Source organism: Pseudomonas paraeruginosa PA7, assembly GCF_000017205.1.
Classification (GTDB): domain Bacteria; phylum Pseudomonadota; class Gammaproteobacteria; order Pseudomonadales; family Pseudomonadaceae; genus Pseudomonas; species Pseudomonas paraeruginosa.
In genome coordinates, this window is sequence record NC_009656.1 from 4,613,499 (window position 1) to 4,667,522 (window position 54,024).

Annotated in this window: 67 protein-coding genes, 1 tRNA gene and 2 pseudogenes (2 of these 70 running past the window's edge); 50 read left to right on the forward strand and 20 right to left on the reverse strand. The window is 60.4% G+C overall.

Annotated elements, in window-relative coordinates; translation table 11 throughout:
* The 16 genes from pilM to PSPA7_RS21335 form a co-directional block, all read left to right on the forward strand.
* Positions 1-213, forward strand: partial view of a type IV pilus biogenesis protein PilM gene (gene pilM / locus PSPA7_RS21275; protein ID WP_003120998.1) — the 3' portion only. It extends 225 nt beyond the left edge of the window; only the last 213 of its 438 coding nucleotides appear in the window; its start codon lies off the left edge, out of view; it ends in the stop codon at positions 211-213.
* Positions 214-1,134: 921 nt separating this feature from the next.
* Positions 1,135-1,701 carry a hypothetical protein gene (locus tag PSPA7_RS21280; protein WP_003120999.1) on the forward strand — a complete coding sequence of 189 codons (567 nt, stop codon included), beginning with the start codon at positions 1,135-1,137 and terminating at the stop codon, positions 1,699-1,701.
* Positions 1,702-1,777: 76 nt separating this feature from the next.
* Positions 1,778-1,957, forward strand: a complete 180-nt coding sequence (locus PSPA7_RS31415; RefSeq protein ID WP_004347955.1) for a hypothetical protein — start codon at positions 1,778-1,780, stop codon at positions 1,955-1,957.
* Between the two features lies 1 nt (position 1,958).
* Positions 1,959-2,093: a hypothetical protein gene (locus PSPA7_RS32855; RefSeq protein WP_003121000.1), complete on the forward strand. Its 135-nt coding sequence runs from the start codon at positions 1,959-1,961 to the stop codon at positions 2,091-2,093.
* 322 nt (positions 2,094-2,415) lie between these two features.
* Positions 2,416-2,904 carry an STY4534 family ICE replication protein gene (locus PSPA7_RS21285; RefSeq protein ID WP_003448595.1) on the forward strand — a complete coding sequence of 163 codons (489 nt, stop codon included), beginning with the start codon at positions 2,416-2,418 and terminating at the stop codon, positions 2,902-2,904.
* Positions 2,905-3,041: 137 nt separating this feature from the next.
* Positions 3,042-3,200, forward strand: a complete 159-nt coding sequence (locus tag PSPA7_RS32520; RefSeq protein WP_003121002.1) for a hypothetical protein — start codon at positions 3,042-3,044, stop codon at positions 3,198-3,200.
* Positions 3,201-3,273: 73 nt separating this feature from the next.
* Positions 3,274-3,471, forward strand: coding sequence for a hypothetical protein (locus PSPA7_RS21290; protein ID WP_003448593.1), 198 nt, complete (start codon positions 3,274-3,276; stop codon positions 3,469-3,471).
* A gap of 191 nt (positions 3,472-3,662) precedes the next feature.
* Positions 3,663-4,376 carry a DUF5983 family protein gene (locus PSPA7_RS21295; protein ID WP_003121003.1) on the forward strand — a complete coding sequence of 238 codons (714 nt, stop codon included), beginning with the start codon at positions 3,663-3,665 and terminating at the stop codon, positions 4,374-4,376.
* Between the two features lie 235 nt (positions 4,377-4,611).
* A complete protein-coding gene (locus PSPA7_RS21300; RefSeq protein WP_003099791.1) occupies positions 4,612-4,962 on the forward strand; it encodes a hypothetical protein in 351 nt (116 codons plus the stop codon).
* Between the two features lie 56 nt (positions 4,963-5,018).
* Positions 5,019-5,651 carry a DUF3275 family protein gene (locus PSPA7_RS21305; RefSeq protein ID WP_003099792.1) on the forward strand — a complete coding sequence of 211 codons (633 nt, stop codon included), beginning with the start codon at positions 5,019-5,021 and terminating at the stop codon, positions 5,649-5,651.
* Positions 5,648-5,923, forward strand: a complete 276-nt coding sequence (locus PSPA7_RS21310) for a hypothetical protein (RefSeq protein WP_003099794.1) — start codon at positions 5,648-5,650, stop codon at positions 5,921-5,923. The genes PSPA7_RS21305 and PSPA7_RS21310 overlap by 4 nt, the downstream gene beginning before the upstream one ends.
* 69 nt (positions 5,924-5,992) lie before the next feature.
* Entirely contained in the window at positions 5,993-6,355 is a 363-nt protein-coding gene (locus PSPA7_RS21315; protein ID WP_003099795.1) for a hypothetical protein, read from the forward strand.
* A gap of 67 nt (positions 6,356-6,422) precedes the next feature.
* On the forward strand, positions 6,423-6,683 hold the full coding sequence (locus tag PSPA7_RS21320) for a hypothetical protein (protein ID WP_003099797.1): 261 nt from the start codon (positions 6,423-6,425) through the stop codon (positions 6,681-6,683).
* Positions 6,684-6,775: 92 nt separating this feature from the next.
* Positions 6,776-7,381 carry a hypothetical protein gene (locus tag PSPA7_RS21325; RefSeq protein WP_003099799.1) on the forward strand — a complete coding sequence of 202 codons (606 nt, stop codon included), beginning with the start codon at positions 6,776-6,778 and terminating at the stop codon, positions 7,379-7,381.
* A gap of 29 nt (positions 7,382-7,410) precedes the next feature.
* Complete coding sequence (locus PSPA7_RS21330) at positions 7,411-8,856, forward strand: DUF6094 domain-containing protein (protein ID WP_003099801.1); 1,446 nt, start codon at positions 7,411-7,413, stop codon at positions 8,854-8,856.
* A gap of 104 nt (positions 8,857-8,960) precedes the next feature.
* A complete protein-coding gene (locus PSPA7_RS21335; protein ID WP_003099803.1) occupies positions 8,961-11,210 on the forward strand; it encodes an SNF2-related protein in 2,250 nt (749 codons plus the stop codon).
* 320 nt (positions 11,211-11,530) lie between these two features.
* Here the strand turns inward: PSPA7_RS21335 and PSPA7_RS21345 are convergent, their stop codons facing one another.
* Positions 11,531-11,785 (reverse strand): hypothetical protein, encoded by a 255-nt coding sequence (locus PSPA7_RS21345; RefSeq protein ID WP_003099808.1) that lies wholly within the window; start codon positions 11,783-11,785, stop codon positions 11,531-11,533.
* Positions 11,786-11,826: 41 nt separating this feature from the next.
* Here PSPA7_RS21345 and PSPA7_RS32730 point away from each other — a divergent pair.
* Positions 11,827-12,000 (forward strand): annotated as a pseudogene (locus PSPA7_RS32730) (DUF159 family protein); the annotation flags it as partial.
* Positions 12,001-12,425: 425 nt separating this feature from the next.
* Here the strand turns inward: PSPA7_RS32730 and PSPA7_RS21350 are convergent.
* Positions 12,426-12,623: a hypothetical protein gene (locus PSPA7_RS21350; RefSeq protein WP_003099811.1), complete on the reverse strand. Its 198-nt coding sequence runs from the start codon at positions 12,621-12,623 to the stop codon at positions 12,426-12,428.
* A 217-nt stretch (positions 12,624-12,840) separates the two neighbouring features.
* On the opposite strand from PSPA7_RS21350, the gene PSPA7_RS21355 reads away from it, so the two are divergent.
* The 10 genes from PSPA7_RS21355 (at position 12,841) to PSPA7_RS32525 (ending at position 22,089) form a co-directional block, all read left to right on the forward strand.
* Positions 12,841-13,533, forward strand: coding sequence for a hypothetical protein (locus PSPA7_RS21355; RefSeq protein ID WP_003123350.1), 693 nt, complete (start codon positions 12,841-12,843; stop codon positions 13,531-13,533).
* Between the two features lie 10 nt (positions 13,534-13,543).
* Positions 13,544-14,296: a TIGR03759 family integrating conjugative element protein gene (locus tag PSPA7_RS21360; protein WP_003121010.1), complete on the forward strand. Its 753-nt coding sequence runs from the start codon at positions 13,544-13,546 to the stop codon at positions 14,294-14,296.
* Positions 14,281-14,862: a hypothetical protein gene (locus PSPA7_RS21365; RefSeq protein WP_003121011.1), complete on the forward strand. Its 582-nt coding sequence runs from the start codon at positions 14,281-14,283 to the stop codon at positions 14,860-14,862. The genes PSPA7_RS21360 and PSPA7_RS21365 overlap by 16 nt, the downstream gene beginning before the upstream one ends.
* A complete protein-coding gene (locus tag PSPA7_RS21370; protein WP_012076862.1) occupies positions 14,859-15,359 on the forward strand; it encodes an integrating conjugative element protein in 501 nt (166 codons plus the stop codon). Before PSPA7_RS21365 ends, PSPA7_RS21370 begins: the two co-directional genes overlap by 4 nt.
* 8 nt (positions 15,360-15,367) lie before the next feature.
* Complete coding sequence (locus PSPA7_RS21375) at positions 15,368-15,637, forward strand: hypothetical protein (protein WP_012076863.1); 270 nt, start codon at positions 15,368-15,370, stop codon at positions 15,635-15,637.
* 3 nt (positions 15,638-15,640) lie between these two features.
* Complete coding sequence (gene traD / locus PSPA7_RS21380) at positions 15,641-17,872, forward strand: type IV conjugative transfer system coupling protein TraD (RefSeq protein WP_012076864.1); 2,232 nt, start codon at positions 15,641-15,643, stop codon at positions 17,870-17,872.
* On the forward strand, positions 17,872-18,618 hold the full coding sequence (locus PSPA7_RS21385; RefSeq protein ID WP_009316301.1) for a TIGR03747 family integrating conjugative element membrane protein: 747 nt from the start codon (positions 17,872-17,874) through the stop codon (positions 18,616-18,618). The genes traD and PSPA7_RS21385 overlap by 1 nt, the downstream gene beginning before the upstream one ends.
* Before the next feature lie 17 nt (positions 18,619-18,635).
* On the forward strand, positions 18,636-19,127 hold the full coding sequence (locus PSPA7_RS21390; protein WP_023980742.1) for a hypothetical protein: 492 nt from the start codon (positions 18,636-18,638) through the stop codon (positions 19,125-19,127).
* A gap of 240 nt (positions 19,128-19,367) precedes the next feature.
* Entirely contained in the window at positions 19,368-20,849 is a 1,482-nt protein-coding gene (locus tag PSPA7_RS21395) for a UvrD-helicase domain-containing protein (protein WP_012076865.1), read from the forward strand.
* 130 nt (positions 20,850-20,979) lie between these two features.
* The gene (locus PSPA7_RS32525; RefSeq protein ID WP_012076866.1) at positions 20,980-22,089 is read left to right on the forward strand and encodes a hypothetical protein; all 1,110 of its coding nucleotides are present in this window, start codon (positions 20,980-20,982) and stop codon (positions 22,087-22,089) included.
* 44 nt (positions 22,090-22,133) lie between these two features.
* Here the strand turns inward: PSPA7_RS32525 and PSPA7_RS31430 are convergent, their stop codons facing one another.
* The gene (locus tag PSPA7_RS31430) at positions 22,134-22,445 is read right to left on the reverse strand and encodes a DUF2845 domain-containing protein (protein WP_003117074.1); all 312 of its coding nucleotides are present in this window, start codon (positions 22,443-22,445) and stop codon (positions 22,134-22,136) included.
* Between the two features lie 172 nt (positions 22,446-22,617).
* Between PSPA7_RS31430 and PSPA7_RS21410 the strand changes: the two genes are divergently transcribed.
* The 12 genes from PSPA7_RS21410 to PSPA7_RS21465 all read left to right on the forward strand — a co-directional run bounded on the left by PSPA7_RS21410 (position 22,618) and on the right by PSPA7_RS21465 (position 31,694).
* Positions 22,618-22,917: a hypothetical protein gene (locus PSPA7_RS21410; protein ID WP_012076867.1), complete on the forward strand. Its 300-nt coding sequence runs from the start codon at positions 22,618-22,620 to the stop codon at positions 22,915-22,917.
* A 93-nt stretch (positions 22,918-23,010) separates the two neighbouring features.
* Positions 23,011-23,349: an integrative conjugative element protein, RAQPRD family gene (locus tag PSPA7_RS21415; protein ID WP_012076868.1), complete on the forward strand. Its 339-nt coding sequence runs from the start codon at positions 23,011-23,013 to the stop codon at positions 23,347-23,349.
* Entirely contained in the window at positions 23,346-23,585 is a 240-nt protein-coding gene (locus PSPA7_RS21420; protein WP_012076869.1) for a TIGR03758 family integrating conjugative element protein, read from the forward strand. Before PSPA7_RS21415 ends, PSPA7_RS21420 begins: the two co-directional genes overlap by 4 nt.
* Positions 23,586-23,602: 17 nt before the next feature.
* Entirely contained in the window at positions 23,603-23,959 is a 357-nt protein-coding gene (locus PSPA7_RS21425; protein ID WP_012076870.1) for a TIGR03745 family integrating conjugative element membrane protein, read from the forward strand.
* 10 nt (positions 23,960-23,969) lie between these two features.
* A complete protein-coding gene (locus PSPA7_RS21430; protein ID WP_012076871.1) occupies positions 23,970-24,356 on the forward strand; it encodes a TIGR03750 family conjugal transfer protein in 387 nt (128 codons plus the stop codon).
* Positions 24,353-25,012 (forward strand): PFL_4703 family integrating conjugative element protein, encoded by a 660-nt coding sequence (locus PSPA7_RS21435; RefSeq protein WP_003156959.1) that lies wholly within the window; start codon positions 24,353-24,355, stop codon positions 25,010-25,012. The genes PSPA7_RS21430 and PSPA7_RS21435 overlap by 4 nt, the downstream gene beginning before the upstream one ends.
* Positions 25,009-25,893, forward strand: coding sequence for a TIGR03749 family integrating conjugative element protein (locus PSPA7_RS21440; protein WP_012076872.1), 885 nt, complete (start codon positions 25,009-25,011; stop codon positions 25,891-25,893). Before PSPA7_RS21435 ends, PSPA7_RS21440 begins: the two co-directional genes overlap by 4 nt.
* Positions 25,877-27,382 carry a TIGR03752 family integrating conjugative element protein gene (locus PSPA7_RS21445; protein WP_012076873.1) on the forward strand — a complete coding sequence of 502 codons (1,506 nt, stop codon included), beginning with the start codon at positions 25,877-25,879 and terminating at the stop codon, positions 27,380-27,382. The genes PSPA7_RS21440 and PSPA7_RS21445 overlap by 17 nt, the downstream gene beginning before the upstream one ends.
* Positions 27,360-27,803, forward strand: coding sequence for a TIGR03751 family conjugal transfer lipoprotein (locus tag PSPA7_RS21450; RefSeq protein ID WP_012076874.1), 444 nt, complete (start codon positions 27,360-27,362; stop codon positions 27,801-27,803). The genes PSPA7_RS21445 and PSPA7_RS21450 overlap by 23 nt, the downstream gene beginning before the upstream one ends.
* A 146-nt stretch (positions 27,804-27,949) precedes the next feature.
* Complete coding sequence (locus PSPA7_RS21455; RefSeq protein ID WP_025297860.1) at positions 27,950-30,754, forward strand: conjugative transfer ATPase; 2,805 nt, start codon at positions 27,950-27,952, stop codon at positions 30,752-30,754.
* Positions 30,751-31,035, forward strand: a complete 285-nt coding sequence (locus PSPA7_RS21460) for a hypothetical protein (RefSeq protein ID WP_003086159.1) — start codon at positions 30,751-30,753, stop codon at positions 31,033-31,035. The genes PSPA7_RS21455 and PSPA7_RS21460 overlap by 4 nt, the downstream gene beginning before the upstream one ends.
* A complete protein-coding gene (locus PSPA7_RS21465; protein ID WP_023082678.1) occupies positions 31,032-31,694 on the forward strand; it encodes a DsbA family protein in 663 nt (220 codons plus the stop codon). Before PSPA7_RS21460 ends, PSPA7_RS21465 begins: the two co-directional genes overlap by 4 nt.
* 45 nt (positions 31,695-31,739) lie before the next feature.
* Here PSPA7_RS21465 and PSPA7_RS32180 read toward each other — a convergent pair whose 3' ends face one another.
* The gene (locus PSPA7_RS32180) at positions 31,740-32,582 is read right to left on the reverse strand and encodes a hypothetical protein (protein WP_023082679.1); all 843 of its coding nucleotides are present in this window, start codon (positions 32,580-32,582) and stop codon (positions 31,740-31,742) included.
* An 84-nt stretch (positions 32,583-32,666) separates the two neighbouring features.
* On the opposite strand from PSPA7_RS32180, the pseudogene PSPA7_RS21470 reads away from it, so the two are divergent.
* Positions 32,667-33,036 (forward strand): annotated as a pseudogene (locus PSPA7_RS21470) (DsbA family protein); the annotation flags it as partial.
* Here PSPA7_RS21470 and PSPA7_RS21475 read toward each other — a convergent pair.
* Complete coding sequence (locus PSPA7_RS21475) at positions 33,033-33,251, reverse strand: hypothetical protein (protein WP_003108468.1); 219 nt, start codon at positions 33,249-33,251, stop codon at positions 33,033-33,035. The pseudogene PSPA7_RS21470 and the gene PSPA7_RS21475 sit on opposite strands and share 4 nt — an antisense overlap.
* Positions 33,252-33,459: 208 nt before the next feature.
* On the opposite strand from PSPA7_RS21475, the gene PSPA7_RS21480 reads away from it, so the two are divergent.
* The 5 genes from PSPA7_RS21480 to PSPA7_RS21500 are packed head-to-tail and all read left to right on the forward strand — an operon-like array spanning position 33,460 to position 38,084.
* Complete coding sequence (locus PSPA7_RS21480) at positions 33,460-33,891, forward strand: TIGR03757 family integrating conjugative element protein (RefSeq protein ID WP_079262199.1); 432 nt, start codon at positions 33,460-33,462, stop codon at positions 33,889-33,891.
* Positions 33,891-34,829: a TIGR03756 family integrating conjugative element protein gene (locus PSPA7_RS21485; RefSeq protein ID WP_012076879.1), complete on the forward strand. Its 939-nt coding sequence runs from the start codon at positions 33,891-33,893 to the stop codon at positions 34,827-34,829. Before PSPA7_RS21480 ends, PSPA7_RS21485 begins: the two co-directional genes overlap by 1 nt.
* Before the next feature lie 17 nt (positions 34,830-34,846).
* The gene (locus tag PSPA7_RS21490; RefSeq protein ID WP_012076880.1) at positions 34,847-36,229 is read left to right on the forward strand and encodes an integrating conjugative element protein; all 1,383 of its coding nucleotides are present in this window, start codon (positions 34,847-34,849) and stop codon (positions 36,227-36,229) included.
* Entirely contained in the window at positions 36,229-36,576 is a 348-nt protein-coding gene (locus tag PSPA7_RS21495) for a hypothetical protein (RefSeq protein WP_012076881.1), read from the forward strand. The genes PSPA7_RS21490 and PSPA7_RS21495 overlap by 1 nt, the downstream gene beginning before the upstream one ends.
* Complete coding sequence (locus tag PSPA7_RS21500) at positions 36,573-38,084, forward strand: conjugal transfer protein TraG N-terminal domain-containing protein (RefSeq protein ID WP_012076882.1); 1,512 nt, start codon at positions 36,573-36,575, stop codon at positions 38,082-38,084. The genes PSPA7_RS21495 and PSPA7_RS21500 overlap by 4 nt, the downstream gene beginning before the upstream one ends.
* A 25-nt stretch (positions 38,085-38,109) precedes the next feature.
* On the opposite strand, the gene PSPA7_RS31435 is transcribed toward PSPA7_RS21500, so the two are convergent.
* Positions 38,110-38,454, reverse strand: coding sequence for a hypothetical protein (locus PSPA7_RS31435; RefSeq protein ID WP_071537188.1), 345 nt, complete (start codon positions 38,452-38,454; stop codon positions 38,110-38,112).
* A 118-nt stretch (positions 38,455-38,572) separates the two neighbouring features.
* Between PSPA7_RS31435 and PSPA7_RS21505 the strand changes: the two genes are divergently transcribed.
* A complete protein-coding gene (locus PSPA7_RS21505) occupies positions 38,573-38,845 on the forward strand; it encodes a type II toxin-antitoxin system ParD family antitoxin (protein ID WP_012076883.1) in 273 nt (90 codons plus the stop codon).
* Between the two features lie 3 nt (positions 38,846-38,848).
* Positions 38,849-39,208 (forward strand): type II toxin-antitoxin system RelE/ParE family toxin, encoded by a 360-nt coding sequence (locus tag PSPA7_RS21510; protein WP_012076884.1) that lies wholly within the window; start codon positions 38,849-38,851, stop codon positions 39,206-39,208.
* A gap of 9 nt (positions 39,209-39,217) precedes the next feature.
* Here the strand turns inward: PSPA7_RS21510 and PSPA7_RS32530 are convergent, their stop codons facing one another.
* A complete protein-coding gene (locus PSPA7_RS32530; RefSeq protein ID WP_012076885.1) occupies positions 39,218-40,135 on the reverse strand; it encodes a hypothetical protein in 918 nt (305 codons plus the stop codon).
* A 25-nt stretch (positions 40,136-40,160) separates the two neighbouring features.
* A complete protein-coding gene (locus PSPA7_RS31440; RefSeq protein ID WP_010792230.1) occupies positions 40,161-40,400 on the reverse strand; it encodes a hypothetical protein in 240 nt (79 codons plus the stop codon).
* A 383-nt stretch (positions 40,401-40,783) separates the two neighbouring features.
* Here PSPA7_RS31440 and PSPA7_RS21520 point away from each other — a divergent pair, with 383 nt between their 5' ends.
* From PSPA7_RS21520 to PSPA7_RS21530, 3 genes are all read left to right on the forward strand, one after another.
* Positions 40,784-42,034: an IS256 family transposase gene (locus PSPA7_RS21520; RefSeq protein ID WP_003119430.1), complete on the forward strand. Its 1,251-nt coding sequence runs from the start codon at positions 40,784-40,786 to the stop codon at positions 42,032-42,034.
* Positions 42,035-42,193: 159 nt separating this feature from the next.
* Positions 42,194-44,113: a MobH family relaxase gene (gene mobH / locus PSPA7_RS21525; protein ID WP_041025395.1), complete on the forward strand. Its 1,920-nt coding sequence runs from the start codon at positions 42,194-42,196 to the stop codon at positions 44,111-44,113.
* Positions 44,110-45,459, forward strand: a complete 1,350-nt coding sequence (locus PSPA7_RS21530; protein WP_012076887.1) for a site-specific integrase — start codon at positions 44,110-44,112, stop codon at positions 45,457-45,459. The genes mobH and PSPA7_RS21530 overlap by 4 nt, the downstream gene beginning before the upstream one ends.
* 354 nt (positions 45,460-45,813) lie before the next feature.
* Here the strand turns inward: PSPA7_RS21530 and PSPA7_RS21535 are convergent.
* The 12 genes from PSPA7_RS21535 to ruvA form a co-directional block, all read right to left on the reverse strand.
* Positions 45,814-45,889: transfer RNA gene (locus PSPA7_RS21535), tRNA-Lys, on the reverse strand.
* Positions 45,890-45,948: 59 nt separating this feature from the next.
* Complete coding sequence (queC, locus tag PSPA7_RS21540) at positions 45,949-46,623, reverse strand: 7-cyano-7-deazaguanine synthase QueC (RefSeq protein ID WP_012076888.1); 675 nt, start codon at positions 46,621-46,623, stop codon at positions 45,949-45,951.
* Between the two features lie 16 nt (positions 46,624-46,639).
* Positions 46,640-47,287: a 7-carboxy-7-deazaguanine synthase QueE gene (gene queE, locus PSPA7_RS21545; protein WP_003155997.1), complete on the reverse strand. Its 648-nt coding sequence runs from the start codon at positions 47,285-47,287 to the stop codon at positions 46,640-46,642.
* Between the two features lie 202 nt (positions 47,288-47,489).
* Entirely contained in the window at positions 47,490-48,314 is an 825-nt protein-coding gene (ybgF, locus tag PSPA7_RS21550; protein WP_003155995.1) for a tol-pal system protein YbgF, read from the reverse strand.
* A gap of 9 nt (positions 48,315-48,323) precedes the next feature.
* A complete protein-coding gene (pal, locus tag PSPA7_RS21555; RefSeq protein ID WP_003155994.1) occupies positions 48,324-48,830 on the reverse strand; it encodes a peptidoglycan-associated lipoprotein Pal in 507 nt (168 codons plus the stop codon).
* Between the two features lie 52 nt (positions 48,831-48,882).
* Positions 48,883-50,181, reverse strand: a complete 1,299-nt coding sequence (gene tolB / locus PSPA7_RS21560) for a Tol-Pal system beta propeller repeat protein TolB (RefSeq protein ID WP_012076890.1) — start codon at positions 50,179-50,181, stop codon at positions 48,883-48,885.
* Positions 50,178-51,215 carry a cell envelope integrity protein TolA gene (gene tolA / locus PSPA7_RS21565; protein WP_012076891.1) on the reverse strand — a complete coding sequence of 346 codons (1,038 nt, stop codon included), beginning with the start codon at positions 51,213-51,215 and terminating at the stop codon, positions 50,178-50,180. Before tolA ends, tolB begins: the two co-directional genes overlap by 4 nt.
* Before the next feature lie 2 nt (positions 51,216-51,217).
* On the reverse strand, positions 51,218-51,658 hold the full coding sequence (gene tolR, locus PSPA7_RS21570) for a protein TolR (protein WP_003086126.1): 441 nt from the start codon (positions 51,656-51,658) through the stop codon (positions 51,218-51,220).
* 22 nt (positions 51,659-51,680) lie between these two features.
* Entirely contained in the window at positions 51,681-52,376 is a 696-nt protein-coding gene (gene tolQ, locus PSPA7_RS21575) for a protein TolQ (protein WP_003086125.1), read from the reverse strand.
* A gap of 1 nt (position 52,377) precedes the next feature.
* The gene (gene ybgC, locus PSPA7_RS21580; protein WP_012076892.1) at positions 52,378-52,824 is read right to left on the reverse strand and encodes a tol-pal system-associated acyl-CoA thioesterase; all 447 of its coding nucleotides are present in this window, start codon (positions 52,822-52,824) and stop codon (positions 52,378-52,380) included.
* A 52-nt stretch (positions 52,825-52,876) separates the two neighbouring features.
* Entirely contained in the window at positions 52,877-53,935 is a 1,059-nt protein-coding gene (gene ruvB / locus PSPA7_RS21585) for a Holliday junction branch migration DNA helicase RuvB (RefSeq protein ID WP_012076893.1), read from the reverse strand.
* Between the two features lie 10 nt (positions 53,936-53,945).
* Positions 53,946-54,024: the final stretch of a Holliday junction branch migration protein RuvA gene (ruvA, locus tag PSPA7_RS21590; RefSeq protein ID WP_003086122.1), read on the reverse strand. It continues 527 nt past the right edge of the window; only the last 79 of its 606 coding nucleotides appear in the window; its start codon lies beyond the right edge, outside the window — the gene reads right to left on this strand; it ends in the stop codon at positions 53,946-53,948.

Below are 54,024 nucleotides of genomic sequence, written 5' to 3' on the forward strand. Positions count from 1 at the left end.
CCAGCGCGGCTTCAGGGCTACATCGCCGCCGACACCAGCTACGCCTTCATCGCCTCGCCGCCGGCAGGGCTGGCGGCAGCCGTGGATGCCGGTACGGAATCCGACCTAGTTGGTGTCAGGCGCAACGGCCAGTTAGTCACGCGCCGCCTCGGAGCCACTGCCATTGCGCTCCCTGCGCCCATCCCCGAGGGCGCGGTGGTCGCGGTCAAATAACCTCCAGAGGCCAGTAAACCCCGGCGCTGCTTGATAAACCAGCCTTCTGAACACATAATGCCATCAACTTTGATTTCACCCCGCTGGCTACTGACGGTCATCAGTAGCGCCCTGGTGATGCAGGTTCGCCTCATCTCCAAACCGTAAGCACGCTACAACACCGGGTGGGGCGTGCGGATCTGGTTGAGAATTCTCCCTGTGTCTCCCTGTTCTTTTGCTTGTCATGCAGCCGTCAACTCGTGTCGAGCGAGTTTAAAGGCACATAGGGTTCTCAAGAGGTTCGGTGTTTCCTCGATTTAAGGGTCGTACTGGTGTTACGGCCCCTCCTTTTCCCCTCTCCATGGGTAGCCTGATGCTCCTGCTCCAGGGGCATCAGGCTACCCATCGGGATCCTTCTCCCTGCCGGTGGCCCGCCGGTGATACGCAGGGCTCCCTTTGTACGCGGATGCGTGCCTACTGTTTGCTGGCCAAGCCACGATAATGGCCGGGTGATGGGATCGAGACGATCAATGCCCAGGGATCGACGATTCAACCACAGGTGGCTCACTTGACTCCCCTTCCAGACACGGCTGGGGAAACCTTTGACAGGGTTTCTACCAGCCGCGCTCTTCCGCCCTCGCTCTCCGCCCGCTGTATCCTGCATCCGCTCCCCCTCCTGCTTGACCTTGACACTTTCGCCCCCTGCTTCGATGATGAACGCGTGATCTGCTGACGTTGTCAGCGACATGCCCCCATGCAGCTCGGATCCGAAATGCTGCAGCACAGCCCACCGTGTTGATCCAACCCAAGACCGCATAGCTTCTGGTAGCGCGGTCGGTCGGCCTCGGTCGATAGAAGCTCCCTTCCGCAACCCAGCGGGGAATCCACTTCCCCGCCAGGGCCAGTGTTTTCTCCGCACCCTCAACCTGCAGGAGAAACACCATGTCCAAGCAATCCACCAGCTTCGAAATCGGCTTTGCCCTCGGCAGTGTTGTGCGTGAGTTCCGCAGAGCGCTCAGGCGCCCTCCGGTCGTAGTGCAAGCACAAGCGCCGGTTGCGTTGAGCGTCCAGCGCATCGATCCTGCCTTCCTGGCCGGCCCGACCGCTGGCGAGCTAGAACACATCAGCGACATCCCAGCCATCGTCCGGCTGAAGAATGTCAACCTGAATGACTGGTATCTAGCCAATACGCGCGAGGTGCAAAAGCCCAAGCGCGCACGCAAACCCAAGCCGGCCAAGGCGACCGCCAAAGCTGAAACGCCAGTCAGGAAGGAGCTCAAGATGGGTTCCCTCGACCATTTGATTGCACCCAACTCCGAAAGCGAAATGGGGAGGCCCCCTCTCCAGTTAGAGTCCCTGAACGATCATGAGATTGCTCTTTTGCCAGCACCTCCTGGTAGCGCAGTCTCTTGGGAACTCCATCGGCGTACTCAGGAGCAATACCACCAACGCTGGCAGGACTACTTGTCCACCATGACGGATGAACAAGTAGCTGCTCTCGGCCGCTAATAGCCACTGCTACCACCCCCAACCCTGCCGGGAACCATCCCGCAGGGTGGTTTTCCGGCATTTTTCGAGGAAAACCATGGGTTCCGCAAAACTTTCCGCAATCGCAGAAGATCTACGCAAGATTGGAACCACGGCGGTAGCCGCTGGTTTGATCGGTATTTTTCTCGGCGAGCATCGCATCCTGACTGCCCTTGCGCTGTCGGTAGGTGTGGTAATCTGGTCTACAGGTATCTACCTGACTCAGGAGGAATCTTGAGATGAGCCAAACGACTTTCGGCGTGATCATGCTGACCGCCTTGCTTGTAGTGTGCTTGTCGATGGCGGCCTGGGCCGATTGGCCCAACCTCAAGCGCAAGCTTACGAAGTTTAACCATCGGCACCGCCCGCACTGACCTCAAGCCCCTCCGTGTGAGGGGCTTTTTCATTCGCGGGGGCTTGACAACTGCAACAGGCCTTTTCATTCTTTGCACCGTGAGCTGCTGACGTTGTCGGCAATCCTCCCCCAGTAGTCATGATCTGAAAGACTACGACACGGATTTCCGTGTAGATCGAACCCAAGATCGCACCAGCTTCCGGTAGCGCGATCAATCAACCACAGGTTGATGGAAGCCCTCTCCCTCAGATTTACCTCCCAATACCGACCCATGCGGGGAATACTTTTCCCTGACGGGCAAGGTGTTTCTCCGCTTTCGCTTACGAAACTGGAGAACCATCATGAGCAACAACACCCAAGCCCAAGAAGCCAAATATTTCGACCTGCACACCACCGGTATCGGCTACCTCAATCGCATCCGCGAAGTACCGATCCGCCGAGGTGAACCGTTCCTCGCCGCTACTGTTGCTGCCCTCCATGGCGCGGCAGACAGCGTGGAATACTCCTACATCGATTGCAAAGTGGTCGGCGCCCAAGCTGAAAAGCTTGTCCGCCGTTGCAAGGAAGCAGTCGAGGCCGAGAAGAAGGTGCTGATTTCTTTCCGTATCGGCGACATCTGGGCGGATCCCTTCACCTACGAGAAAGGCGAGAAAAAAGGCCAGTCCGGCGCAAGCCTCAAAGGCCGGCTGCTCTTCATCTCCTGGATCAAAGTGGATGGCACCACCGTCTACGATGCGAAGGAAGAAGCTGAGAAAGCCCAGCAAGGCCAAGGCGAACCGCAAGGTGAACCCGCAGCCCCCGCTGAGCACGCTGAACAAGCCGCTGCTTGAGCACGGCTTGATCGAATACCGGCCCTCATCCCGAGGGCCTTTCACTACCTACGCTATGCGCCACTCTTCATCGCATACCCACCCGGGGGGCACCATCTCCCCCAGGGCGTGGTGTTCTCCATTATCTGGAGATCATCATGAGCAATATCCAAATCGTAGATCTGCCCGCCCTGCCGGAAGTAGAGGAGGTTAGCCTCAGCGACGTCGAGGACGAGCTGCTGCTCAGCAGTCAGTTCTGCAACTTCGCCTGGCTGTTCCTAGCCAGCAACAATGCCCAGGTATCTGCCTTGGCCTAACCGCCAGACATTTCCCATTTAGGGGACCTCAGTCCCCTTGGGACTGGTGTTTCCTACCGAAAGGAGAATCACCATGCAATACGGAAAGCGGGCACTCGCCCATCTTCGTCTCGAACTGCCGCTGCAGGTTCTTATGTCCAACGCCGGCTTTTATATCGGCACCCTTGATGAAGAAGGACCAGCTTCGCGCGAGTCGGTTGAATACTACCCCTCCCGCGAACTTGCCCAACAGGCATTAGACAACGGCACGTGGTCGCAACGGGAATATTAAGTTTTACCCTTTTGCCTATGTGCCTCTGCTAATTCAACCCAGACGGGGTCATCCCCCTGTCGGGTGGTGACTTCTCCGAATTGCGTTAACCGCAACGACTCTACATCACCAGGGCGCTTCGGCGCCCCTTACTTCCCCTGGAGGTCCATAGTCTCTAAGGGCATGGGCTTCCCGGCTACTGGAGATACCCCATGACTCAATATAATCCGTTTATCCACGGCTATACTGACTTCAGAATCGAGCGAACGCTACAGATAACATACGAAGATGATTGCCCCCCCTGCTATCGCGCGTTGCATCCATCGCAGCAAATCCTCTCCGATACTCAACTACAGTGCTTTCCATGCATCTTCAATGACGACTTCGCCCTAGTTACTGAAGGTCGAGAGATCGATACTGCACTTTCTGACCGCTGTCCTTACAACGGTCTGGTGCGCAATGTGCTCTACGGCATCCTTGCCGAGCAGGACGGTCAGCAAAAGCACATAGGCGATCTGTATTCCTTGGCCGAAGCCCAGAGTGTCGTTCGTCACCTTTCGTTCGGTGGCGGTTACAACCGCTGCTGGGAGATCAGAAAAACACATCTACCCATCAGCGCGTGGAATAGCCTCTACGAAAGGTTCTCGACCAAGATGCCAATCCGCTTGCCCTCGGTGTTGGTATCGCTCTTCTGGTGTAACGAGCACGGTGCGGTGGGCTTTCGCTTGCACAACACCCCTTGGACGGATGAGTGTCTGGAGATCCTGGAGATGACCGCAGCCGCTCTTCGACAAGAACAGCTTGCCTTCGGCCTCGACGAACACCTGGTCGATCTACTTCACCTCGCGGGACAAGCAGACATTCGGTTCCTGGTACTCGATCCATTCGCGCCCACGCTTAAGGGCCTGCCACTTTATGACGATTGAGCAATCCGGCCGGCGGGACATCCCGCCAGCCCTCGAATTCGAATTGGCTCGCTGTCGTTGACAGCGCCTCCCAAGGAGCCAGGGTTTAAGGCTCCGGCGCGCAAGCGCTAACCCACCCAAGACCGCCACAGCACTCGGCAGCGCGGTCGCATCACGCAAGTGATGGAGTGCATCCTACCCACCCACGCGGGGACCTCATCCCCGCGGGAGAGGCCTGCGTATTCGGAGACCTCTCATGACCTCTCTCAACAACCACTCCAGCGCAGGCCACACTGCTGCGTACCTCAAACTCCCGATCGTTCTCACCAACGCGGCCTGGCTGCGCCTGGTCTATCTCGCCAACCCTGCCAGGGTCGACGAGATGGGCACCCGGCTGGCCAGTGTCGTTCAAACCGCCTGGCAGGAGCTTTCGCTCCAGCCGACCGCGAAGCACATCCAATTCCACCTGTACCACAAGGAGGAAGAGGGGCAGGACCGCGCGCTCGCGCTGCTGGTCCTCTCGATAGTCGAGCCGTCCGATGAGCCTTCCTACCTGCGCATCGAGCTGCAGGAAGAAAGCCTCCCGGGCAACCCGGATACCGAGTAGTTCTCCCCTCACCACGATCCCGCTTCGGCGGGATCATCCTTTTCGCAGGTCACGCCATGATCAACATACCCGGCCAGTTGGCCATTCGAACCATCAACGGTCGCAATGGCGAGTTCAACGTGGGAAAGCTCTCGACCTCGATCGGGGAGTTCGTCATCAAGGACGCTCTCCTGGACCAGCACATCGAAGGCAAGTACCGCGGTGATTTCGCCATCACCGAGATCCGTCCCTCCTACTACACCACCGGCGGCCGGCTGGTCGTCGAGATCCGCGCAAAGCTGGACAGCATGACGCTGGACGACGTGGACAACCTCAGCGACGAGGAGGCAGAGCGTCTCTCTGGCAATGAGGTGGATCCGCTCGACGAAGTGCCCGCGATCCAGCAGCCCACAGTAGCCCCGGCGGTACCGCCGAAGTCGCCCCAGAAACCGAAGCCTCTGCGCCCCGCTGCAACAGGGGAGGACGCGCCTTTCGGTATGTCCCCTCCGGCTCCTGCAGAGCAGGCCGCCACTCCGGACACAGACGCAGATGCAGAGCTGTTCGGGACGGTCTGGCCGCTAGGCGAAATCGTCAAGCTGGACACCACGGTCGACCGCAAGCGGCTACGTCAACAGTGCGTGCGGCTCGGCGCGCTGGGCTATGAGCTCGACTTCAAACAACAAGTGTGGACCCGCAAGGAGGCCGCATGAAATCGATCTACAACACCCCAGGCTTCAGCGAGGAGTTGTTGCTGGTTTGCGCCTCGCTGCGCGAGGTCGGACTGGACAATCTGGCTGACCAGTTCCGCGATGCAGTGTTCGACCGATCCGTCGTCGACCAGGCCATCATCGCACTGCGTGAGCGGGTGAAGACCCCTTCGCCGGAGCATGCGGCCGACAACGAGCCATGGCTGTACTGCGACTGGCAGGCCAGGCAAACAGCTTACCGGCTCCTCCAGCGCCTTGAGCGCGCAACACGCTGAAGCATCACCCTACCCACCCCTGCCGGGTTCTCCCGTCAGGGAGACCTGGCCAACCACAGGAGCACACCTATGGGATGGCTTTTCTCACATCAGACGAAGGAAGACCTGCTGCGTGAGCTGCTGGCCCCAACCAGTACTTTCGCAGGCAGCACCAAGGTGCTGGCACACGCAGTCTCCGGCAATGAACTTTGGACTGTCGTAAAACGAACCTTCCACCTTGCCGGATTCTATTTCGGCAAGCCGGCCGGTCACTCGATCACCATGATCGAGCTGCACTTGCTGGACTGCTCGGCCGGGCAATGGGGCTACAAGACCATTCCAGAAAGTGCCGGCCCGTTCTACTACGGCTGTCCGCTGGAGTTCCTGGACCTGGCTCACGATGAGGTCAACCAGGAGTGGCGTGAACGTCTGACGCACGAACACCAAGCCTGACCGCACCAACCACTTCCCTTGAGGGGCGCCCTCGAGGGCGCTCCTCGTCTACCACCAGGAGCGCACCATGAACCCGCTGTTCACCAACCTCACCCAGGAAACCCTCGCTTACCTCGAGGACCAACTGTCCAACAACGACGTCGCCGGCGACGACGAGCTCATCGACCTGTTCATCGAGGAGCTGTCGCTGACCTTGGAGCAGGCGGAAGCGGCTGTCGCGCTACGCGATCAGTACCTCTGCCAGGTCTTCCTGGTCGGCCAAGGGCCGCTGCACCGTCCTGAAGCCGATGGGCTCAGCTTCGACCCTCACACCAAGAGCGTTCGGTGACCACCACGCTCCCCTGCACCAGTTGGACTACACCCCCGAGGGGCTTCACCGCCCCTCGAGGGCGGCGTGGCTCCTCCTTCAAGGAGGTTCCTATGCCCAGTCCCACCCCGCTCTACCAGATCGAAGAATGCCCAGACCTGTACGTTGACGCCTGCGTGTGCGACGAGCAGCGCAACCTGGTCTTTCTTTCGGCCTGGGGCCGCGACACCGTGACACAAGAGTTCCTGGCCAGGCTGACGCTGGACCGGGAAGAAAATGGCATCGACCATTTCCACATTATCGTGGACGGCCGGCGCTTACCTGTCTTCCCAAACCAGGATCTCCTGGAGAAACGCACCACCCGCCAGTTCCGCGGCACGTTGTTCGGCAGCCTGCTCAACCTCTGGCTGTTCGATCGGCGCGCCTCGGCGCCCGACCGAGGCAATCACCTCGCCTTCGCACTCCTGCAGCGCGATGAGGATCCACACCAAAGGCTCTGGCCGCTGGTGATGGAGACCTGTCCGCTCCCCCTCCTGCAGCACTGGCGCGAGCCAGTGATGGAGGTCCTCACCCAGCACCAGATGTTGACCGCCCTGCCAGGGACGATCGGCAACGTCTGCGCCTGGCGACTCGCCCTGCGGGTCGACGTGCTCGAGCCCACCCTCGGTGAGCTGATCCGCGAAAGCATTCTTACCACCGATGCTCAGGCACAAGCCTGAGCCATCCCTCTCAGACTCAAGGAGGCCCCATGGCCCTCATGTTCCCGCGCTTGGCGCGCAACTTTGCACGCAACGGCTACTTCCCTACCGATGAGGTCACCCTCGAACGCGCTCTGCAAGCCCTCGCTCCCGCCCCGTCGGGCAGGATGAGGATCTGTGATCCCTGCGCCGGTGAGGGGGTTGCCCTGGCTGAGGCAGCACACATCCTCGGCCGCGACAAGGTCCAAGCCCTCGCTGTCGAGTACGACCGCGAGCGCGCCGACCATGCTCGAGGCTTGCTTGAGCGAGTGCTGCACAGTGACCTTTTCGACACCATGATCAGCAGGCAGTCGTTCGGACTGCTCTGGCTCAACCCGCCTTATGGCGACCTGGTGGCGGACCACTCCGGTGCGTCGCAGTACCAGGGCAGCGGCCGCAGGCGTCTGGAGAAAGCGTTCTACCAGCGCTGCCTGCCGTTGCTGCAGTACGGCGGCGTCATGGTCCTGATTGTTCCTCACTACGTCTTGGACGATGAGCTGACCGGTTGGTTGAGCAACCACTTCACCGGCCTGCGCATCTACGCAGCCGCGGATCCTACCTTCAAACAGGTGGTGATCTTCGGCATCCGGGTCCGTCGACAGGACCTGGCCCGGGCGGACGCCAATCAGGTGAGGTCTCGCCTGCAGGCGATCGGCGCGGGCCAGGAAAAGGCCGAGGAAATTCCAGCGGCTTGGCCGTGGGAACCCTATGTGGTTCTGCCGGCCACCAGCGAGCTGGAGCACTTCTATCGAGTAACCCTGGAGCCGGAGCAGTTCGCCGGCGAGATCCAGCGGCTGCGAGGTCTCTGGCCTGACTTCAACCTGCACTTCGCGCAAGCGGGGCTGCAGCCCCGCCCACCAGTCCGCGAGCTGTCTCGCTGGCACCTGGCCCTGGCCTTGGCCGCCGGCGCGATTTCCGGCGTCGTGCGCTCGAAGTCGGGCCGGATCCTGGTCGTGAAGGGTGACACCTACAAGGACAAGGCCCGCAAGACCGAATTCACCGAAGACGAAGACGGCAACATCACCGAGGTGAGGATCCTCACAGACCGTTTCATCCCGATCATCCGGGCATGGGAAATGACACCCTCCTCGGTCAATCAGGGCCGCGTGCTGACCATCAGCTCGTCGGCTGCGACCACGGAAGAGGCTGAAGAGCCCCAACCTGAGCCGGCCCCCGAACCGCTGCTGTTCAGCCCTGGCCAAGTCGTAATGACCGCTGCCGTGAGCCACCTGGTGGAAACCGGTCAACTCAACCCAGCGCCTTTGCTGAACCGCCATCTGGCGGGAGATTGGGGGACGCTGGACCAGGAAGACTGGAACACCAACCAGAGAGCCCTGAAGTTCGGCGATAGGCTGCTGTCGTCCTACGACATCGATGCCGGCGGCGAATCCAGGCTCTGGATCATCACCGAGGCAGACCGCAGCTCAACCACGCTTTTGCTCCCTAGCGACTACTGACCTCGCCCCCACGGCGATTCCTTCCACTCCACCCTGCAGGGTATGGCGATACCCGAAAGGGACGTGCATGCCCTGCTTTCTTCCTTCACCTGCAGGAGATGCACATGAACGCTCAGACCCAACCGGCCGCCCTGGCCGCCTCCTCCCTGAACATCAACCTGACCGACTTCATCGACGAGTTCGGCGACGAGCTCCTGGAGTCGCTCAATCGCTCCAACCCCCCGGTCTATACCGGCTCCGACAACGCTCACCGCCAGTTGGTGATGGACCGACTCAAGCGCAAGCCCTTCGCGGCCCAGGCCGAGGTCGTCCAGGCCATCACCGCCCTGCTGCTGGACCGTAACGAGCAGGCCGGGATCATCAACGCCGAGATGGGCACCGGGAAAACCATGATGGCCATCGCTGTCGCAGCGGTCATGCACGCGGCCGGCTATCGCCGGACCCTGGTTGTCTCTCCGCCGCACCTGGTCTACAAGTGGCGCCGCGAGATTCTGGAGACCATCCCAGCCGCCCGCGTCTGGGTACTCAATGGCCCAGATACTCTGCTCAAGCTGCTCAAGCTACGAGATCAGATGGGCGACGCCTACGACGGACGCCAGGAGTTCTTCATCCTCGGCCGCGTGCGGATGCGGATGGGTTTCCATTGGCGGCTCGCCTGCTGGAAGAAGCGCGCCGCCGGCGGCCAATTGCTCGCTGCGTGCCCGGATTGCGGCCAGGTCCTCGAGGACCTGGAAGGCAACCTGGTCACGGTGGAGGAGTTCGAGCGTGGTGACCGTCGACGTACCTGTTCCTCCTGTCGTGGGGCGCTCTGGACGCTGATCCGGCCAGGCAAGCCTGACGGCGGCAACCGGCGCGCAACGATCCTCAAGTCGATGTGTCGGATTCCAACCATCGGCCCGGTCAGGGCGGAGCGCCTGCTGAACGACTTCGGCGAGGACTTCCTGGCCACGATGTTGGTGGACAACGTCTCGGAGTTCATCAACCTGATGGACGCCAAGGGCGACTTCGTCTTCAGCGATCGGCAGGCCAAACGCATGGAGCGATCGATGGCGAACATCGAGTTCGGCTTCGGCGAAGGCGGCTACCAACCGACCGAGTTCATAAAAAGACAACTTCCCAACGGCTACTTCGATCTGTTGGTGGTGGATGAGGGGCATGAGTACAAGAACAGCGGTTCGGCCCAGGGCCAGGCCATGGGCGTTCTCGCAGCCAAGGCACGGAAAACCGTGCTGCTGACCGGAACGCTCATGGGCGGCTACGCCGACGACCTGTTCTACCTCCTGTTCCGCATCCTCACCCAGCGCATGATCGAGGACGGCTACCGGCCCAACGCGCGTGGCAGCATGGCTCCAGCAGCCATGTCGTTCATGCGCGACCACGGCGTGCTCAAGGACATCTACACCGAACGCGATGGTGACTCGCACAAGACAGCCCGGGGCAAGAAGCTCTCGGTACGCACGGTGAAGGCTCCCGGCTTCGGCCCGAAGGGCATCCACCGCTTCGTATTGCCGTTCACCGTGTTCCTGAAGCTCAAGGATATCGGTGGCAACGTACTGCCCGACTACCAGGAGGAGTTCGTCGACGTGCCGATGGCGCCTGATCAGGCTTCGGCCTATCAGCGCCTGGCGGCCACGCTGACAGCGGAGCTCCGCCAGGCTCTGGCGCGACGAGATACCACGCTCCTGGGCGTGGTCCTCAACGTGCTGCTGGCTTGGCCGGACTGCTGTTTCCGACCGGAGATCGTCAAGCATCCGCGAAGCCGGGACACACTGGCCTTCGTGCCAGCGATCTTCGGCGACGAGCAGTTGATGCCCAAGGAGCAGGCGCTGGTGGACCTCTGCCTCGAGGAGAAAGCGAAGGGCCGCAAGGTTCTGGCATACACCGTCTACAGCGGGACGCGCGACACCACGTCCAGGCTGAAGAAAGTGCTCGAGCAATCCGGGCTGAAGGTGGCAGTGCTACGTGCTTCGGTCGATACCGCTCGACGCGAGGATTGGATCCTCGACCAGGTCGATCGCGGCATCGATGTGCTGATCACCAACCCGGAGCTGGTGAAGACCGGGCTGGACCTGCTGGACTTCCCGACCATCGCGTTCCTGCAGACGGGGTACAACGTGTACACCTTGCAGCAGGCCGCGCGGCGGTCGTGGCGGATCGGGCAGAAGCACCCGGTGCGGGTGGTGTTCTTCGGCTACGCCGGCAGCTCGCAGATCACCTGCTTGCAGTTGATGGCGAAGAAGATCGCTGTGGCTCAGAGCACGTCGGGAGACGTTCCCGAGTCAGGTCTCGATTCGTTGAACCAGGACGGGGACTCGGTGGAGATGGCGTTGGCACGACAACTCATTGCAGCATGAACTCATAGGCCACCTTCGGGTGGCCTTTTTTTATATCAGCTTGGACGTACAGCGCCCTTGAGTAACTGCCAAGACAGTAAGACAGCATCATCCGCCCCAACCTCCTTTGCCGCCCAGCGCTGGACTGCCTCAATGTCAGTGTCGTATTCGATGGGGAATTCAATGTCTATTTGTCTCGTATGCCTGTTGGAAAGCCCCTTCCCCTGGCGCACGGACATGAAATGGACGTGGTATCGCGGCATGGCCCTTTTCTCTCCTACCTAGTGACCGTTTTATATTCAGCGAATAGATCGCCAGCAAACTCACGTCGCTTCCCTCAATCAGTTTGCCGCTGCTGGCGATGGTATGCGCCGGTATTTTTCGGCCTCGTCCAGCTGTTTGGCCAGGAGCATAACATCGGCCTCATACTCTGCGATTACCTTGTCACGCACGGCCACCGGGCCGAACCACAAGATAGCGAACGTGAAAATACAACCCAGGACGAAGGCCGGCATTGCGACCATGAAAACCCAAGCCTGGCGGCTTGGCTCTTGGTTCTTATTTTCCGTGAGCCTGGGGTAGAACTGCTTAGTCATGAGCATTTTCCTCGGTAATCAGACCTTTGCCAACTCGCCCTCCAGAACTCGCAAATGAGTGGGTCGATGAGGCAACCACGCCCGAACGGGCAGAGCAGATGGTACTGCAGGAAAGTGAGGCTCCAGAAGTGTTCACCTGGTATCGCGTCGACCGCGCGGTCGGCAATGTTCGCAATCAAGGGGTACACCTCATAGAGCCTCAGCGGACCGGGTAGGCTTAGTTCAACTATCGGCTGCCAGGAATTGCAGGAGGAAGTATCTGGCGATGAATCGGGGCGTTATCCTTCCCCTGTCGCCAGCGACGAAGGTCCTCGCTCACCCAATCATTCAGTGAGGCCGCGGACAAGGTTCCCCCATTCTTCAGGTAATATGCAACCTCCGCCATAGCTTGGTGATAGCCGCGCCGGTAAGTACCCTCTATTTGTGAATCGGCAGGACCAATATCTGAGCCTGGCCCCAACTTACCATTAACCATCCTCTCGAGAAGACTGTTTTCACCACTCATAATAACCCCCTATGGTTATAAATCAGTTTTACAAGCTTGATACAACCAAGGAACCTTAACCATTTTTCTCAATGTTCTTCAAGTGCATCAAGGGAGCAATTCGTCATAGCTTAATTCCTAGGAATAGCCTTTCAGTCAACCTATAGGCAACTGGCCGAGCACCAAAAGCGTGCTCAGTGCATGGTAGCGAGCCAGGTATTCGCTCCATGCCTCATCGACGTGCGCGCTCTCAATCCCTGCCTCCCTCTTGCGATAAAAAGCAGCCACGGCGGCCAGTTCCTGGCGCGCTATATCGATGATGGTTTGTTCGAGCTGGGGAAGGTCTGTATTCATGGCCTAGGGCTTCCTCGAAGCAGTGTTAACCAGAAATGACGCAGCCTGGATGCGTGTGAAGGGCACCCAGAGTCGACTGATCTTCGCATAGCGAATCAGGCCCGGCGATTCGCCAGAATCCTATCCAAAAAAATCCCACCCCCACTCACCGAGTATTTCCTACTGCCTCAATGGGGGCAGTCTGAGAGGGTGTCTCTGGCTTCGCGCGAGGACACTCATGAAACGCCCATCCCCTGCATCAATGATTCTTGGCCTCTGCTTGACAGCAATGGCCGGCCTGCTGGGCTACCAGCAGTACCAACTCATTCAGCTCCGATCAGGCGTGGACAGTGCCGCGGAAAAGACCTCGCTAGAGGCGATCCTGGCGCGCTTGAATCGAGTCGACGAGCGCCTCGACGCCGTGGATGGACAGCACCTGGTCAGCAACGAGGACTTCCGCTCAGGCCAGCAGGCGCTGTCCAACCGCATTGACGCCGCGCAGGCCTTCGCCAAGCAGGCCTCCGACGCCGTCGAGAACCTGGCTCAAACCACCGCCTCGGCCGGCGATCTCCTGGTGCTCAAGGCAACAGTGGAGACGCTGGACGGTTCTGTCCGCACGCTGCAAGAGAAGCAAGCCAAGGCTCCGCCGCTGATCGTGCCTCCACCGAAGCGCGGTGCCTTCCCTGTCAAGCCCAAGCCGAAACCCAAGCCGATCGAGCCTCCGCCCTTCTCAATCCTCGGCGTGGAGTATCGCGGGGGCGAACGGTTTCTGTCGGTTGCACCTCCGGGATCCACCCAGCTCAGCCAGATCTACCTCATTCGCCAGGGCGATGCCGTCGCCGGCACGACCTGGCGCCTGACCGACCTTGACGATCGTACCGCGCACTTCGACGTCGCCGGCGCCTCGCGCAGCGTCCGCATCCAACCATAGGACCCCGCACATGAACAGAACCGTATCGCTCCTGTCCGGCCTGGTGCTGCTGAGTTATCCCGCAGTCGGTCAGGAGGCTGCGGCAAGCCGAGAGACCAGCAGCCAGCTGTCCGGTAGCCAACTCGGCACGCTGAAACAGCAGACATCTCAGAGCGACCTGGCCCAGGAGTGGGGACTGAACCAACAGGAATGGACCCGCTACCAGACGCTCATGCAAGGCCCCAGGGGCGTGTACTCGCCTGGCATTGACCCGCTGACTGCGCTGGGCATCGAGGCGCGATCGGCAGAGGAACGGCGGCGGTATGCCGATCTACAGGTCCAGGCCGAACGGCGCCGGGTCGAGAAGGAACTCGCCTACCAGCGCGCATACGACGAAGCCTTCGCCCGCGCCTATCCAGGCGAGGGGGTGATCCGCCTCACCGAAAGCAGCACGGCCAACCCGTCGGGCACCCCGAACATGAGCCCAGCGTTGCAGAGCAGCGGGCGCCTGGCCCTGTTCGTCCAGGACAATTGCACCGCCTGCATCCAGCGGGTCCGCGACCTGCAGCAGCAGAACAAGGAGTTCGACCTCTACTTCGTCGGTAGCCAGAACGACGCAGAGCGAGTGCGGCATTGGGCAATCCTCGCCGGCGTCGACCCGAAGAAGGTTCGCAGCAAGCAGATCACGCTCAATCATGACGAGGGCCGCTGGATGGCCCTGGGACTGGGCGGGGCCCTTCCCGCCCTGGTCCAGGAGGTGAACGGCCGATGGCAACGTCTGTAATCCGCGCCCTCCAACTGGCCGCCCTGCTGGTCCTGGCCAACATCGCTCAGGCCGCCGTGGATCCACCGCCGGCGTATAAGCAGATCGCCCTGCCCAAAGGGGTTCCGGCCGAGGTGCTCTACTCGGTCGCGCTGACCGAGAGCAAGGTCCTGCTGCGCGGCGAATACGTTCCCTGGCCTTGGACATTGAACGTCGCCGGGAAATCCTACTACTACGCGACCCGCACCGCCGCCTGCACCGCGCTACTCGCGGCGATCAACCTCTACGGGGCCAAGAGCGTCGATTCCGGCCTCGGCCAGGTCAACATCGGCTGGAACGGACATCGTTTCTCCAGCCCCTGCGAGTCCCTGGATCCGTACAAGAACCTGGACGCCACCTCCGACATCCTGATCGAGCAGCGGGACGCCCTGTATGCATCCGCCCCGGGAAGACCGGTGGACTGGATCCAAGTTGCCGGCCGCTACCACCGCCCCGCCGGCGGCGCGCCTGCCGCCAAATACCGTAGGACGGTATCCCGCCACCTTAGCCAAGTCCTCGGCGTCAACCTACTGGTGACCAATCCATGAAGAAGATCCTTGCCACGCTGGCATTTTGCACGGCGTTCGCGACTCAAGCCTGGGCCGCCGGGCTGATCGTTGTCGAAGACCTCGGCGGCGCCTCGGCGCTCCCCTACTACCAGGGCCTGGATCCGCAGCCATCCGCTGCCACACCAGGACCTGGCGACCTGGGTGTCCGTGGCTCAGGTGCGTTTCCAGTTCGCTCGGTACGCCTTTCGCCAGGCCAGGTTCAGGGGCGCGCCATCAACGCCCCAGGCCTGCAACCTCTGTTCCTGGTCGGCGACGACACGCTGTCTCGAACCTGGCTGAAAGAGCGAGGCGACGAGCTCCGAGGCCTCCAAGCCGTGGGCCTGGCAGTGAACGTGGCCAGCGAAGCGCGTCTGACGGAAATCCGTGCCTGGGGAAAAGGACTTCAGATATTGCCGGCGCCGGCGGACGACCTGGTCGACCGGCTAGGTCTGCGGCACTACCCCGCTCTCATCACATCCACCGCCATCCAGCAGTAGGAGTCCTCATGACTACTCACCTGATCACCCTGGTCATCAAGCAGCCGAGCGACGCTCAGGCACGCCAACTCATGTACCAGGGGTTGCTCGACCTGATCTCACGCTACGGCGGTGAGGTGGCGTCCAAGGCCTTAGAGGACGAGTCGACCCTCTGCGAGCTGCTGGAGCAGATGCTGCCTGATGATGAGGTAGAGCAAGCCAGGAAACAGGTGCTCGAACTTCATGCCAAGGGCCGCCGACCGGGCCGCCTGCAGCCGGCGGCAAGCCTGAAGGTGTAACCCATGGCTGGCCAGTACCCGCTGGAAGCGCTCTTGCGGCCTGCCGTGGAGCTCTACACCACCACCGTGTGCTTCACCGCGGCCGCGCTCTGCATCGTCGCGCCGTGGACGTTCGCCCTCACTCCGCTGTTCGGCATCGTGGCCGCACTGGGCTTCGCCTGGCTGGGTATCGTGCGGCTGAAGCAGGCCGGCGTGGTGCTCCGCTACCGGCGGAACATCCGCCGACTGCCGAAGTACACGATGACCAGTGCCGAAATGCCGGTCAGCAACGAACACTTGTTCATCGGTAAAGGATTTCGCTGGACGCAGAAGCATACGCAGCGCCTGGCAGATACCTACCTGCCCCAGTTCGCCTCCTACGTCGAGCCCTCGCCGCTCTACGAGCGCGCGCGCCGGCTGGAGAAGCAGCTTGAGTTCGCCCCCTTCCCCCTCAAGCTGGTCGCCAAAGCCACTGCCTGGGACGTGGCCTGGAACCCCGCACGGCCGCTGCCGCCCGTGGGCGGTTTGCCTCGGCTCCATGGCATCGAGCCGCGCGAACAGGACGTAGGCCTGCAACTGGGCGAGCGCGTCGGCCACACACTGGTACTCGGCACCACGCGGGTGGGTAAGACGCGACTCGCGGAGCTGTTCATCACCCAGGATATTCGCCGCACCCACTGCCGAGGCCGACGCCAGCGAGTGAAGATGGGCCGGCGGACCCAGACGGTTCACCACGGCTATCGGCGCCAGCGCGCAGAGGAGCAGCCGGACTACGAGGTGGTGATCGTCTTCGACCCGAAAGGCGACGCTGACTTGCTGAAGCGTATGTACGTGGAATGCGAACGTGCCGGCCGCCTGGACGAGTTCTACGTGTTCCACCTCGGTCATCCTGACCTGTCGGCACGCTACAACGCCGTCGGCCGGTTCGGTCGGATCTCCGAGGTCGCCACACGCGTCGCCGGCCAGCTCTCCGGCGAGGGCAACAGCGCGGCGTTCCGCGAGTTCGCCTGGCGGTTCGTCAACATCATCGCCCGCGCGCTGCACGCGCTGGGTATCCGGCCTGACTACCAGCAGATCCTCCGGCACGTCGTGAACATCGATGCGTTGTTCGTCGAATATGCGCAGAAATACATCAGCGAGCACGATCCCAGGGCCTGGGACACCATCATCCAGATCGAGGGCAAGCTCAACGACAAGAACATCCCGTTCAACATGAAAGGACGGCCCCTGCGGGTCGTAGCCATCGACCAGTACCTGACACAGAAACGCATCGCCGACCCGGTCATGGAAGGCCTGAAGAGCGCCGTGCGCTACGACAAGACCTACTTCGACAAGATCGTGGCCTCGCTGCTGCCGCTACTGGAGAAACTCACTACCGGGCGGATCTCGGAGCTTCTTTCGCCCAACTACGCGGACCTCAACGATCCGCGACCGATCTTCGACTGGATGCAGGTCATCCGCAAGCGCGCCGTGGTCTACGTCGGCCTCGACGCACTATCGGATACCGAGGTCGCCGCCGCGGTGGGCAACTCCATGTTCAGCGACCTGGTCTCGGTGGCGGGTCACATCTACAAGCATGGAGTCGATGACGGCCTGCCCGGCTCACTCGCCGGCGGCAAGGTCCGCATCAACCTGCATGCCGACGAGTTCAACGAGCTGATTGGCGACGAGTTCATCCCCATGGTCAACAAAGCGGGCGGCGCCGGTGTGCAAGTGACGGCCTACACCCAGACCATGAGCGACATCGAGGCCAAGATCGGCTCCCGCGCGAAGGCCGGTCAGATCATCGGCAACTTCAACAACCTGTTCATGCTGCGGGTGCGCGAGACCGCCACGGCCGAACTTCTGACCAACCAGCTCCCCAAAGTCCAGATCTACACCAGCACGCCAGCGAGCGGCGCCAACGACGCGATCAACAACAAGAAGGCAGCCTTCACCTCCAGCTCGCACGACCAGGTGCAGATGACCAGCGTGCCGATGCTCGAGCCGGCCCACATCGTTGGTCTGCCCAAAGGACAAGCGTTCGCGCTACTCGAGGGCGGCAATCTCTGGAAGATCCGAATGCCGCTGCCGGCGGTCGATCCCGACGAGGTGATGCCGAAAAGCCTGCAGGAGCTGGCTGCCGGTATGCGCAAGGGCCAGGCCGCAAACAGCGAGTGGTGGGAGGCACCGGGATACTCCGCCCTGCAGGATGGTCTGCCCCAGGACCTGGTCGACGATTTCCGTCACCTCGGCGCCGGTGAGGATGCCGCCTGATGGCTGAAGTCACTCAACGTGCAGAGCAGCAACAAGAGAGCCAGAAGACCCTTGTCGGCACCATCATCAGTACGCCCTTCCAATTTCTCGGCGTGATGTTCGGTTCGCTGGTCGGCGCAATCATCGTGGAGTGGGTTTGCCTGTATTTCTTCTGGCCTGACGCGGGCTGGAAGCATGCCCAGGCCATGTTCGAGTACGAACTCAGTTGGCTGTCGCAGGGGCTGCTACACAGCGTCGTCGTGCAGGAGCCAGGTCGAACCGCCACCTGGCTGGCCCAGTTGGCCTATGACTGGTTGTTCGTGAAGACCGGGATAGTCGACTGGATGACCAACATGACCACCATCGCGCAGGCAGGGCCACGGAGCCCTCTGGACGTTCGCTATCTCACCGCCCAGGGTGTCTCCACGCTGCAGAACTACGGCCTGGCCGCGCTGTACACGGTGCTGACATTCGTCGTGCGCCTGGTGATTCTGGTCATGACGATCCCGTTGTTCCTGATGGCCGCGTTCACCGGCCTGGTGGACGGCCTGGTGCGCCGGGACCTGCGCAAGTTCGGCGCCGGCCGGGAGTCCAGCTACCTCTACCACAAGGCGCGCGGCAGCATCATTCCGCTAGCGGTCGTCCCTTGGACCCTCTACCTGGCGATCCCCATCAGCATCAACCCCTTGCTCATCCTGCTGCCCTGCGCCGCGCTGCTCGGCGTAGCGGTGTGCATCACAGCATCCACCTTCAAGAAATACCTCTAGTCCTCGAGGAGACGCTCATGGCCCTACCGCTGAAACACCTCTTGCCTTCGCGCGACACGGCTCTACACGCCAGTTGGATCACGCTGACTGTCCTTGTACTGCTGCTTTCAGCGGCTGTACTCATGACGATGGGCAGGCTCAAGGAGGCCGGCACGTATTGGCAAGTTCTCGTTGAAGTCGCCCTGGTATTGCTGTCAGTCCAATGGTTGCTCACCGCAGCCTGGGTTCGAGTTGGTACTCGTCGTGGTCCATGGACCAGACAGGCCGTTTTAACTCCGCTCGCCTGGCTCAGCGTGACCTCGGTTCTATACGTCTATGCCGTGGCACAGGTGATAAATCGGTTGATTCCAACAATGGAGACGATAGTCCCCCACGCTACTACAGGGGCCGCCGAGGGTGCGGCATTTCTCACGCTATGTGCCGGATTTTCACTATGCCTGGCGACTATGACAATGGTCATTACGCACCTTTGCTACCTGTGTATTCGTCACCGGCGCACTATCGGTTGAGCACCTCGAACCAGTGAATCAACCAAGGCACAGCATGTGATCTCAACTCGCTAGATGAGAACCACGCGACAGCAAAAAGCAGAATCAAAAAGATCAACGCAAATCGCCAAATTTTCATTTCGATGCCTTCAGGGAGACGAACGACAAATGATGCCATGCCCTGACTAGCTCCACAGCCACAGCCCCCTGTTTAACCAGACACCTACCAATCTGGAAGCCCTCGTATCTCCGGAGACACCTATGCAGTGGACTCACGAACAGTCACCGATCATCCAGTCGAAGGCATCGAAGATCCTGGTGCGGGCCTTCGCCGGCACTGGCAAGACGACCACCCTGGTGGGCTTTGCCAAGGCGAACCCTACCCTGAGAATCCTCTATCTCTGCTACAACAGCTCGGTGGAGAAAGCCGCGAAGGGCAAGTTTCCCCGCAACGTAGTGTGCAAGACCGCCCACAGCCTGGCTCATGCGGTGTACGGCATCCAGTACGCCCACAAGAAGACGAAGAACCTGCGTCTGACCGATATCGCCCGCGGACTCGATACCCAAGACTGGGAGTTGGTACGTGACGTGCTGGCCACGCTGAACAACTACATGGCCAGCGCCGACGCGGAACTCGGCCGACCGCACTTCCCGCGCTTCCGCGACAAGGCGTTCCTCACCAGTGCCCAGGAACGCTTCCTCAAGCAGGGCCTGGACATGGCGCGAGTAGTCTGGAGGCGCATGGTAGATCTCCAGGACACCGGCATGCTGATGCCCCATGACGGCTACCTGAAGCTGTATCAACTGAGCAAGCCCGATTTGAGCCAGCGCTTCGACTGCATGCTCCTGGACGAGGGACAGGACATCAACCCAGTGATCGCGGACATTGCCCACTGGCAGCGCATCAGAATGGCTATCGTCGGCGATCCCCACCAGCAGCTCTACCGGTTCAGAGGCGCGGAAGATGCCCTGAACAGCGACTGGATGGTCGGCGCCGAGGAGCACTACCTGACCCAGAGCTGGCGGTTCGGCCCCGCGATTGCGCACGTGGCCAACATCATCCTCTCCTACAAGGGCGAGACACGGAAACTTCAAGGATTGGGCCCGCAGACGCTGGTGAAAAAGTCCCTCCCGGCGGACCTTCCTCACCGCACTTTCATTCACCGCACCGTTATCGGCGTCATCGAGAATGCCCTGCAGCTGGTCCGCAATCATCCGGAGCCCAAATTCCACTGGGTAGGCGGTATCGACAGTTACTCGCTGCGCGACCTGGAGGATCTGTACGCATTCAGCCGAGGCCTACGCCAAAACGTCCAGAACAAGAAACTGCTCCGTGACTACCGCGACTACACCCAGTACGTGGAGATCGCCGAGATCAGCCAGGACGGTGAGATGCTTCGCTCGATCAAGATCATATCGACCTACCCTGATCTGCCTGCGCGGATCCTTGAGCTTCGCTCACTGACCCTTGACGATGAGCTGGACGCAACAATCACCCTGACCACCGCACACAAGGCCAAGGGGCTGGAATGGGATTTCGTTTGCCTGTACGACGACTTCAACGCGGACCCGCTGTCCCCCGACACCGACCCAGGCAAGCGCGACGATGAGTTGAACCTGATCTACGTCGCAGTGACCCGAGCGATGAAGATCCTCGCCATCAACAGCTTGGTGCTGTCGATCATGCAGCGGTACGTGGACGACAGACAACTGAAGGAGCAGATAGCTATCTGTAAAAAATGACTCAAAAAATGATATTGGTCACAGCGAATGCCTGATATTGACATAAGGCAAAGAGATTTGTAACCAACTCATTCAGCCTAGGAAGTACTCACACCAAGACTTTAACGTTAGGTCACAGCGGAGCATTGAGATGAAACTTATCCTTGATTTCGACGGACGCCTTCTAAATCCAAGCAACATGCTAGAGGCCCTATCAAAAGCAGGAAAGAATACAAGCATCAGCATAAGCAACGCGCAAGCACTAAATATAGACACTCTTCTCAAGGCAACAACCGCTGCAGAAAACACAAAAAACCTCTCAACAACTTTCAACGGCGCAGAGCTGACTGCTAACAACCTTCAGCAAGTCATAAACTCAGCAGGATCACTAACCAGAGTATCCACAATAGCCGCACAAGCCATCAATATAAACACACTTCTTTCCGCAATATCTACAGCAGGCAACTCAAAGAGTTTTAGCGCAGAATTCAATGGAGCCCAACTCAGCAGCGACAACCTACTTAGAGCAGTAAATGCGGCAGGAACAAACACTAGCATAAGCGTCAACACCGCACAAGCGGCAAATATAACCGCCCTTCTTCAGACTATTCATGCAGCAGGTAACACAAAAACATTCAGCGCAGAGTTCAACGGCGCTCAACTTACTTCAAACAACATTCAACAAGCTTTAGACGCCGCAGGAACCCGAACATCCATTAGCGTCAACACTGCTCAGGCGGTTAATATAAGCACCCTGCTAGCCCTCATCAATTCTGCCAAAGACACGAAAAAATTTAGCGCCGACTTCAATGGTGCACAACTAACAGCAGACAACCTTCAGCAAGCGATCAGCGCTGCGGCCTCGGGAACCAGTATCAGCGTCAACACCGCTCAAGCGGCGAATATATCCACCCTTTTACAGGCCATCAACATCGCGGGCAACACTAAAAGATTCAGCGCCAACTTTAATGGTGCCCAACTCACTTCAAACAACATCCAGCAGGCGCTCCGAGCGGCAGGATCAAACACATCAATCAGCATGAACTCCGCACAATCCGCCAACCAAAGCACTCTACTTGAACTTCTAGACATAGCAAGTTCCAGCAAGCAATTCCAAGCCAATTACAACGGCGGCATGTCTAATCCGAGCAACCTACAACAGATAGTTTCTCGTGCAGGCGCTAGTACAACCGTGTTTATTTCCGACGCACAAGGCCTACCAATCGCAAATATCCTTACCCTTATATCATCTGCCGGATGAGACTTATAGCCGTGGATGAAAAACACACCATCCACGGCTATACCCTAGTCCATACTGCCTTTTATCTGAACTAGCCTTCCATCGACAAACCTAAGCTTCTGGTACCAACCATTCCTTGGTCCGTATACCCAGTTTTCGACAGTAGCAGCCCCCCGCACTATATAGCCACTACCATCCACTGCGGGCCCTTCAACTTTACGGCTATCAGGGTTGCCGCACTTCCTAAGCACATCATCAATCAAGTCACCCTCACTAACAATTGCCGACCCGCATCGTAATGTAGCGGCAGCCACCCCATAACTGTCCAACATAGCAGCCATGGCTAGCAAAACTCCAATAGAGATGTTTCTAAGCATCAGCCGTCTCCCTTAGAAATATATATGAAATATACACCCAGACGTCCATACGTGTCTCTAAACCCGCCAACCACCAGAAATTCACTGGTGCTAGGCCTAGTATTTTCGGTTGAGGCCCTCCTCCTGCTCTTGAAACCGTGCGGTTCGACCCGAACCGCTCCAGGAGCACGTCATGAAGCAGACCTTCGAATACCATGTCGAGAACATCGATATTCCCTACAAAACTCTCACCAAGGGCGTCGCGATGTTCAAACACAAAGAAGAGACCTTGGAACCCGACGACCACGCCTTGCTCAACCCTCTGCGCTGGGCCGAGGTCGTGCGTCTGGGCCGGGAAGGCTGGGAGCTGGTGAGCGTTCAGCCACTCATGCGGGGCGTAACCGAGATCGGCAATCAAAACGCCCAGGGCTGGGCCTGGGGCATCGCTCTGCCCGTCAGCTACCTGCTGTTTTTCAAGCGCGCAACCTCATAAAAAAATACCCCGGACCCGCGCCGAGTATTTCTTGCGGAATGGAATCAGGGCGATCGGCAAGCTGATCGCACCCTGATCTGCAAGAGATTCGCCGTGAACACTCCACATCAACCCCTTCGCCGAACCTGCCTGGCCGTATTGGCCTGCGGTGCGCTGGTCGCACAGGGAGCCTTCGCAGCGAGCGCCTCCGAGCAGGCGAACCTGGCGGTGATGATCCGGCAGCTCAATGCCCTTGAGGACACCGCCCGCCGCAGTGCCCAGGGCGCCGATGAGCCCGGACAGCGCTTCTACTTCGACTACTCGCGCCTGGCCGCTGACCTGCAGCGCATCCGCCAAGGCCTGCAGGACTACATGACCCCCAGCCGCGCCCAACCGCGTGACCCTTCAGACCTATCTGGGAATTACACCCTGCGCGGAGGGCCGATGCCGTGAGCATGAGCGGAGCCCAGACATCAGCGTTCCAGGCCGCCGCTGGCTTTCCTCCATCGGCCGGCGAGGGGCTGTTCATTGGAGCAGCGATGACCTTCCTTCTGCTGTGGTCCGCCTGGGCGATGTACAGCACCTGGCGCGGCTGGGCCACCAACAACCTCGACAGCGCCACTGCCGGCGCTTCCGCGATACGGATCTTGGTCCTCCTCGGCATCACCTCCTTCATCCTCCTCAGCTGACCCATACGGAGACACTCATGCTGAAATTCACCCTCCAGAAACTGTCCACCCTCTGCCGGCGCCTGGCAGCCATCTCTTTGGCATTCCCAGGTGTCGCCTTGGCTGCACTCCCCAAACCCGAGGCACCTACCCGTGGGGAGGGCTCGGGGATCATGCAAACCATCCAGAACTTCGGCTATGACGGAGCAATGCTCCTCGCGCTACTCATCTGCGTGGCTGTCTTTCTGGGAGTCTCCTGGCATACCTACGGCACCTATCACGCCATCCATGATGGGAAGAAGAAGTGGTCGGATCTCGGGGCAGGCGTGGCCGTAGGCATCGGCCTGCTGATCTTGATCATTTATCTCGTCACCAAAGCCACCACCATCATGTAAGGGCCTTCCCATGCCCGAAGAACATCTGTTTCAGGATGGGACCCTCAGCTTCCTGCCGACCCGTTTGAACCGGCAACCGGTGGTCATCGGCGGCCTGACCGCAGACGAAATGTGGATCACGGTCTTCACCAGCGGAGCAGCCGGGTTCGCTCTTGGCATTCCAGCTGCCTTGGTCGTAGGTAACGCTGCCTGCATTCCACTGGGCGCGCTGCTGGTTGGCGCCCTCGGCCTGGGTATCGGCAGCCGCGTCCTGCGGCGGATGAAGCGGGGGCGGCCTGACACCTGGTTCTATCGCCAGGTGGAGCTGGCCCTCTCGCTGCGCTTTCCCGTCTTCGGCAACCGTCACCTGGTGACGCGCTCCGGCGCCTGGACCAGTCGACGCACGGAGTCCCCATGAGTTTCAGAAAACACACCGCGCAACAGCAGGCTCACATCAACACGTTCCGGTTCATCACCGGCTTCTTGTGCATGGTCATCGTGGTGCTGGCCTACTGCGTCTGGGAAGCCCGCAAGGACCTCTGGATCCACATTCCGCCCGACTTGCGTTCAGGGAGCACCCGGTTGTGGTGGGACATTCCGCCGGAGAGTGTCTATGCATTCGGCCTCTACATCTTCCAGCAGGTACAGCGTTGGCCCAAGGACGGCGAGGTGGACTACAAGGGAAACCTGTTCCGCTACGCCGCCTACCTCACTCCCTCCTGCAAAGTCTTCCTGGAGAAAGACTTCGAGTTTCGTCGTAACGCCGGCGAGCTCAGGGGGCGCGAGCGCACCACCTCGGAAATCCCCGGTCGGGGCATTGGCGAGAGCGATGGCCGCGTGATCCAGCACTCGATCAATGACTGGACCGTCAACCTGGACATGGACAGCACGGAGTATTACGCCGGCGAGAAGATCAAGCGGGCGCTGGCCCGCTACCCGTTGCACGTCATCCGCGCCGACGTCGACCCGGAGACCAATCCCTTCGGCCTGCAGTGGGACTGCTACTCCGACACGCCTCAACGTATCGAACTCGAGGAGCCGGCCGCCCCCACCAAGCGGGAGGGAGGTCTATGATCCGGAAGTCGACAGGCTCGCTCTTGCTAATGCTTGCCCTACCCACACTGGCCCACGCGGTGGAGATTCTGCGCTGGGAGCGCATTCCGTTGGCCATTCCATTGACGGTCGGCCAGGAACGCATTGTCTTTGTCGACAGAAACGTGCGAGTTGGCGTTCCTCGGGATCTGCAGGGCAAGCTGCGCGTCCAGAGTACCGGCGGCGCACTCTACCTGCTCGCCAACGAGCCGATTCCTCCAGCGCGCCTGCGCCTGCAGGACGCGACCAATGGCGAGCAGATGCTCATCGATATCGCCGCCTCCGAGGCAGCGGCCGATCAACAGCCGCGCGAGCCGGTCAGGATCGTCGCCGGCGAGCCCGTGGCTCCGCACTATGGCCAGCCCCGGGAAGCCCAGCCATCGGCAGCAGCGAAACAGACCGCGCAGGCAGAAGCACCGAAGGCCGTGCCGCGCGAAACGCCCGTCCCCGTGGTTCTGACGCGCTATGCGGCGCAGATGCTCTATGCCCCACTTCGCACGGTGGAACCGGTGGATGGAGTCGGTCAGGTGCGCGTCAAGCGACAGCTCGACCTGAATACCCTGCTCCCCAGTCTGCCCATCACGGCTACCGCCTTGGGCGCCTGGCGGCTGGACGACTACTACGTCACGGCGGTGAAGCTGCAGAACGCCAGCGCCCAGCACCTGGCCCTGGATCCCAGGGACCTGATGGGCAATTTCATCGCCGCAACCTTCCAGCACCCGTACTTGGGACCCCGGGGCGACGCTTCCGACACCACCACCGTGTATCTGGTGACGCGCGGCCGCGGCCTTGCCGACGCGCTCCTGCCCTCCGCCATCAGCCAGATCGATCCCAAAGGAGGCCGTCGTGGCGCTGACCGGTAATCCCCTCCTGAAATTGCTGGTCATCCCCGTCGTGATCGGCGCCATCCTGATCGGCGTGAGCATGATGGGCAAGAAGGAAAGCGCGCAATCACAAGGCGCCGCAACCCCGACGGTAACGTCGGAAGAAGCGGCAACCCTGGGCATCGACGGCGACACACCCGCCGACACACTACGCACCATCGTGGCGGAAAGCCGGCAGCTCAAGGACCAGATCAGCAAGGTCATCCAGGAGAATGACTCGCTCAAAGCTGCCAATGAGAACCTGCAGGGCCGCCTGCGCAGCATCGATCAGAACATCGAGCAGAAGCTCAACAACACCGCCCAGGAGCTGCAGCAACAGCAGGAGAACCGTAGCCAGACGATCCTGGACCAGGTACAGAAACGGCTCGAGAACCTAACCCACGTTCCCGAGGCCGGCGACACCGACCTGCCCGTAGGATTCGGCGTGCGACCAGAGGATGGCCAGCACTTTCAGGGAGCGGGCTCGTCTTCATCGGACATCGTCTGGATCGAGCCCCAGGACGCCCGCGCAGTCGATGCCAATGGCCAGCCGCTGGCCGCCGGCTCCACCACCCAACCGAGCGGATTCAGCTTCCCGACCTCCTTCGGCAATGCGGTCGATCGCGGCCAGAACGCGCTGGAGCGGATCGATGACGGGCTGCACCCCGTCGGCCAACAGCGATCCGACCTCGAGAACCGCAAGCTCGTCCGCAAGACCTACACGCTGCCGCAGAACTCGACGCTCATGGGCTCGGTGGCCATGTCTGCGCTGATCGGTCGTGTGCCGGTCGACGGGACGGTCAATGATCCTTACCCGTTCAAAATCCTCATAGGCCCGGACAACCTCACCGCCAACGGCATCGAGCTGCCGGACGTCGCCGGCGCGGTAGCCAGCGGGACCGCCTCGGGCGACTGGACACTCTCCTGCGTGCGTGGGCAGATCCGCAGCCTCACGTTCGTGTTCAACGACGGGACCGTGCGCACCTTCCCGGCGCCGGCCGAGGAGGTGAATGACAACCAGAGCAACAACAACCAGACCGCCAGCGCCGACCAGAAAACCATCCAGGGCGGCCTCGGCTGGATCAGCGACCCCTACGGCATCCCCTGCATCGCCGGTGATCGCCGATCCAATGCCAAGGAGTACCTGGGCAATCAGAGCCTACTCACGGCTGCCGGGGCCGGCATCGCCAAGCTCCTGGACGCCGACGAGAACAACACCAGTACCGTCTTCAGCGGCAACGGCACCAGCTTCGGGACGACCGGAACCAACAGCAACTCGGCCCTCAACAGCATCCTCTCCGGCGGCGTCGGCGATATCCGGCAGTGGATGAACAAGTTGTACGGGGAGGCCTTCGCCGCCGTCTACGTGCAGCCAGGTGCGCGGGTCGCCGTGCATCTCGATCAGCAACTGGCGATCGACTATGAACTCAAGGGCCGCAAGGTCGATTACAGCTCTGGAGCCGCTCATGCAACAGCAGACTTGGACTAACCCCCTTCTTCGTCTCTGCGCCGGCCTGGCCTGCGCGCTGGTTCTGGCAGCGTGCTCCACCAGCAAGGAGGAGATGCTGCCCCACGGCGAGGCCAACATGCTCGACGTCTGGGAGCGAGGTGCGACCAGCTCGATAGGCAACAGCCGTGGCCGGCTGCTCCTCGATGCCAGGCAAACGCTGCGGCGCCCAATCGATCCGCAGCAGGCTGCCTCCGCGAATGACCAGGCCGACTACACCCGCACGGCCAGCAACGAGATCCACAGCCAGTTCAAACGACTGCCCAATCCCGACCTGGTCATGTATGTGTTCCCGCACCTGGCCGGCAGCGATCCCGCCCCGGTCCCGGGCTACACCACCGTGTTCCCCTTCTACCAGCGAGTCCAGTACGCCATGCCGGGCGAGCGCACGGAGGCCTACTGATGGAATTGCTTCAATTTTTTCGCCGCCGCGCCCAAGGACATGACGCGGCTATTCAGGAAGGGCAGAACACCGCTCCACAAGAAGCCAAAGTCCAAGACGCACTACGGGAAGAAGCCACCGAGCGCTATCTGGCGCGACTGGCCGCCATGGGTATTCCTCTGCCCAACACCGGGAGCAAGAATGGCGCCACGCAGGCTGAAGCGTCACGCCTCTACGATCACGACCCATCGTTCGTCGACCTGCTGCCCTGGGCTGAGTACCTGCCCGACGAACAGGTGATGCTCCTGGAAGATGGGCGTTCGCGTGCCGTCTTCTTCGAGCTGGTGCCCTTGGGCACCGAGGGCCGCGACCCCAATTGGATGCAGAACGCCCGGGACGCATTGAAAGAAGCCCTGCAGAACTCCTTCGACGAGCACGAAACCTCGCCCTGGATCGTCCAGTTCTACGCCCAGGACGAGATCAGCTGGGACAATTTCCAGGAGCAGTTGAGGCAGTACGTCCATCCTCGAGCGCGAGGATCGGCCTTCAGCGAGATGTACCTGGCGCTCATGAAGCATCACCTGGAGGGCATTTCGAAGCCGGGCGGACTGTTCGTCGACACCGCCGTCAGCAAGCTGCCCTGGCGAGGACAACAGCGGCGCGTGCGGATGGTCGTCTACCGCCGGATCCGCAAGGCGGATGCGCAGATTCGCGGACAGGACCCGACGGCATATCTGAAATCCATCTGCGAGCGTATCCAAGGCGGCCTGGCGAACGCCGGCATCGTCGCTTCGCGCATGAGCGGCCAGGACGTCAGGAACTGGTTGATTCGCTGGTTCAACCCGCACCCGGATCACCTCGGCAAGACCGATGCGGATCTACGTCGCTTCTACGAACTGGTATGCCGGCCGGACGAACCGATCCTGCAGGACGAGTTGCCGCTGGCCGACGGCACCGACTTCTCCCAGAACCTGTTCTATCGGCAGCCTGTTTCCGATGCCACCCAGGGCGTATGGCTCTTCGATGCCATGCCGCACCGTGTGATCGTGGTCGACCAGTTGAACAAGGCGCCGCTGACAGGCCACTTCACTGGCGAGACGCTCAAAGGCGATGGCCTGAACGCCCTGTTCGATCGCATGCCCGAGGACACGCTGCTGTGTATCACCATGGTGGTGACGCCGCAGGACATGCTGGAAGGGCATCTGCAGCAGCTCTCGAAAAAGGCCGTTGGTGACACCCAGGCCTCGATCCACACCCGCGAGGACGTGGCCACCGTTCGCCGCCTGATCGGCCGGGAGCACAAGCTCTATCGCGGTTCGATCGCTCTGTTCGTGCGCGGCCGCGACCATACCCAGCTGGAGGAGCGCTGCATCACCCTGAGCAACGTGCTGCTCGGCGCCGGCCTTGTGCCGGTCGAACCGCAGAACGAAGTCGGACCGCTGAACAGCTACCTGCGCTGGCTGCCCTGCAATTTCGATCCGAACGAGAAGCGAGCCCTGGAGTGGTACACCCAGATGATGTTCGCGCAGCACATCGCCAACCTGTCGCCCATCTGGGGGCGCACCACCGGTACCGGGCACCCTGGCTTCACGCTGTTCAACCGTGGCGGTGCGCCGTTGACCTTCGACCCGTTCAACAAGCTGGACCGGCAGATGAATGCCCACGGCTTCATCTTCGGGCCAACCGGGTCCGGCAAGTCAGCGTCCCTGACCAACCTCATCAGCCAGATGCTCGCCATGTACCTGCCACGGATGTTCGTCGCGGAAGCGGGCAACAGTTTCGGCCTGCTGGCCGACTTCGCCAAGCGGTTTGGCCTCTCGGTCCACCGGGTCCGCCTCGCCCCGGGCTCCGGGGTCAGCCTGGCGCCGTACGCGGACGCCATCAAGCTGGTCGAGAGTCCCGACCAGGTGAAGGTCCTGGATGCCGAAGACATCGAGGCCTCGGACTCGGTCCAGGGCAGCAAGGCCGACCTCGAGGACGACCAGCGAGACATCCTGGGCGAGATGGAGATCGTCGCCCGCCTGATGATCACCGGCGGCGAGGAAAAGGAAGACGCGCGCCTGACCCGTGCCGATCGCAGCGCCATCCGCCAGGCGATTCTGGCGGCGGCCAGGACCTGCGCCGCCGCGAACCGCACGGTGCTGACCCAGGATGTGCGCGATGCGCTCTACCAGGCCTCCAGGAGCGATGGCTCCGCGCCAGAACGCCGCGCGCGCCTGGCCGAAATGGCGGAAGCCATGCAGATGTTCTGCATGGGTGCCGACGGCGAGATGTTCAATCGCGAAGGCACGCCCTGGCCTGAAGCCGACCTCACCGTGGTGGATTTCGCGACTTACGCGCGCGAAGGCTACGCCGCCCAGCTCGGGATCGCCTACATCTCGCTGCTGAACACCGTGAACAACATCGCCGAACGCGACCAGTTCAAGGGCCGGCCCATCGTCAAGATCACCGATGAGGGGCACATCATCACCAAGCACCCGCTGCTGCTGCCCTACGCCATGAAGATCACCAAGATGTGGCGGAAACTGGGCGCCTGGTTCTGGCTCGCCACCCAGAACATCGACGACATCCCAGCCTCCGGGGCGCCGATGCTTAACATGATCGAGTGGTGGCTGTGCCTGAACATGCCCCCCGACGAGGTAGAGAAGATCTCCAGGTTCCGCGAGCTGTCGCCGGCGCAGAAGTCGATGATGCTCTCGGCCCGCAAGGAAAGCGGCAAATTCACCGAGGGCGTGCTCCTGGCCAAGGGCAAGGAGTACCTCTTCCGTGTGGTTCCCCCGAGTCTCTACTTAGCCCTGGCCATGACCGAAAACGAAGAAAAGAACCAGCGCTACAACATCATGCAAGCCACCGGCTGCGACGAGCTCGAGGCGGCCTTGCAGGTCGCAGCGGATCTCGACAAGGCGCGCGGCCTGCCACCCTTCCCCATTATTTTCCCAGACCAACCGGCAGTGGAGTGCCAGGACGAATGAGAGCTCTGAATTCGCTGACCCAGAACCTGATCGACAACCTGACCCAGATCCTGCAGAACCCCGAAGAAGATGCCCTGCAAACGCTCAGGATATGCGCTCCTGTACTGATCGAGGAGCTGCAGCAGATACAACTGAGGGCGGTCGATCGCCGAGACATAGTCCCGCAGATAAAGCAGCTCCTGGATGAATGGCTGCAACAGCATCCACAGCCTGATACGGCCCAACAGGCGCTCATCGAGGCCGTGGACCGCGCGGAAATCCTACAGCGGAGGCAAGCGTGAGACTCTTGAAGGGCGGCTGGGCAGCGAAACGATTTCAAGGTCCTGCCCTGCCCTGGGCGGGGCTGCTGCTGGTCTTGCTGGCTGCATCCGCCGTAGCGGTAGAGCTTCTGGTGAAGGGGCTGCCAGCCAACCACAGCCTCTACGGCGATGCGAAAGCGCGCTGGACGATCAATGAATACGCCGACCTGGAGTGCCCCTTCTGCAAGGTCTACACCCCGCGGCTCAAGCGCTGGGTAGACAGCCATCCGGACGTGAACCTGGTTTGGCGCCATCTTCCCCTGCAGATGCATGGCGAGGCGGCCCGCCACCAGGCTCGCCTGGTGGAGTGCGCAGGGATCCAAGGCGGCGCCAAAGCCTTCTGGAGCGCTATCGATGCGATCTTCGCTCAGTCGGCCGGCAACGGGGGCGGGCTGCCTGGCGGCACATTGGACTTTCCTGAATTGGACCAGTCTCGACTGGAGAAATGTGCAAAAGACAACGAGCTGGTTGACTCATCCATCAAGTCGGACATCGACATTGCACGGTCGAAGGGCATTACAGCGACCCCTAGCCTGATTATCCAAGACAACCAGACGAAACGAAGCGTGAAGCTGGAGGGCATGGCCGACGAAACCACCTTGCTGTCGGCGATAGACTGGTTGATCCATAGTGGAGATTAACTCACTGTCAAACTCGTCCCTCAACTATAACTACTCAAGAGTTATCTATGCGACTCCACCGACAGAGTGCTCAAGATACAGCTTAGCGAGAAAATTTTGCATTTCCTCTATACTCAATGGCTCACCGTCAGACACAAAAACATTTGTGTGCAATAACGAAAGTTCCTTACTTACAAAATAGTCACTTCCAACAATCTGCTTGGCCGCGTCAGCCAAGTGCTCCCTGAGCTTAGGATCATTACTAGTCAAGGCCGACTTAAGAAAGAATCCAGCAACAACTTTTCTGCCAGCACCTGAGTTATCTACAATGACCACCCCATAGAGATAAGGCAGCAGTCTATATTCATCAATATTGTACCCGCGCCGATCATTATAATCGATATCACCAGAGTTGAACTTACAATCATACACCATAATCGAGGGTTTAGTCATAATCTCCGCGGATTCCCTCATAACCCTTTCAAGAACCCCTACCCCCTGAAGCGCATTAAACGTGTAGCCAATAAAGCTGGGAACATCCTCTCTACGAATAACTACAGTTTTAAGATCCCCAGTATTCTTAAATATCAAACTAAGGACCAACCCTCCATCTAACATCCTACTAACAACATGGCTAACGACGGTATCAAGACTTGGATTCTCTAACATAGAACGAGGCATCACCCCCTCATTCCTTTTAAACTCTCTCTCCGCCTCCGGTGACTCGCTAACCCCTCCTACTTCGACTAAGTAACCTTGAAACAACGAAGCCAACTGTGCACATACCATCTCACCCATACTCACCGAAAGAGAGCTGCCATCGCTAAACTTGAGATTATAGATTAAAGCAGCAAATTGACCTTTGTAATTAATGCACCCTACAGCGGTACCAACCAGCCTCACAGTCATACAGTCCTACCCCGGCCAAAGAAAAAGTAGATATCGATACCTCACAGCAAAGAATTTGAAAACTACTATAACTGATAGTTTTTAATGCATAGCGAGTCGGCGCATTGCCAGGCTTGCCTGGCGGGGTGTGCGGGGATCAAGGCGGCACCAAAGCATTCTGCAGCGCTTGTACGCAATCTTCGCTCAGTCGGCCGGCAACGGGGGCGGGTTGCCTAGCGGCACATTAGACTTTCCTGAACTGGACCAGTCTCGACTGGAGAAATGTGCGAAAGACATGGACCTGGAGGACCAGTTGATCAAGACGGACATCGACACTGCACGGTCGAAGAGCATTACAGCGACCCCGACCCTAGTCATCCGGGACAACCAGACGGGACGAAGCGTGAAGCTAGAGGGCATCGCCGACGAAACCACGTTGCTGTCGGCGATAGACTGGCTAGCCAAGGATCACTAGCGTCGCGCCAAGAGACTCTTGGCTAAGAAATCAGCGAGGATTCCAACATCCCTCTTTTGGGCCTCCAGGATGCCCTGCACTTCACCTGGCAGAACCTCGACCTCCTCCCCATCCACAATCTTTACCATTCTCTTGCGGCCGGAGCTGGTGAGGCTAAGCCTCAACTCCATTGCCGGCCGGGCATTGATGTAAATGCTCTCGAGCAAGCGCTCCATGACTTCGACTACTCCCTAATATCAATTAGCCAGCTACATACAGGAATTATGCTACCCAGGACATGCAGGCGTCACCCCTACTTATGTACGCAGCAGCGCTCGATCACGGCTCGAAAAAATACACCACCTACGAGTTGATGATTTCCTGCTGCCCCATCGGAAGTGATCCTGTCTGCTGTCTGTACCTTCCTCGAACCGGTACAGACCCATGCCTCTTCATCACTCTCCCCCTGGCTGGCGGCCACAAACGCTGGTCGTTGGCTTACTACTGGTACTGCTGAGCGGCGCGAGCCAGGCCGAAACCTGGGTCATCACCGACAAGGCTCATCCGGTCACTGCCACCGGATCATCGCGAGTCCTGCTCCTGGATGCCCAGCAGCACCTTGAGGAGCAGCTGACTGACGCTCTACCCAAGGATCCTCAACAAGCTCAGGCAGCATTTCAGCAGTTACTACAAAGCCCTGCGGGGCGACGCCTGCAGGCAGAACTGGTTAAGGCACAACAAGACGTCGCCGATGCGTGGAGTCTCGGTGTCGAGAAGATCCCTGCCGTAGTAGTCGACAGGCAGTACGTGGTCTACGGCGAACCGGATGTTTCGCGCGCGCTTGAGCTGATCGCCAAGGCCAGGAGGTCGCGCTGATGACCAGCCACAACCTCCGCCGCCTGGCAGCGGCGGCCGCCACCTTCAGCCTCTCGTTCACGGCCTCGGCCGCGATCAACAGCGCGGCCATCGTCTCCTCCACCCTTTCCCCTCAGTGCCTCGAATACAAGGTCGTCGGGATCTGTTACTGGCTGCTATGCGGCCCGCATGGCTGCAAAGTGAAGACGTCGGTCAAGGTCCGCCACTACGTGCCTGACGCAGTCGTCTCCAGCTACGCGAATACAGGGAGCAACCCCTGGACCGAGGTGTCGGCGCTGGGTACACCGAATCCACTCGCCCAGGCCGGCAATGACGCGACCACCAACTACAAGGCCGAGAACAGCATCGGCCGCTTCAAGGAAGCGGATGTGATCGGCCATCCTGGCGGGGCCACGTTCAGCCGGTTCGCCAGCGCCTCTGGGTACGTTTGCCCTGGTGCCACCTTCCCGCTGGTGCCGTACTTCCTCAGCACACTGGACGCCATTGGCTGGCGGCATGGAATTCCCGAGCAGGTGTACCCCGAAGCGTTGGTCCCAGGGCTGCGCGAGGTGGGGGGAGTCTTCTCCGGCGACATGTGGGGGAACCTCTATCCGCGCAGCGGATTCCTGCACCAGACCGACGACTACAAGACGGCAGCCGTCATCGCCCAGCGCGCCGGCGACATCACCACGCGAGTCGGCCAACTCCACGTCTACCTTCCCATGCGCGCAGCCCCCAAGGACGGCTACTGGCCGGCGGGCGAGCTGAAAGAGGGCGATGCCTCGACCGGGAAATGGCAGGAGCTGACCCCGTCCCTGAGCCTCAACTGCGCGGTGTTTCCCAACTCAGGGCCGAAGACGCAAGCCGTCGACGGCGATTACGCCTGGGCGCTCTGGCGTCCCTACTCCTGCTGCCAGCGCAAGGGGCAGATCTTCCTCGGCAGTACCGACTTCCAATAAGGACACGGAGACGAATCATGCGAATGAACATCACCTCGGTCGCGCTGACGTGCCTGCTCGCAGCGCAACTTGCCCAGGCCGACGACCCGATCAATGTGTCCAAGACCGGCACGGTTCTCAGCGACGAGGTCCTCTACAGCATTGGCGGCGGCAGTGCGGTGAGCATGGGCAGCGCCGGCCAGATGGACTCGATCGGCGTCGGCTTCGGCTGGAACAACGACCTTATGTGCGGAAACATGAACCTGAGCACCACCCTGGAGAACCAGCTCAACGGTGCCACACAGGGTTTCCAGAACATCATGGGCTCAGTCATCCAGAACGCGACCGGCGCAGTCATGTCGCTGCCGGCGTTGATCATCCAGCGCGCGAACCCTCAGCTCTACAACCTGATCACCAATGGCATCCTGCAGGCGCGGATCGACTACGACCGCTCGAAAGGGACTTGCAGAGCGATCGCCGAGAAGATGGCTGACATCGCTGGCGAGCAGACCGGCTGGGGGAAAATCGCCGAAGGCCAGGCCCTGGGTGCCACACTGGCCTCTGGCGGGAAAGACGCCGTATCCGCCCTCGAAGCAGTGGAGAAGAAGGGCGGCAACGATGGCATAACCTGGGTCGGTGGAGACAAGGCCGGCGGCTCCGGCCAGAAGCCCATTCGCATCGTCAACGACGTGACCCGGGCGGGCTACAACCTGTTGACCAGCCGCTCAGTGAATGACTCGTCGAGCGTGCCTTCCGCCACTTGCAACAACGGCCTGGTCTGCAACACCTGGTCCTCCCCCCAGGAAGCCGCCGCGTTCGCCACCCGGGTTCTGGGCGAACAACAGCAACAGACCTGTGAAGGCTGTCAGAAGACGGTGACGGCGGCAGGCGTCGGCCTGACCCCGCTGATCCAAGAGACCTACGACAAGAAGCTCCAGTCGCTGCAGGAGCTGCTGTCGAAAAGTAAGCCACTGACCGCCGAGAACCTGGCTGCGGCCGGCACCGATGCCTTGCCGATCACCCGCGGCGTCATCGAGGCGCTGCGCGACGAGCGTGACCAGGACGTCCTGGCGCGCCGCCTGGCGTCCGATGTCTCCCTGATGGACGTGCTCAGCAAGGCCCTGTTGTTGCAGCGCCTGATGTTCGCCGGCGCCAAGGAGCCCAACGTCGCCGCCAACGGCCTGGCCACCCAAGCCGTCGATCAGCAGACCAGCCTCCTGCAGCAGGAGATCTCCAATCTCAAGACCGAACTGGAACTCCGTCGCGAGTTGGCCAGCAATTCGCCCATGCGGGTCATCGAGCGCGGGCAACAGCGCGCCTCAGGGTCCAGTGGCGTGTTCGAGTCGGCGCCCGATGCCGATCGCCTCGATCGCCTGCAGGCCCCCTCTGCCGCCGACGGCAAGACGGGAGGGAGACCGTGATGGCAGATACGCTCACCACCCGAAAGCTCCTCGGCCAGCTACTGGTCGGAGTGCTGATCGTCGTCGGCCTGGCAGTGGTCGGTACGCTGCTCAGCCTCTTCGCCCTGAACCACTTCGGTGGCATCCAGGGCCTGGAGGCCTGGCGGCAAAGCAACTACTGGAGTTTGTTCGCCTGGCGGGCGCTGCTGTACTGCGCCCTGGCCATCGCCTGGTTCCGGCTCAAGCAGCGCAAGGAACTGAGCGCGCATGAGCGGCAGCGCATTCGGCGGATCGAGATCCTGGTGCTGTTGCTGGTCCTGCTCATCGAATTCAGCAAAGCCTACTTCCGCACGGGAGGCGCAGCATGACCTTCATGACCAATGACTACCTGGAGTATTACCTCACCCTCCTCGGTTGGATCATCAACAACGGGATCTGGAACATGATCTCGGATACAGGGCTGTTCGCGGTGCCCTTCGTGGCCATTGTGATGCGTGAGTGGCTGAAAGTTCGCGGGGAAGGCGCCGACGAGGGCAACAAAGGCGTGCTGTCTCTGGCCCGCATCGAGACGCATATCTACGTCGGATACATCGTGGTCGCCCTGGCGGGAATCCCGGTCGTCAACGTGAGCTTCGACACCATCGAGTTCGACCAGGCCCGCGCCCAGCAGTGCCAGTACAACCTGCCGGCGCCGGCAGACACCGGCTGGTCGACCTCCTTCAGCAGCCTGGCCGGCAAGAGTGCGCAGATGCCGCTCTGGTGGGCGATGATGCACGCCCTGTCCAAGGGCTTCACCGCCGGCGCGGTCGCGGCCATTCCGTGCGGCACGGATCTGCGGCAGATGCGAATGGAAGTGGACAATACGCGCGTGAACAACCCGCTGCTGGCACAAGAAATCGCTGACTTTTCCAGGGACTGCTACGGACCTTCCCGTGCGCGGCTGTTCATGCGGCAACCCGATCTGGGCTCCATCGCCGAGGACAACAAGGCGCTGCAGGACCTGAACTGGATCGGCTCCCGATTCCTGTTGAACACCCCGGGGTACTACGACACCGACTACTCGAAGAGTCCCCGTCAGTCGTGGCCCTACAACGCCACCCGCGACGCCGGGCTGCCCCAGGTGGGCGGTGGTGGTGGCTACCCAACCTGCAAGCAGTGGTGGGCTGACTCAGGGATCGGCTTGCGTGATCGGATCAAGGGCCAGGTGGATCCGGACCTGATGACCAGCTTCCTCAAGTGGGCGAAATGGCTGAACCAGGACGAGGTAACCGAGGCAGTCATTCGCCAGGTGATCTCCCCCTCCAGCCAGGTCAAGGGCAACGTCTATACCGATTACGGCGGGCAGGTTGGCGGCACCGTCTGGAACGGCATCGCGAGAACCGCAGGAACCTTCGGCGTTGCCCTGGGCAGCCTGGCCTATTTCCCGGCGATGGATATGGTCCGCCAAGCGCTGCCGATGGTGATGTCGTTCCTCAAGATGGCCATGGTCATCTGCATTCCGATGGTCCTGGTCATCGGCACCTATCAACTGAAAGTTGCCATGACGATGACGGTCGTCTTCTTTGCGATGATGTTCGTCGATTTCTGGTTTCAGTTAGCCAGATATATCGATAGCACGATACTTGATGCCTTCTATGGTTCGGGATCACCGCATCTTTCATTTGACCCAGTCATGGGGCTGAATACGGCTACTCAAGATGCGATCTTGAACTTCGTTATGGGTTCTATGTTCATTGTTTTACCACTACTGTGGATGACAGCGATCGGCTGGTCCGGAATTCAAGCAGGGTCTGTTCTGAACGGATTGAGCAGAGGGACTGAAGGAGTTCAAGCCGCCGGCAAGGAAGCAGGAAATAGAGTTAAAAACGCAGTTTGAGAAAGTATAAAGCCATTACCGGGTTCTAGTCCCGGTAATGGTGTGCTGCCTGATAGTCAAACAGCTCTGCTACAGATTCAGTTTCAGCTTGTGAAGTCATAGTTGAGACATCTCGACTTGGAGACCCTTTAGAGACGGAGATGTCCCCTTTAACCAAGGCAAATCCCACCAGAAAGACACACAGTAGAGTCATTGATACCCCAGCAAGCCACATAAAATTCTGTGACACTACAAGAGCCGCTAACAAGAATAGGCTAACTCGCTTAACCCAACGTAGAGCTGGACGGCGATCATGCAGGCAGAAACGCACAAGCATACCCAGACCAAAACCGATCCGGGAGGCAAAACCTTTGTTGGTGTGCGCGTTCATCATCAATCTCCTGGCTCCCAAAGGGAGGCATCCTGCTATCACCTATACGCCGAAAAAGATGATTTGGCAAGCCTTATGGCATATTATGCCACTAGCTATCTGCCGACTGGAGTACCTCATGGCAACGCGAAACGTCGTCCTTCCCGATCCGCTGGAGCAGGATATCAACGAGCTGGTGGAGACCGGCCGCTATCAGAATCGCAGCGAAGTCATCCGGGCAGGATTGCGCCTGCTGCTGCAACAGGAAGCCCAGAATAGCGCCAAGCTCGAAGCTCTCCGCAACGCGACATCCAGTGGGCTGATGCAATTGGAGCGCGGTGAATACGACGAGATCACCAGCGACGACCTGACCCAATACCTCGACGAGCTCGGCCACCAGGCGAGCCACTGAAGGATGGCCAAGTACCGAATATCCCATGATGCTCAGGCGGACATCATCGACATCTTGCGCTTCACCCAAAACCGATTCGGCGATGCCGCGCGCCGACGTTACCAGGCGCTCATAGGGGCGGCGCTGGAAGCAGTTGCGACAGACCCACAACAGGTAGGCAGCATCAGCCGTGAAGAATTGGGAGCTGGCCTGCGCAGCATCCACCTCGTTTACTGCCGCTCGATGCCCAACGTCGGTAAGGTTGTTCGGCCCAGGCACTTCGTCTTCTACCGGGTTGCGACAGACCAGGTGCTCGAGGTGGTTCGCGTGCTTCACGACTCGATGGAGCTTGAGCGTCACCTGGCTCGCAACCGATTACGTTGAAGCCAAATATCATCGTTCGCCGGGCAGCAAGTCACCCAGCACCCTCCGCGCCGCCTCGACCAAGCTACGGTCTCTACGCGGATGATCCTCGGGCAAAGCAATCAAACGCTGGAAATACTGACGGTTAAATACAATCGACTTCTTATATATGTCGATAGCCTTTCCTTTCCGCTCTGTGGAAACCAGCATCTCCATCCCCTCGATCAACTCACCCTCAAGGCTGTCCTTACGAAACCGGTGCTTCACAAAGCACATATTGAGATCGAAATACTCCTTCCTCCCTGACGCATCCACCTTCGAGGAAACTCGGCCATATTCATCAATCGAGGCTGCTGACACTTCAGTGGAGACTGCCTTGATAAGCTCATCATCAAGTAAAAGCTGTCCGAAAAGACTCTGAGAATCAGCCATATAGGCAAATATCCAGGGGATATTGGTCAGCGTTGCCCCAGTATAAAGATATCCTTTCTCCCTTCTGTACTGTTCCAGCATCCGGATAGCCAGGTTTTGAGAGATATTCACGCCCAGTTCTTTCCGCAGCAGGTAGATAACCCTGTCGAACTGCTCGATCAGTATTTTTAGTATTTTCAGAGGCGTGCCGTTTACCGAGGCTTTCCGCTCTGTCTTTTGGTGTACCCTTGGTTTGAAATAAGGGCAGTTCTCTCGCGCCTCCTCATCCGCTTCGGCAAGGTCTCGAACCGAACGAGCGTAATGACGCCCATAGGGACGAGCCACATTGGCGGGCAAATGATAAAGGCCTATGATTTGTACTGGATTGTCGCAGGCGGGACAGACAGCGAAATGTCCCTCCGTGCCATTTTCAGAGGTGGAGAACCAAGGCTCCTGGCGTCGCGTTTCTTCTTCGAAACGTTCGCGCTCGATTGGTCGCTCATCGGTTTCCTCTGGCTTCAACTTGTAGACATCCATAGCGCACCGCTCTCCATGAAAATAATCAATTTAGCCTGTATCGATTAGCCATCCGGCTCCACCAGCCCTCGGGAAGTTCGGGGACCGCCCCTTCATGCTCGGCCATTCTCAAGCACTGAAGAACGGTGCTCAAGCCAAGGGAGAGGACGTGATGTTTATCCTGCAGCGCAAAGATGAGTTCGTCATGGCACAGGCTCCCGCTGTCATCCCCGTTTTGCTCTTGGAGTAGCTCCGCCCGGTTATTCAGTATGTCGTCATGGTTCATCGTATCCATCTCCTGTCTGACTCGGCCAGATTGGCCAGGTCCGCAACGAGAGGGTGCCCGGTTACAGGGTGCAGCGCCTCGAAAAAACCAAACCTGACCCATGAAGTATTTTTCCGTCGACACCGGAGCACAAATGGCCAAAGGGTGAAATGGGCTTGAAGGGCGAAGGGAATGGTTCACAAGGGTAAAAGCCCTACCCGAAAGGGCCTGCCGGAAGGCAGAAAGGGCTGCGTTCGCGCCGGCGAACACGAAAAGGCTACGGGTGAACATCCACCAGCAGGTGCCCAATGGTTAAGCCTGGCCCAGTTCCTCCCAGGCAAAGCACAAGACGGGCCTGTCAGTAATTTCGTGTTTGGGGCATAACATGAGGTCAAGGAGTGTCTATGTCTCGCAAACCAAGAACCCAGCCGGCAGCGTTGCCTGTGATTCCTTCCGAGTTGCTGGAGTCGTTTGGTGACGGCTCGATGACGGCCGAAGCTATCAATGCGGCGTCCCTGGCTTTCAAGAAGGCCCTGATCGAGCGGGCCCTGGCCGGTGAGCTGAACCATCACCTGGGCTACCCGGCCGGCACAGCCAAGCCCGAGCGGATGAGTAATCAGCGCAACGGCAAGGGGGCCAAGACGGTGCTGACCCAGGAGGGGCCGATCCGTATCGACGTGCCCCGAGATCGCGAGGGCAGCTTTGCCCCGCTCCTGATCCCCAAGCATGAGCGCCGTTTTACTGGCTTTGATGACAAGATCGTCGCCATGTATGCCCGCGGCATGACGGTGCGCGAAATCCAGGGCTTTCTGCTGGAACAATACGGCACAGACGTCTCGCCGGACTTCATCAGCTCGGTCACTGACGAGGTTATGGCCGAGGTCACCGCCTGGCAGGCCAGGCCGCTCGAGCCCATGTATCCGGTCGTGTTCTTTGACGCGCTGCGGGTCAAGATCAGGGAGGATGCTGTCGTGCGCAACAAGGCCGTCTATCTGGCCCTGGGCGTGCTACCCGACGGCACACGCGATATCCTGGGTTTGTGGATTGAAGGCACCGAAGGCGCCAAGTTCTGGATGAAGGTCTTCAACGACCTGAAGACCCGGGGCGTGGGCGATATCCTGATCGCCGTGACTGACGGGTTGAAGGGTATACCCGAGGCGCTGGCCGCGGTGTTCCCGGCCACCACACTGCAAACCTGCATCGTCCATCTGATCCGCAACAGCCTCGATTACGCGAGCTGGAAGGATCGCAAGGCGCTGGCCGCCGCGATCCGACCGATCTATACCGCTGTCAGTGCTGAAGCGGCCCTGGCCGCGCTTGACGCCTTTGCCGATGGGCCGTGGGGTCAGAAGTTCCCCACCGTCTGCGCGGCATGGCGCAATGCCTGGGATCGCGTGATTCCGTTCTTCGCCTTTGCGCCGGAGATCCGCAAGGTGATCTACACCACCAACGCCATCGAGAATGTCAACTCGCAGCTACGCAAGATCATCAAGACCCGGGGCCATTTCCCTACTGACGAAGCCGCCTCCAAGTTGATCTGGCTCGCGCTGCGAAACATCACCGCCAAATGGAGCCGATCCGCTCACGACTGGAAGCAAGCCATGAACCAATTCGCTATCCTTTACGCTGACCGATTCAGTCGCCCTTCCGTGTAATTCTCTACCCGCCCTAAACACGGAATTTATGACACCCCCCACAAGACCGAGCTGGCATATTGCCAATAAAATACCCTACCCCGCTACCGTTGTTTTATCGTTGTTGCCAGCCCTGATCTGGCGGAAAAGCCCGCTCCATGAATCGTCATGGAGCCTCCCATGTTTCAACTCCTTTCCTGGATCTCCAGGAAGCCGTCCCCCAGCCAACTAACCAAAGCTGCCCCAGGGGGATTCCTCCCTCCTCTGAGCAGCATGGAGCTGCTCGGCACACCTCGGCGCCGGCAGCTACTGGAGAACATCTGGCAGCGCGCCTCGCTATCCAAGCAGCAATTCGAGGAGATCTACCGGCGGCCACTGGCCAACTATGCCGAGCTGGTCCAGCAGCTCCCTGCTTCGGAAAACCATCACCATGCCCATCCAGGCGGGATGATCGATCACGGCTTGGAGATCGTGGCCTACGCACTGAAGGTACGGCAGACCTATTTGCTCCCGATCGGCGCAGCGCCGGAGTCACAGTCAGCCCAGGCTGAAGCCTGGTCGGCCGCCGCGGCGTATGGTGCCCTGGCTCACGACATAGGCAAGATCGTCGTAGACCTGCAGGTTGAGCTGCAGGACGGCAGCACATGGCACCCTTGGAACGGACCGATCAACCAGCCTTACCGCTTCAAGTACGTGAAATCCCGCGAATACCAGCTCCACGGCGCTGCCTCAGCACTCCTCATCCACCAACTGCTACCGCGCACCGCACTCGATTGGCTCAGTCGCTTTCCAGAGCTGTGGGCTCAATTGATCTACCTGTTCGCAGGTCAGTACGAGCACGCCGGGATCCTCGGCGAGATCATCGTGAAGGCAGACCAGGCCTCCGTCGCGCAGGAGTTGGGAGGTAATCCGGATCGAGCGCTGGCTGCACCGAAGCAGTCGCTGCAGCGGCAGTTGGCAGACGGCCTTCGCTTCTTGGTGAAGGACAAGTTCAAGTTGAATCAACCTAGCGGCCCGTCCGATGGATGGCTGACTCAGGACGCACTCTGGCTGGTGAGCAAGCCCGCGGCCGATCAGTTGAGAGCCTACCTGCTGGCTCAGGGAATCGAAGGGGTCCCCTCCTCCAACGCGCCATTCTTCAACATGCTCCAGGACCAGGCCGTCATTCAGACGAACGCCGAAGACAAGGCCATCTGGACGGCCACGATAGACAATGGTGCTGGGTGGAGAAACAAGTTCACGCTCCTCAAGATCGCTCCAGCCTTGATTTGGGCTGACCCTGCGGAGCGGCCTGATTCCTACAGCGGATCACTCGTCATTGAAGAGGGCAACGCCTCCCCTGAAAAGCCGGAAACGACCTGCGAAATCCCCAACGATCCGATTGAACAGCAGCAAGCACCAGAAACCAAGATGACGCTCCGCCAACCTTCGCCGAGCGTTGCGAAACCGTCAAAGGAGATACGGGCGATTGCGAAGCCCTCAGCTGAGGATCAGGAAGAAACAGACGATTTGTACGCGCTTCTTGGTAATATCAATTCGCCACCAGAAGAGCTAGACACTAGCCACGACTCACCGGCTGCTTCTTCTACGAACACTCGCGGGGAGGAGAACCTGCAGCAGCCATTAGGAACCGCGGAGCCAGCAGATTGCGCTCCTGAAACAGTTGAAGACATATTTATGCCTAGCAGAAGCACTGATCTGGGACAGGGATTCGTTGGCTGGATGAAAGCTGGCATCGTGGCCCGCCGCCTGTTCATCAACGACACCAAAGCCTTGGTGCATACCGTCGACGGGACCGCCATGCTGGTCACGCCAGGAATCTTCAAGCGTTATGTCCAGGAGCACCCAGAGCTCGAAAAGCTGGCTCAGGCCAAGGAAACGACCGGTTGGAAGCTGGTGCAGCGCGCGTTCGAGAAACAGGGTCTACACCGGAAGACCAGTAAGAACCTGAACATCTGGACCATCAAGGTATCAGGTCCGCGCAAGACGAAAGAACTCAAGGCCTATCTGCTCCAGGATCCGACCTTGCTGTTCCCTGAGCAGCCCCTGGACAACCCAAGCCTTACCGTCATCAACGATGCTGAAGGGGGTGCACAATGACCCCGCTTCAGCTCACCGAGGAGTACCTCCTCGCGCATGACTTACGCGAGGCCAGCCAGAAGACCTACCGGTCAGCTGCTCGCGCCCTGATCCGCCACTTCGGCCCAGCCGTCTCCGTACAGGAGATAACCCACCGCAACATACTGGAATGGCGCCGCGAAGTCCTGGAGCAGGGATTGTCCAAGCGGAGCTGGAACACCTATTCGAGCCACCTGCGCACCATCTGGGGACATGCCATCGAGTCCGAACTGTTGACGCACACCCAGGTGAATCCTTTCAATAAAACCGGCGTGATTCCACCGAAGCGACCCAGTAAAACCGTGGCGCTCGATGCCATACAGAACGCACGGGCCTGGCTAAAAGTACAGGAGAGCTCCGAGCACTGTACGGGCGAGCGCGCCCAGATCACCCCGGCCTGGTTCTGGCGATGCGTCTTCGAGACGTTCTACGATACCGGCATCCGCCTCAATGCCCTGCTGTGCATTCGCAAATGCGACGTGCAGTGGGACAACCGAATCATCGTGGTGCGCGGCGAGACGGAAAAGACCCACCGGGAATTCTCCATCCCCATCACTGACGGCATGGCTCCCCACATACATCGACTCCTGAATGAAGCCGAGACTGCGGGAATCAAGAGCACGGATCAATTGTTCAACGTCAATCGCTTCTCGCCCCATTACTCGCGCCAGGAAATGAACAGCGATCAGGTCGAAGCCATGTACCGGAAGCTGACGGAGAAAGTCGGCGTGCGCATGACACCGCATCGCTTCAGGCATACGCTGGCGAGTGACCTGATGAAGCAGCCCAAGCGAAACATCCATGTCGCCAAGAGCCTGCTGAACCACTCGAACATTCAAACGACGATGAGCTACATCGAAGTGGACCTGGATCAGATGCAGGCCGTGCTCGACGAAAGGCGACAAGCGCACGATGCGTTGAGACACCGGCACAAAATCGACTACAGCCGCTCGCCACAGGCTGCCGCGCCGGTTCCGCCTTCTCGCTCCGAGCAGCCATCGGCTGCACAGCCACCCTCTTCACGCGCCAAGCAACCATCGGCAACGCGGGCTGCACGGCCTGCCGCCCGTGCTCGTGCGCCGGAGTCGGCTCAACCAGTGACGCGCTTGTCTCTTCCCCCTCCTGTCATCAGCGAGATGCCGTGTCTTGGTGTCGAGAGCAGGGCTTCGCCACCGCCAGAGCGCTTCGAGCAGACGGTCGTGATGGGCTTGATAGCGCAGTACATGGCACGCTCTGCCTCAGCGGTAATGACCGCGGCGAGGCCGGAACAGGGGCGCTCACCCCGGTGGGGGGAGTGCCAGCCAAAGCGGGATTACCTAGCACGATGAAATGCAGGCAGCTTTCCGACGAGCGGTAAGCCCGTTGTAACTCGATCGCCCGCCCGGTAGAAAGACGGGAATGGCCGAGAGCATCCGGTTTCCAGGCGTCAACATGCTGGCGGAGACGTGTACAGCGGTGTGCCCGCTCATCTACCCCCTTTAATCGCTGATTACACCGGGGGCGTTTTGGCACGTCTGTCAGAAGGAATCAGGGGCCCAAAAACGAAGAAACCCACCAATTACGGTGGGTTATCTCATATTGACATCATGCCAGAGGGGGCCTAATGTTCGCGGCAGACGGCTGCGTGCGGCTAATATGCGCTTGGCTTCTTCACCCGCTATCATCACACCCGCTTTTCAAAGTGGTGGGTCGTGTAGGATTCGAACCTACGACCAATTGGTTAAAAGCCAACTGCTCTACCGACTGAGCTAACGACCCAACGCGAGGCGTATAATACTGATTTCTAACGCAAAAACAACACCCCTCGCGAATTTTTTTCAGAAATATGGCGTCGGATCAGGAATACCGGCCGCCGCGAAGCCATCCGCGCGTAGCCGGCAGCTATCGCATTTGCCACATGCCCGCCCCTGATCATCGGCCTGGTAGCAGGACACCGTCAGCCCGTAGTCCACGCCGCGCGCAACGCCCGCCTGGATGATCTGTGCCTTGGACAGGTACTGCAGCGGTGCCTGGATCCGAAACCCATTGCCTTCCACGCCGGCCTTGGTGGCCAGGTTGGCCATCCGCTCGAACGCCTCGACGAACTCGGGACGGCAATCCGGATACCCGGAATAGTCCACCGCGTTCACGCCAATGAAGATGTCTCGGGCCTCGAGCACTTCGGCCCAGCCCAGGGCAAGCGACAGGAACACGGTATTGCGCGCCGGCACATAGGTCACCGGTATTCCCTGGCTGGGCGCCTCGGGTACGGCGATGCTGTCGTCGGTCAATGCCGAGCCGCCCATCCCGTTGAGATCCAGCCCTATCACCTTGTGCTCGATCGCCCCCAGCTGCCGCGCCACGCGCTCGGCGGCCTGCAACTCGGCGCGATGGCGCTGGCCGTAGTCGAAGCTCATGGTGTAGCAGGCATAGCCATCGGCCTTGGCCATGGCGACAACGGTGGCGGAGTCGAGGCCGCCGGAGAGCAGGATGACCGCTTTCTTCTGGTTCATGGTGAGTTTCCTCGTCTCAATGGCCCGGCTCGTCGTTCCAGAGAATCTTGTGCAATTGCAGTTGCAGGCGTACCGGCAGGTTGTCGGCGACGATCCAGTCGGCCAGCTCGCGCGCATCCACCTGCCGGTGGCTGGGCGAGAACAGGACTTCGCCGGTGCGCTGTTCGAGGCGATACTCGATCAGCTTGGATACCGCCCAGTCGTAGTCCTCCCGCGAGCAGACAACGAATTTCACCTGGTCGTTGGCAGTCAGCAACGGGATGTTTTCGTAACGGTTGCGCCCGACCTCGCCGGATCCCGGCGTCTTCAGGTCGAGGACCTTGCTCACGCGGGGATCGACCCGCGACACGTCGAGAGCCCCGCTGGTTTCCAGGGATACCTCGTAACCGGCGTCGCAGAGTCGTTCCAACAGCGGAATGCAATTCGGCTGGGCCAGCGGCTCGCCGCCGGTTACGCAGATATAGCGAGGCTTGTAGGCAGCCACCCGCTCGAGGATGGCATCCAGGCTGACGATTTCGCCGCCGCTGAAGGCATAGGCGGTATCGCAGTAATGACAACGCAGGGGGCAGCCGGTCAGGCGCACGAAGACCGTCGGCAAGCCGGCGGTACGTGTCTCCCCCTGCAACGAGTAGAAGATCTCGGTAATGCGCAGGGTCTGTTGCATATCAGCCACGGGCGTGACGACTGAACAGGTCGTCCGCCTCCGTTGCGGTAAATAGGAGAAGCGCCTCGGGAGCGCCCACATCCGCGGAAGTCTCCTGGCGGGAAACACGGGCATCAGCCGAGCTGAAACCGTGTAATTCCGCGGGGCGCCGATTCTAACGAAAAAACCCGCGACTGGCGCGGGTTTGTTCATCGAGACGGGATCAGCGAAGGTTCTTCAGGTCGCGCTGCGACAGTTGTGCCGCGGAGGTTCCCGGGTACTGGGAAATGACCTGCTGGAGGATGCCCTTGGCCTTGTCGTTGTTGCCCAGGCGGCGCTCGACATCCGCCAGCTTGTACAGCGAATCGGGCACTTTCTGGCTGCTCGGGTAGCTCTGGCTGACCCGCGCGAAAGCCTGGCCAGCGCCCTGCAGGTCGCCCTTGGCCAGGTTCACCTCGCCGAGCCAGTATTGGGCATTGCCGGAATACTGGCTGTTCGGATACTTGCGCAGGAAGGCAGTGAACGCCTGGCTGGCCTTGTCGAAATCCTTGCTCTTGATCAGGTCGAAGGCCGCGTCGTAATAGAGCTTTTCCTTCGCCGGGTCGCCCGGCTCGCCGCTCGGCGCCGGGGCGTTGTTGCCTGCGGGAGCCGCAGGCGCGCCGTTGGCGTTGATCGCGCCAGCCGGTGCGGAATTCTGTGCGGCAGGCGCGCCACCACCGGAAATCCGGCGGTCGAGTTCCTGGTAACGCTCCAGGCCTTCCTGCTTGAGTTGCTGGATCTGGTTCTGCTGTTCTTCCAGCGTGCCACGCAGGCGAGCCAGCTCGTCCTGCATCTGCTGCAGCTGCATGAACAGTTCCCCCTGCACGGAGGTGGGAGTTGTCACCCCACCTCCGGCAAAGGCGCCACCGGCACCTGCCGTGCCATACCCTGAAGGAGGAACGTTGCCGCCGTTGTTGGCGGCAACGCCGTCATACACAGGAACTTCCGCCCAGGCCGCGAACGGCATGCTGAGCGCGAGGAAGGTCAGGACACGCAGGTGCTTGGGCATGACGTCTTCTTACTTCCGCAGCTCGACGCGACGGTTCTGGGCCCACGACTGCTCGTCGTGGCCAGTGGCAACCGGACGCTCCTTACCGTAGGAAACCAGTTCCAGCTGAGCCGGGGACACGCCCTGCAGTACCAGGTAACGCTGAACGGCCTTGGCACGACGCTCGCCCAGGGCCATGTTGTACTCGCGGGTACCGCGTTCGTCGGTGTGGCCTTCCAGGACTACGCGCTGACCGCTGCCTTTCAGGTCTTTCGCATGTACGTCCAGAGCACGCATGGCTTCCGGCTTCAGGTCGGAGCTGTCGTACTCGAAGTAGAAGGTGGTGATCGCACGCAGAGCGGCTTCGTCGCTCAGGCTGCCGTCAACGGCACCGCTGTTGGCGCCATAGCCTGCGTTCGGGTCGACGCCGCCATTGGCACCTTCACCGGAAGCGTCGCCGCCCTTGGAGGAGCAACCCACAGCTACAGCCATGGCCAGAGCCAGCGCAGCAAATTTGCCGAATTTCAGCATTTCCATCATGTAACTCCTAATGAACCCCAGTGTATAAGTTTGTAACCGTTGGCGACCGTCAGTTCAGGTAAGGGGACCAGGAAGGCTCGCGCACATCGCCCTGAGCGGTAGGGAGAGGTATCCGTACGCGTCCGTTGATGGATACGAGCATCAGCACGCCCCGGTCCTGCTGGCGGGTGGCGTAGATTAGCATGGTGCCATTGGGCGCGACAGTGGGCGAATCGTCCAGGGTGGTGTTCGACAGCACCCGCAGATTGCCGCGCTGGAGGTCCTGGGCGGCGATCTGGAAGTTGGTGTAGCCCTGCTGGCGGTGAACCATCACCAGGGTCTTCTCGTCGGCCGAGAGTTTCGGGTTGGCGTTGTAGTTGCCGATGAAGGTCACCCGGTCCACGGCGCCGCTGCTCACGTTCATCTTGTAGATCTGCGGCTTGCCGCCACGGTCGGAGGTGAAGTACAGGGTGGAACCGTCCTTGCCCCAGAAAGGCTCGGTGTCGATCGCCAGGTTGTTGGTCAGGCGGCGCAGGGAGCGGCTGCCGAGATCCATCACGTAGATCTCCGGGTTACCGTCGCGCGACAGGACGAAGGCCAGGCGATTGCCGTCCGGGGAGAACGCCGGAGCGCCGTTCAGGCCTTCGAAGTTGGTGATCTGCTCGCGGCGGCCGGTATCGACATACTGGATGAAGATGCGCGGACGCTTCTGCTCGAAGGACACATAGGCGATGCGGCGGCCGTCCGGCGAGAAGCGCGGCGACACGATCGGCTCGCGCGACTGCAGCAGGGTCACCGGGCGCGCGCCGTCGTAGTCGGAACGCTGCAGGGTGTAGCGGGTGTTGTCGACCGAGAAACGCTCGGCGGTGACGTAGAGCATCTTGGTGGAGAACGCGCCCTTGATGCCGGTCAGCTTCTCGAACGACTGGTCGGCGATGTAGTGCGACATGTCGCGCAACTGGTCGGTGCTGCCGGTCACGCTGCCGGTCAGCACCTGCTGCTCGGTACCCACGTCGAACAGCGCGTACTGCACCTGCAGGCGGCCGCCGGCGGGCACGATGTTGCCCACCATCACGTAGTTCACGCCCACCGCCTTCCAGTCACGGAAGATCACTTCGCTGGCCTGGGCCGGCTGGCTGATCATGTTCTGCCGGGGCAGCGGCTCGAAGTAACCCGAGTTGCGCAGGTCATTGCCGATGATGTTGGACATGTCTTCCGGCAACACGTTGCCGCCCTGGAAGCCGAACGGCACCACGGCGATGGGAATGGCACGGTCGTTGCCGCTGGAGATCACCAGCGGGTCGGCAGCCTGCGCAGCACCCGCCACCAGGGCCAGGGCAAACAGCGCAATGCGAATCAGGGTACTCACAGACTCAAATCCTCCGGTTTAAAGATGATGCGGCGCTGACGGTACAGACTGTCGAAGGTCGCCCGCGGCAGTTGCTGCATCTCGGGAATGCGGCCGACGTTGCGTACAGCCGCCACCGCCGAACTGTCGAACGGCTTGTCACCGCTCGAACGGCTGACGCTGGCGTTGGTGATGGTACCGTCCGGCAGCATTTCGATCAGTACTTCTACGCTCATTCCATTACGCGCCGATGGAGGACGCCGCCACTGCTGGCTGACCAGGTTGACGATCAGGTCGTCAAGGCTGCCGGTGACCTCGCTGCCCACCTCGTCTGCCAGGGCCTGCTGGCGCTCGGTGGTATCAGAGAGCAGCTCGGCCAGGGCCTGGGCCTTCTTGTCCTCGGCGGCCTTGCGGGCTGCCGCGGCGGCAGCCGCCGCCTTCTTCTTGGCGGCCTCGACGGCGGCCTTCTTCTTCGCCGCCTCGGCTGCCGCTTTCTTCTTGGCTTCCTCGGCCGCTTTCTTCTTCGCGTCCTCGGCTTTCTTCGCCTGGTCGGCGGCCTTCTTCTTGGCCTCCTCTTCGGCGCGCTTCCTGGCTATGTCGGCTTGCTTCTTCTGTTCGGCGGCCTTGGCCTCGGCAGCCTTCTTGGCTTCATCGGCCTTCTTCGCCGCGGCGACTTTCTCGGCCTCCGCCTTTCGAGCCTCGTCAGCCTTCTTTTGTTCCGCCGCCTTCGCGGCGGCTACCTGCTGCTGTTGCAGCTTCTGCTGCTCGAGTTTCTGCTGTTCGAGCTTCTTCTGCTCGAGCTGCTCGACTTCATATTGCCTGGAGGCGGTCTTCTTCGCCTCGCCGGCGATCTTCTGGTTGGTCTGGGTGGTCGCCTGGCTCTTCGACTTGAGCTGGTAGAGCGTGGCCTGCACGATCGGCTTGGAGGGAGGAAGCTCCGGGGCAAACGCCCAGCTGACGAACAGCATGGCGAAGATCAGAACGTGCAGGACCACCGCCAGGACGACGGGCCAGAAATAACTCTCGGAAGGCGAGCGCTCGAACTGTTGCTTCAAGATCAGGGAGCCTCGGTAATCAACCCGACATTGGGCACACCGGCCTGCTGCAAGGCACCCATGGCGCCAACCACCGCACCATAGTTCACCGCCTTGTCGCCGCGGATGAATACCTGGGTGTCCGGACGGGCACTCATGATCTTGGTGACTGCATCGGTCATCTGTTCCAACGACACGGCGCTATCGGTCTGTTTTTCAGTATCCACTTCACTGCCGACGTTCCAGTAATAGGAACCGTCGGCCTTCACCGAAAGGGTCAGGACCTGCTTGTTGTTGTCCTGGGGCAGAGCCTCGCTGGACACCTTCGGCAGGTCGACCTTGACCCCCTGGTTGAGCATCGGTGCGGTCACCATGAAAATCACCAGCAGTACCAGCATCACGTCGATGTAAGGCACCACGTTCATTTCCGCGACCGGCTTGCGCTTGTGACGAACCCTTGCCATATCGGCTTACCTCTCAGTCGTCTTAGTCGTCGCTGGTGTGCACCTTGCGGTGCAGGATGGCCTGGAACTCGTCGGCGAAGGTGTAGTAGCGACCGATCAGCATCTCAGAACGCGCGGAGAAACGATTGTAGGCGATGACCGCCGGAATCGCGGCGAACAGGCCGATGGCGGTGGCGATCAGCGCCTCGGCGATACCCGGGGCGACGGTGGCCAGGGTAGCCTGCTGCACGGTGGCCAGGCCACGGAAGGAGTTCATGATACCCCAGACGGTACCGAACAGGCCGACGTACGGGCTGGTGGAGCCGACGGTTGCCAGGAACGGCAGACTGGCTTCGAGCTTCTCTTCCTCACGGGAAATCGCCACGCGCATGGCGCGCGCCACGCCTTCCATCACCGCGTCGGGATCGACGCCGGGCTGCTGGCGCAGGCGGGAGAACTCCTTGAAGCCGGCACGGAAGATCTGCTCGACGCCCGAGTCCGGGTCCGGGTTGCTACCGGCCTGGCGATACAACTTGGACAGGTCGATGCCCGACCAGAAGCGTTCCTCGAAGGCATCCAGCGCCTTCTTCGCGGCGCGCATGGCGTTGCCACGCTGGAAGATCATGATCCAGGATGTGACCGAGGCGGCCACGAGGGTCAGCATGACCAGCTGCACCACGATACTGGCGTTGCTGATCAGGCTCCACATGGAGGTATGGTCGACGACGTTCGGTTCCACTTTAATCTCCTGCTGAAAAAGAATCCGGGCTTCCGGCAAAAGCCGCACGCAACGCTTCGGGGATAGCACGTGGCTTCAGGGTGTCCGCTCGCACGCACGCCACCAGGAACCGCCCCTCGCAGAGCAGGACGGAGTCCGACGCTCGACGAACCTGTTGACGAAACTTCAGGCTCGCCCGGTTCAACTCCTCGACCTCGGCACTGACCAGCAGCTCATCGTCGAGCTTCGCTGGCGCGTGGTTGCGCGCCTCGGCGGAGTGGACGACGAACAGCAGGTTGTCACCGACCAGTTGCGATTGGGCGAACCCCAAAGCCCGCAGCCGCTCGGTCCGAGCCCGTTCCATGAACTTGAGGTAGTTGACGTAATAGACGATGCCGCCGGCATCCGTGTCCTCGTAATAGACCCGGAAACGCTGCTGGAACGGCTTTCCCCCGTGTTGCGCGCGCATACTCTAGAACCAAGTCCCGGCTTTGCCAATCGGCAATCGCCCACAAATGCAATTAATTACCATCTTCAGACGTGAACAGATCCGACGTTACCCCCGGACCCAACCTTTTCGGAATATTCAGGCCAAAATGCAGGTAGGCGTGGCGGGTCACCACGCGTCCCCGTGGCGTCCGCATGATGTAGCCCTGCTGGATCAGATAGGGCTCCAGTACATCCTCGATAGTGTGCCGCTCCTCGCTCAACGCCGCGGCGAGGTTGTCGATCCCCACCGGCCCGCCATCGAACTTGTCGATCATGGTCAGCAACAGACGCCGGTCGAGGTGGTCGAAGCCACGCTCGTCGACATCGAGCAGGTTCAGCGCCTTGTCGGCGATCACCCGGGTGATGTCGCCTTGCCCGCGGACTTCGGCGAAATCCCGCACCCGCCGCAGCAGGCGGTTGGCGATACGCGGCGTGCCACGGGCGCGCTTGGCGATTTCCGCGGCGCCCTGCGTTTCGATCTGCAGGCCGAGTATGCCCGCCGAGCGACTGACGATGGTCGCCAGGTCCTCGACGTTGTAGAACTCCAGGCGTTGTACGATGCCGAAGCGATCGCGCAACGGGTTGGTCAGCATGCCGGCGCGCGTGGTCGCGCCGACCAGGGTGAACGGTGGCAGGTCCAGCTTGATCGAGCGGGCTGCGGGGCCTTCGCCGATCATGATGTCCAGCTGGAAATCTTCCATGGCCGGATACAGCACTTCCTCGACGATGGGCGAAAGACGGTGGATCTCGTCGACGAACAGGACATCGCCGGCCTCCAGGTTGGTCAGCAGTGCGGCGAGATCGCCGGGACGCTCCAGCACCGGCCCGGAGGTGCTCTTGATCGAAACACCCATTTCCTGGGCGATGATATTCGCCAGGGTCGTCTTGCCCAGTCCCGGCGGACCGAAGATCAGCGTATGGTCGAGCGCCTCCTGGCGGCCACGGGCGGCATGGATGAACAACTCCATCTGCTCGCGCACGCTGGGCTGGCCGATGTAGTCGGCCAGTTTCAGCGGGCGGATGGCGCGGTCCAGCTGCTCTTCACGTTCGCGACCGGAAACGGCGGATATAAGGCGATCAGGCTCGATCATCGGGCGCTACCTAGACCATGCCCTTGAGGGCCTGACGGATCATTTCTTCGCTGGACAAATCCTCTCCCGGTACGGCTGCGACGGCACGG

Coding starts and splice junctions, on each gene's coding strand:
- PSPA7_RS21280 (WP_003120999.1), top strand. CDS start 1,135: ATGTCCAAGCAATCCACCAGCTTCGAAATCGGCTTTGCCCTCGGCAGT.
- PSPA7_RS31415 (WP_004347955.1), top strand. CDS start 1,778: ATGGGTTCCGCAAAACTTTCCGCAATCGCAGAAGATCTACGCAAGATT.
- PSPA7_RS32855 (WP_003121000.1), top strand. CDS start 1,959: ATGAGCCAAACGACTTTCGGCGTGATCATGCTGACCGCCTTGCTTGTA.
- PSPA7_RS21285 (WP_003448595.1), top strand. CDS start 2,416: ATGAGCAACAACACCCAAGCCCAAGAAGCCAAATATTTCGACCTGCAC.
- PSPA7_RS32520 (WP_003121002.1), top strand. CDS start 3,042: ATGAGCAATATCCAAATCGTAGATCTGCCCGCCCTGCCGGAAGTAGAG.
- PSPA7_RS21290 (WP_003448593.1), top strand. CDS start 3,274: ATGCAATACGGAAAGCGGGCACTCGCCCATCTTCGTCTCGAACTGCCG.
- PSPA7_RS21295 (WP_003121003.1), top strand. CDS start 3,663: ATGACTCAATATAATCCGTTTATCCACGGCTATACTGACTTCAGAATC.
- PSPA7_RS21300 (WP_003099791.1), top strand. CDS start 4,612: ATGACCTCTCTCAACAACCACTCCAGCGCAGGCCACACTGCTGCGTAC.
- PSPA7_RS21305 (WP_003099792.1), top strand. CDS start 5,019: ATGATCAACATACCCGGCCAGTTGGCCATTCGAACCATCAACGGTCGC.
- PSPA7_RS21310 (WP_003099794.1), top strand. CDS start 5,648: ATGAAATCGATCTACAACACCCCAGGCTTCAGCGAGGAGTTGTTGCTG.
- PSPA7_RS21315 (WP_003099795.1), top strand. CDS start 5,993: ATGGGATGGCTTTTCTCACATCAGACGAAGGAAGACCTGCTGCGTGAG.
- PSPA7_RS21320 (WP_003099797.1), top strand. CDS start 6,423: ATGAACCCGCTGTTCACCAACCTCACCCAGGAAACCCTCGCTTACCTC.
- PSPA7_RS21325 (WP_003099799.1), top strand. CDS start 6,776: ATGCCCAGTCCCACCCCGCTCTACCAGATCGAAGAATGCCCAGACCTG.
- PSPA7_RS21330 (WP_003099801.1), top strand. CDS start 7,411: ATGGCCCTCATGTTCCCGCGCTTGGCGCGCAACTTTGCACGCAACGGC.
- PSPA7_RS21335 (WP_003099803.1), top strand. CDS start 8,961: ATGAACGCTCAGACCCAACCGGCCGCCCTGGCCGCCTCCTCCCTGAAC.
- PSPA7_RS21345 (WP_003099808.1), bottom strand. CDS start 11,785: ATGACTAAGCAGTTCTACCCCAGGCTCACGGAAAATAAGAACCAAGAG.
- PSPA7_RS21350 (WP_003099811.1), bottom strand. CDS start 12,623: ATGAATACAGACCTTCCCCAGCTCGAACAAACCATCATCGATATAGCG.
- PSPA7_RS21355 (WP_003123350.1), top strand. CDS start 12,841: ATGAAACGCCCATCCCCTGCATCAATGATTCTTGGCCTCTGCTTGACA.
- PSPA7_RS21360 (WP_003121010.1), top strand. CDS start 13,544: ATGAACAGAACCGTATCGCTCCTGTCCGGCCTGGTGCTGCTGAGTTAT.
- PSPA7_RS21365 (WP_003121011.1), top strand. CDS start 14,281: ATGGCAACGTCTGTAATCCGCGCCCTCCAACTGGCCGCCCTGCTGGTC.
- PSPA7_RS21370 (WP_012076862.1), top strand. CDS start 14,859: ATGAAGAAGATCCTTGCCACGCTGGCATTTTGCACGGCGTTCGCGACT.
- PSPA7_RS21375 (WP_012076863.1), top strand. CDS start 15,368: ATGACTACTCACCTGATCACCCTGGTCATCAAGCAGCCGAGCGACGCT.
- traD (WP_012076864.1), top strand. CDS start 15,641: ATGGCTGGCCAGTACCCGCTGGAAGCGCTCTTGCGGCCTGCCGTGGAG.
- PSPA7_RS21385 (WP_009316301.1), top strand. CDS start 17,872: ATGGCTGAAGTCACTCAACGTGCAGAGCAGCAACAAGAGAGCCAGAAG.
- PSPA7_RS21390 (WP_023980742.1), top strand. CDS start 18,636: ATGGCCCTACCGCTGAAACACCTCTTGCCTTCGCGCGACACGGCTCTA.
- PSPA7_RS21395 (WP_012076865.1), top strand. CDS start 19,368: ATGCAGTGGACTCACGAACAGTCACCGATCATCCAGTCGAAGGCATCG.
- PSPA7_RS32525 (WP_012076866.1), top strand. CDS start 20,980: ATGAAACTTATCCTTGATTTCGACGGACGCCTTCTAAATCCAAGCAAC.
- PSPA7_RS31430 (WP_003117074.1), bottom strand. CDS start 22,445: ATGCTTAGAAACATCTCTATTGGAGTTTTGCTAGCCATGGCTGCTATG.
- PSPA7_RS21410 (WP_012076867.1), top strand. CDS start 22,618: ATGAAGCAGACCTTCGAATACCATGTCGAGAACATCGATATTCCCTAC.
- PSPA7_RS21425 (WP_012076870.1), top strand. CDS start 23,603: ATGCTGAAATTCACCCTCCAGAAACTGTCCACCCTCTGCCGGCGCCTG.
- PSPA7_RS21430 (WP_012076871.1), top strand. CDS start 23,970: ATGCCCGAAGAACATCTGTTTCAGGATGGGACCCTCAGCTTCCTGCCG.
- PSPA7_RS21435 (WP_003156959.1), top strand. CDS start 24,353: ATGAGTTTCAGAAAACACACCGCGCAACAGCAGGCTCACATCAACACG.
- PSPA7_RS21440 (WP_012076872.1), top strand. CDS start 25,009: ATGATCCGGAAGTCGACAGGCTCGCTCTTGCTAATGCTTGCCCTACCC.
- PSPA7_RS21450 (WP_012076874.1), top strand. CDS start 27,360: ATGCAACAGCAGACTTGGACTAACCCCCTTCTTCGTCTCTGCGCCGGC.
- PSPA7_RS21455 (WP_025297860.1), top strand. CDS start 27,950: ATGGGTATTCCTCTGCCCAACACCGGGAGCAAGAATGGCGCCACGCAG.
- PSPA7_RS21460 (WP_003086159.1), top strand. CDS start 30,751: ATGAGAGCTCTGAATTCGCTGACCCAGAACCTGATCGACAACCTGACC.
- PSPA7_RS32180 (WP_023082679.1), bottom strand. CDS start 32,582: ATGACTGTGAGGCTGGTTGGTACCGCTGTAGGGTGCATTAATTACAAA.
- PSPA7_RS21475 (WP_003108468.1), bottom strand. CDS start 33,251: ATGGAGCGCTTGCTCGAGAGCATTTACATCAATGCCCGGCCGGCAATG.
- PSPA7_RS21480 (WP_079262199.1), top strand. CDS start 33,460: ATGCCTCTTCATCACTCTCCCCCTGGCTGGCGGCCACAAACGCTGGTC.
- PSPA7_RS21485 (WP_012076879.1), top strand. CDS start 33,891: ATGACCAGCCACAACCTCCGCCGCCTGGCAGCGGCGGCCGCCACCTTC.
- PSPA7_RS21490 (WP_012076880.1), top strand. CDS start 34,847: ATGCGAATGAACATCACCTCGGTCGCGCTGACGTGCCTGCTCGCAGCG.
- PSPA7_RS21495 (WP_012076881.1), top strand. CDS start 36,229: ATGGCAGATACGCTCACCACCCGAAAGCTCCTCGGCCAGCTACTGGTC.
- PSPA7_RS21500 (WP_012076882.1), top strand. CDS start 36,573: ATGACCTTCATGACCAATGACTACCTGGAGTATTACCTCACCCTCCTC.
- PSPA7_RS31435 (WP_071537188.1), bottom strand. CDS start 38,454: ATGAACGCGCACACCAACAAAGGTTTTGCCTCCCGGATCGGTTTTGGT.
- PSPA7_RS21505 (WP_012076883.1), top strand. CDS start 38,573: ATGGCAACGCGAAACGTCGTCCTTCCCGATCCGCTGGAGCAGGATATC.
- PSPA7_RS21510 (WP_012076884.1), top strand. CDS start 38,849: ATGGCCAAGTACCGAATATCCCATGATGCTCAGGCGGACATCATCGAC.
- PSPA7_RS32530 (WP_012076885.1), bottom strand. CDS start 40,135: ATGGATGTCTACAAGTTGAAGCCAGAGGAAACCGATGAGCGACCAATC.
- PSPA7_RS31440 (WP_010792230.1), bottom strand. CDS start 40,400: ATGAACCATGACGACATACTGAATAACCGGGCGGAGCTACTCCAAGAG.
- PSPA7_RS21520 (WP_003119430.1), top strand. CDS start 40,784: ATGTCTCGCAAACCAAGAACCCAGCCGGCAGCGTTGCCTGTGATTCCT.
- mobH (WP_041025395.1), top strand. CDS start 42,194: ATGTTTCAACTCCTTTCCTGGATCTCCAGGAAGCCGTCCCCCAGCCAA.
- PSPA7_RS21530 (WP_012076887.1), top strand. CDS start 44,110: ATGACCCCGCTTCAGCTCACCGAGGAGTACCTCCTCGCGCATGACTTA.
- queC (WP_012076888.1), bottom strand. CDS start 46,623: ATGAACCAGAAGAAAGCGGTCATCCTGCTCTCCGGCGGCCTCGACTCC.
- queE (WP_003155997.1), bottom strand. CDS start 47,287: ATGCAACAGACCCTGCGCATTACCGAGATCTTCTACTCGTTGCAGGGG.
- ybgF (WP_003155995.1), bottom strand. CDS start 48,314: ATGCCCAAGCACCTGCGTGTCCTGACCTTCCTCGCGCTCAGCATGCCG.
- pal (WP_003155994.1), bottom strand. CDS start 48,830: ATGGAAATGCTGAAATTCGGCAAATTTGCTGCGCTGGCTCTGGCCATG.
- tolR (WP_003086126.1), bottom strand. CDS start 51,658: ATGGCAAGGGTTCGTCACAAGCGCAAGCCGGTCGCGGAAATGAACGTG.
- ybgC (WP_012076892.1), bottom strand. CDS start 52,824: ATGCGCGCGCAACACGGGGGAAAGCCGTTCCAGCAGCGTTTCCGGGTC.
- ruvB (WP_012076893.1), bottom strand. CDS start 53,935: ATGATCGAGCCTGATCGCCTTATATCCGCCGTTTCCGGTCGCGAACGT.